Here is a 57056-nt window from a genome sequence, read left to right as displayed (position 1 = left end):
CGTGATCCAGCGCGCCAGCGGCACCCCGGGGGGCTGGGGAAGCGCGTCGAGATCGATGCGCGCCCCCACCTTCGAGCACTCGAGCAACATCAAGGCGGTGCCCAGCGCGCCCGCCATGCTGATGTCCTTGGCTGCATCGCATAGCCCGCTCTCCGCCAGGTGTGGTAGCAACGCCAGATCGCCGCGCAAACGCGCGGCATCCGCCCCCACCGACGCGTTCCAGAACGGATACGGCTCCTCGAAGCGGCCGCGCAGGTCGACCGCCATCAGCAGGCGGTCGCCGGGGCGCGCGTTGAAACTCGACAGCAGCGCCTTCGCGCGCCCCACAATCGATACGGCCAGTTGCGCCCGGTCGCTGCGCGCATTGGTGTGACCGCCGACAATCGGCACGCCATACGCGAGCGACGCCGCCGCCATGCCCGCCAGCACCTCATGCGCAGCCTCGATGCCGTCGCTCCAGAGCGCATCCACCACGGCGAGCGGCCGGCCGCCCATCGCATAGATATCGCTGACGTTCACCATCACGCTGCTGTAGCCGGCGAACCAGGGCATGGCCTGCACGAAGTCGCTGACCATGCCTTCGATCGCGAACAGCAGGTAACCGTCGCCATCGGCCAGCGCCGCGCAATCGTCGCCGAGCGCCACGGCCTGACCCAGCGCGCCCGCGCCTCCCGGTAGCCGCTGCGCAAGAGACGACACCACACCCGCGATGTCGGTCTTGTGCCGGAAGCCGCGGCTCTCGCGCAAGCCGGCGACCAGCTCCGCGACGCTCATGACACGCTCCGCGCTTGCGTGACAAAGCCGCTGCGCGGCGCCGTGCACGGCGGATAGTGTTCGAGCTGCGCCTGCATCAGATGGTGCGGGCGCCCGAGCAACGTCTCCTCGGCGAGCACATCCCAATGCAAGGCCTGGAACAAGGGCACGTTCTGGCTCTGCACGTGCGCCAGAAAGGTCTCGCAACCGAGCGCGTGAGCGCTGGTCACGGCAAGGCGGATCAAGGTCGCGCCAATCTTGCCGTGGCGCCGAAACGCCGCGTGCACCGCCAGCCGCGAGCCGTACCACACGCCCGGCGCCTCCTGATGGATGCGCACCGTGCCCACCACCTGCTCGGGCATCCCGGCAATGCAGCTCACCGCCACCAGTTGCTGGGCGCGTTCGTCGATCCCGTCACGGTCGTCGCCGACGAAGATGCCCTGCTCGATGCAGAACACCGCGCGCCGCAGCTTGTAGGCCTCCTGAGCTTCCCACGGCAGCGTCGTCCACTTGATGCGGTATTCGGTCGGCGCGTACAACACCGACGCGAGATCGAACTCTTCGGATACGCCTGCGATCGCTTCGCCAAACATGGTTACACCTCGTACGAAGACAGCGACGAACACGCGCCGCATCTGCCGCAACCGGCCTTGATATCGCTCGAACGCAACCCGGCGGCGGAAAGCATGGCCCCAAGCGGCTGCAGCACCGACTTCATGAATTCGGGTGTGGGCGCCGGATGGTCCTCGAGCGGCGTGCCGCTGATCGGCACGAACGGCACCACGAACGGATACACGCCCAGTTCGATCAGCTCGCGCGAGATCGTCAGAATCGCTGCGGCGCTATCGCCGAGGCCCGCGAGGATGTAGGTGCTCACCTGGCCGCGGCCGAATACCGCCACCGCCGCCTTGAACGCCTCCATGTAGCGCGACACCGGGACGCTCGACTTGCCCGGCATGATGCGTTCGCGCAAGGCCGGCGTCACCACTTCCAGATGCATGCCGAGCGTGTCGATGCCGCTCGCCTTCATGCGCGCGAACCAGCGGTCGTCGTCGGGCGGTTCGCACTGAGCCTGGATCGGCAGATCGACGGCGGCACGAATCGCAAACGCGCTGTCGCAGAGAATCTGCGCGCCGCGGTCGCTGGAAGGCGGCGTACCCGTGGTCAGAACCATGTGCTTGACGCCGTCGAGCAGCACCGCTGCGCGCGCCACTTCGGCAAGCTGTTCCGGAGTCTTGCGCGCAATCGTGCGGCCCGCCGCAAGCGACTGGCCGATTGCGCAAAACTTGCAGGTTTTGCGGCGGCTCTCGTAGCGGATGCAGGTCTGCAATACGGTAGTCGCCAGCACGTCGGCGCTGTGCAGCGTGGCGATATGCGAATACGGCACGCCGTCGAGCGTCTGCATGCCGTAAAAACGCGGCGCCTTCGGAAAGCTGATATTGGCAATCGGGATCGTGCCGCGCAGCAGCGCACTGACGCCGTTTGCGTCTGCGGGCGCCGCCACGAACGGCGAATGCCAGGCGCTATGGGTATGCACCGGCACCATGATGGTCACGCCATCCACCGTCACGGCCTTGTGGTCCGACGGCCCCGCGCCGCCGCGCCGGCTGCCGGCTCCCGTCCCCGGATCGGCAAGCCTCAAGCCCGCCGACTGCAGCTCAGTCATCAATTGCCGGCTCGCGGCCGGCAGGGTCTCGCTGGAGTTCATCGCGGCATCCTTCGGTTGAGTTGAAATCGGCACCCGCATGGGCGGCCGCAACGCTGCCCCACGCAGGCATCGGCGTTACCGTCGCGGCGGGCCGTTCGTTGATGACGAGGCTCAGCAGTTCAGGCCGCGCGTAATGACCGACCGAATCCATCATGCGTTTTCGCTTGGTGATCAGCGCCATGTCGAGATCGGCGATCACCATGCCCTCGCCCTCACGCAGCGGCTGCGCGAGATGCTGCCCTTCGGGCGAGACGATCGCCGTATTGCAGCCGCCGCGCAGCGCCCTTTGCAGATTCGTGTCGCCCGTGACCGAGGCGATCTGCGCTTCGGTCAGCCACCCGGTCGCATTGACGACAAAGCAGCCCGACTCCAGCGCATGATGGCGGATCGTGACTTCGATCTGTTCGGCGAAAATCGGCCCCACTAGCGAGCCCGGAAACTGGCTGCAGTGAATCTCTTCGTGCTGCGTCATCAACGCGTAGCGCGCGAGCGGGTTGTAGTGCTCCCAGCAGGCGAGCGCGCCGACCCGCGCAAAGGCTGTCTGCACGACCTTCAACCCGGCGGCATCGCCTTGCCCCCAGATCATCCGTTCGTGGAAAGTTGGCGTGATCTTGCGGCGTCTGAGCAACAACTGACCGTCCGCGTCGAAGATCAGTTGCGTGTTGTAGAGGCTGCCGTGATCGCGCTCGTTGACACCGAGCACAACCACCATGCGATTCACGCGAGCCCGCTCGGCGACGGCGTTCGTGACCGGCCCCGGCACCACCACCGCTTCTTCGTAGAGCCGCATGTGATCGGCGCCGGACGCCACCGGCGGCCTCACGAACGAGAAATACGGGTAGTACGGCACGAAGGTCTCGGGAAACACGATCAGTTGCACGCCTTCGCGCGCCGCCTGGTCGATTGCCTCGCAGACCTTGTTGAGGGTGCCGTCGCTGCGTTCGAAATCCGGCGAGATCTGCACCGCAGCGGCACGGACAATGCGTTTTTCAGACATGGTGATAGCCGCCTGTGCTCAGACCGTCCAGGTGTGGATGATTAGCGCGTTGTCCTTACGATGCAGCAGCTGGATATCGAGCACATCGAGCGGGCTGATTGGCCGGATCCCTTCGATCAGCGAGGCCTCGCCATGCCCATACAGCGCCTGCAAGGCAAAGCGGCACGCGTACACCTTGCCGCCCTCTTCCATGAACTTGAGCAACTGCTTGTTGAAGTTCAGATGGCCGGGAAACGCCTCGTCGCCAAGCGTCGGAAAGCCGCGCTGCAAACCGAGCGTGACGCCCGGCCCGTACAGCAGCACGGACGTCTCGAAGCCTTTGCGCTGCAGGCGCGTGGCCTGCAGCATATTGACGAAACCGATCGAGCCTTCGAACGCCACCGTGTGAAATGTGACGAGCGCCTTTTCGCCCGGCTCGGCCTTCACGTCCTCGAAGACCTTCTCTTCGTAATCGACGAGGTAATCGCCCTTCTGATGCAGCGGTTTGTTGACGGCTGGCATGGCACTCTCCAAGGTGAGTTGCGTGAACAGGAATGTCGCGGGGTTGCGAAGCAACGGGCAGCGCCGCATGACGTCTGCGCCGAGCCCACTTACGCAACGGCCGTGCCACTGATCGCCGCCGCCGATGCGATCACTTTCCAATCAAACAGACGATCATTCGTCAAGCGAGTCGAAAAAATTTTTGGCCCGAAGCTTGCGTACTGCCAGCGCAACCAGGCGAAACGCCGTTAGAGACTCGAATCGCACCAGCCAGGTGCGATCCGGCTGGTGCAGGTGCGCAGCGCCGGTGCGCCCATTCACCAGATACGATCAGTCCGATCAATGGAAGCGATCACTTTTTGACCTGTTGCGAAAACGATGAGTAGCCCGACACATCACTGGATCAAACGCCTTGCCGAACTGCGCAAGCCTGCTTACCTCGCGATTCCCGAATTGATCGAAGAGGACCTCGCCACCGGGCGCCTGCGGCCGCGCGACCGGATGCCCGGCCTGCGCGATCTCGCCGGCGAACTCGGGCTCAACTACACGACCGTGGCGCGCGCCTACGCCGAAGCGAAGAAACGCGGCCTGCTCGATTCGCGCGCCGGCAGCGGCACTTTCGTGCGCGGCCGCACCGCCACGCTGCCGCTCGCGGGCGGCAGCAGCATCGAAATGACCATGAACACGCCGCCGGAGCCGGCCGACCATGCAGCGCGGCTACGCGAATCGGCCGCGCGTTTGATGGCCGCAAGCGATCCCTATCAGCTCCTGCGCTATCAGGACTTCGGCGGCACACCCGCCGACAAGGCGGCCGGCGCGGAGTGGCTCAAACGGCGCCTGCCCAGTTGCCTGGCCGACAACGTGCTGGTGTGCCCCGGCATTCATAGCGCGCTGGTCGCGCTGGTCTCGCAACTCGCGCGGCCGGGCGGCATGATCTGTCTGGACACGTTGGCCTATCCGGGCATCAAGGCCATCGCCGCGCAACTGGGCGTGCGCTTGCAGGCGCTCGCGCGTGACGACGAGGGGCCGCTCGCGCATGCCTTCGAAGCGCTCTGCAAGACCGACAAGCCGAGCGCGTTCTATTGCAACCCAACGCTGCAAAACCCCAGCACGCTAACGCTCACGCACAAGCGCCGTGAAGCGCTGGCGGACGTCGCGCTGCGCTACAGCGTGCCGATCATCGAGGACGACGCCTATGCGATGCTGCCGCAGCAGGCTCCGGACGCACTGGCGAGCTTCGCACCGGAGCTGACCTACTACGTAACGGGCCTGTCGAAGAGTCTTGGCGCCGGCTTGCGGGTCGCCTACCTGCAGGCGCCCACACCGCGCCAGACGCTGCGCCTCGCCGGCGCGTTGCGCGCCACCACCGTCATGGCGAGTCCCTTCACGGTGTCGCTCGCGACCGCGTGGGTCAACGACGGCACGGCCGTCGAGATGCTCAACGCGATCCGCAGCGAATCGAAAGCGCGCCAGCTTATCGCGGCGCGCGTACTCGACGCGTGGGCTTACGATGCACATGCAGAAGGCTTTCATCTGTGGCTGCCGATTCCCGGCGAGGACGGCTGGAGCTCATCGGAGCTGGCGCTGCAGTTGCGCAACCAGGGCATCGCCGCCGTGGCAAGCGCGGCGTTTTCTACCGATGGCAATCCGCCCAACGCATTGCGCGTGTGCCTGGGCGGTTCGAAGAGCCGGGAGGAATGCGAGGCGGCGCTGCATATCATCGCCGAGGCGTTCGAGCATCCGCATCATCTGCACTCGGCGATGATGTGAGACGCGCCGGCGGCACAGTTGCCAACGGCTCGCCGCCATAGCGCACGCCTGCGATAAGTTCATACAAAAGCAGAAGCGATATCTACAGACAAATACAACGCAGCGCGTCCCCAGCATGTGTTGAAAAAGCGAAGCCGTCGGGCAAAATCGCTTGCCGTCATAAAGTGCCTTGCCACAAGGGCTAAAGCCACCTCCTGTAACGCGACGAAAGCGGCGGCCAGAGCGCCCCGCTCAAGTCTCCCGCCGCGCCGCCGTATACCGGAACGAGGCGCATAGCCTTGCCGATTCCCGAACACCCCTGAAAGGCGCCCATCATGTTTTCCTCCATTCGCGCGCGCATCGTCGCGCTGTGCGTCGCCATCGTTGTCGTGGCGCTCGCAGCCAATGCGGTTCTCAACTACGTTGTGGCCAATGGATACAACACCGATTCGATCGACAGCAGCCTCACGGCCGTCGAAAGCGGTCACGTGGCCGGAATCAACCAATGGGTTGCCGTCAATAGTCAGATGATTACCTCGCTGCAGGATACCGTGCTGCAGCCCGACCCGGTACCGGCCTTGAAGCTGATGGCAAGCGCCGGGAACTTCACCAACGTCTTCGTCGGTTATCCCGACAAGACCTACAAGTTCTCGGACCTCACCGGCATCCCGTCCAACTACGATCCGACCAGCCGCCCCTGGTACAAGCAGGCGGTGGCGGCAGGCAAGCCGGTGGTGACGCAACCGTACGTGTCCATCTCCAACGGCCATCTGATCGTCTCGTTCGCCTCACCGGTCATTCGCGACGGCGCCTTGAAGGCCGTGGTGTCGGGCACCCTCGAAATGGACAACGTGATCGCCAACGTGAAGGCGATTCATCCCACGCCGTCTAGCTTCGGCATGCTGGTCAACAGCAGCGGCCTGATCGTCGCGCACCCGGACCCCAAGCTGACCTTGAAGCCGGTCACCGATCTCATGCCCGAGCTGAGCGCCGACAAGCTCGCCGCGCTCGCCACGGCGGCCCATCCGCTGCAGGTCGACGTGGGCGGCAGCCCCAAGCTGCTGCGCGCGCTGCCGATTGCCGGCACCGACTGGATCGCCATCGTTGCGCTCGACAAGGCCGAAGCGACCGCCGGCATGCGTTCGCTGCTGACGGCCTCGATCATTGCGCTGATCGTGATTGCCGGCCTTGCTGCGGCCGTCGTCGCCGCAGTGACCGCGGTGTCGTTCCGGCGTCTCTCGGAAGTCCGCGACGCGATGGATGCGATCGGCTCCGGCGAAGGCGACCTGACCCAGCGCCTGCCCGCTATCGGCAGCGATGAAGTGGCGCAGATCGCCCACGCGTTCAACACTTTCATCGAGAAGCTGAGCCGCGTGATGCGGCAGATCCGCGAGGCCAGCCAATCGGTGCACGTGGCCGCCAACGAAATTGCCGCCGGCAACGTCGACCTGTCAGGCCGCACCGAGTCCGCTGCCGCGAGCCTGCAGCAGACCGCGGCATCGATGGAAGAAATCACCGCGACGGTCGGCCAGTCGGCAAGCGCGGCCAGGCAGGCCGACGACACCGCCGCGTCTGCTTCGCTGGTCGCCTCGCGCGGCGGCGTGGTGATCTCCGAGGTCATCACGACGATGCGTGAAATCGAAAGCGCCTCGGTGAAGATTGCCGACATCATCGGCGTGATCGACGGCATCGCTTTCCAGACCAACATCCTCGCCCTGAACGCGGCGGTGGAAGCGGCGCGCGCCGGCGAACAGGGCCGCGGCTTCGCGGTGGTGGCGGGCGAAGTGCGCAGCCTCGCGCAGCGCAGCGCGCAGGCCGCCAAGGAGATCAAGGGGCTGATCGAGTCGACGGTGGCGAGCGTCACCTCCGGCTCGAACCAGGTGCGCCATGCCGGCGAAACGATGACGGAGATCGTCAGCAACGTTTCCAACGTGACGACGATCATTTCCGAAATCACCCAGGCCGCCAATGAACAGACGCGCGGCATTCAGGAAGTGAACCGCGCGGTCAGCCAGCTTGACGAGATGGTGCAGCAAAACGCGGCGCTGGTGGAGCAATCCACCGCCGCCGCCGCGGCGCTGCAATCGCAGGCGGTCAACCTTGCCACGGCCGTCACCCAGTTCCGGCTCGATTGACCCGGGCCGTTGGTCGCATCGGCTTATCGTGAGTAGTGCGAATACTCGGAATGTCATTCTCGGGCTTGCGGCGCACTTCACCGTGCCGTAAGGTGCCGGCCTGTTGAACCGGCGCGAGCCGCGGCGCCAATGCCACAAGCGTAGACGCCAGGCGCGCGAAGCACATAACGTATCAGGAGTTGCTGTGTCGTTTTATAGAAATCTGAAGATTGCCGCCAAGCTGGCGCTACTGGGCGCCGTGCTGCTGGTGGCGACGATGGTGGTCGGCCTGGAAGGATGGCATGCGCTGGCCGACACGCACGCACTGCAGGTGCAGTCGGCCCAGACGCTCGAGCAGTACGCGCAGGCGGCCGACACGGCGCGCGTCGCCCAGGTCGAATTCAAGAAGCAGGTCCAGGAGTGGAAAGACCTGCTGCTGCGCAGCAGCGATGCGGCCGCGCTCGCCACGCACCAGCAGGCGTTTGCCGCGCAAAGCGACAAGACCACGGCCGCCTTGCAGAAACTCAGAGGCCAGTTGAGCGCGTTAGGGGTGAGCCTCGACGGCGTGGACAACGCGCTTGCCACCCATGAATCGCTGCAAACCACCTACCTCGATGCACTGAAGCATTTCGACGTCGCGGACCCGAATAGCCCGCACGTCGTGGACAAGCTTGTCAAAGGCATCGACCGTCCGCCGACCACGGCAATCGACGCGATCGTCGCCTCGGTCATGCAACAGGCGCAAGCCTCCGATCAACGCATCGAACAGGCCTCCGCGGATGCCTACCGGCTCGCCTGCTCGCTGCTGCTGGCAGTCGTGCTCGGCGCGCTGGTGATCGGCGCGGCGGCCATCTGGTTCCTGAGCCGCAGCATCACCGTGCCGGTCAGGCAGGCGGTAGGCGTCGCGCAGGCGGTCGCCGCCGGCGACCTGCGCGCCGACGTCGAAGTGTCGAGCAGCGACGAAACCGGCCAGTTGCTGATCGCGCTGAACGACATGAATCATCGTCTGCGCCATATCGTCAGCGAGATCCGCGAGGGCGCCACGACCATCTCGTCGGCCACCCAGCAGATTGCCGCGGGCAATCTCGATCTGTCCGCGCGCACCGAACAGCAAGCGGCCTCGCTCGAAGAGACCGCGGCCTCGATGCAGCATTTCACCGACTCCGTGCAGACGAACGCCACCCATGCGCGCAACGCGACGACGCTCGCGCAAACCGCTGCGCAAGCGGCGCACGACGGCGGCGCGGTGATGAGCGACGCCGTGCATACGATGGAACAGATCAACGCTGCCTCGAAGCGCATCGTCGACATCATCGGCGTGGTCGAGGCGATCGCCTCGCAGACCAATATCCTCGCGCTCAACGCGGCGGTCGAAGCGGCCCGCGCGGGCAGTCAGGGGCGCGGCTTTGCGGTGGTGGCGAGCGAAGTACGCAGTCTCGCGCAACGCTCGGCCGACGCGGCGCGCGAAGTCAAGGAATTGATCCGCGAATCGGTCTCCACCATCGAAGCCGGCACGCAACTGATCCAGCGCGCCAGCAGCACGATGAACGGCGTGGTCGAAAGCGCCGGCAGCGTGACCAAAATCGTCGAAGCGATTGCGACCGCCACGGTGGACCAGGCCACCGGCATTGGCGAAGTGAACGACGCAATCAACCAGATGGATCAGGTCACGCAAAGCAACGCTGCGCTCGTCGAGCAGGCTGCCGCCGCCGCGGACGCAGTGCAAAGCAAGGCTTCGGGCCTGGTGCAGAGCGTGAGCTTCTTCAGACTCGGGGCCGCAGCCTGAATGCCGCCACCGTTTCGTTGAGCTGGCGCCCCTGGTCTTCCAGCGAACGCGACGCCGCGGCGGCTTCTTCGACCAGCGCAGCGTTTTGCTGCGTCACGTCGTCCATCTGCGTGATAGCCAGATTGACCTGGGCAATCCCCCTGCTCTGCTCGTCGGATGCCGCCGCGATCTCGCCCATGATCGCGGTCACCTGGCCCACCGCATGGGTGACTTCGGACATGGTCTGCCCCGCCTCGCTGGCAAGCGCCGAGCCTTGATGAATCTTGCCGACCGAGGCGCCGATCAGTTCCTTGATCTCCTTGGCCGCATTCGAGGAGCGTTGCGCGAGACTGCGCACTTCGCTCGCCACCACCGCGAAGCCGCGGCCGTGCTCGCCGGCCCGCGCCGATTCCACCGCCGCGTTGAGCGCGAGAATGTTGGTCTGAAACGCAATCCCTTCGATGATGCCGGTGATATCCGCGATGCGGCTCGAGCTTTGGCTGATATCGCTCATGGTCTGGACGACGCGCTCCACCACATCGTTGCTGCGGCGTGCGACATCCGAGGCATTCGCGGCCAGTGAGCTGGCTTGGCGCGCATTGTCGGCATTCTGTTTGACGGCCGAGGTCAGCTCCTCCATGCTGGCGGCGGTCTCTTCGAGCGCCGCCGCCTGCTGCTCGGTGCGCGCGGACAAGTCAGCATTGCCCGCGGAGATCTCGCCGGTGGCCACGCGCAGGGTTTCGCTGTTGGCGCGAATATTCAGCAGCACGCCGTTAAGTTTCTCGACGAACGCGTTGAACTGCGCGGCCAGCACGCCGACTTCGTCGTTGCTCGTGACCGGCAGGCGCTGCGTCAGGTCGCCATCGCCCGAGGCAATGTCCTGCATGCCGTTCGACACCTGGCGCAGCGGCGCCGTCAGCCGGCGGCCGAGCGCGGTGGTCAGCGCCAGCGCGGCAACTAGCGCGAGCAGCCCCGCGCCGATCAGGACCGCGCTCAGGCGGTTGGCCGAGGCCATCATCTCGCCGTGCGGAATCAGGCCGATGTATTTCCAGCCCAGCTCCGGCGAGGTGTAGATCACGGCGTCATAGCGCGTGCCGTCAACGACGATCGACTGCGCGCCGTTGGCGACGTCCGCGAGATCGCGGTAGCCGTCGCCGAGATCCTTGAGCGGCTTGAAGTTGTGCGACGGATCGCGCGGGTCGACCAGCACCGTGCCGCTGTCTTCGATCACCATCAGGTAACCCGTCTCTCCGAAGCGCACCTGGCCGATCATCTTCGCAAAGCCGTCAAGCGAGATATCCATGCCGAGCACGCCCACGGGCTTGCCCTGCGCGTCCTGAACGGTGCGCACGAAACTGATGATGACGTTCTTGTCGCCGCCCGAATTCGCGTAAGCGGGAGTGCGGCGCACATCGCCCGCGGCCTGCATGCCCTGGGTGAACCACGGGCGCTCGCGCGGATCGTAGTGATCGCTGGTGAATGTGCCCTTCGGCCACTGCACGTAGCCACCCCACTTCGTGCCGAGATAGACGTATTGGAGATCCGGGTGGCTGTCGCCGAAGCGCTGCAGCAGATGGAAAATATCGGTTTCCACGCCGCCGTTGGTGTCGGGCGTCATCTGGCCGCCGTGGGTCAGATAGTTCGCCACCGACTCGTTGGCCGACTGCACGAGCGGCGTATCGGAGAGAAACACGACGTTGTCGTGAATCCGCCTGAACGTATCCTTGAGGCTCGCGTCGATCTGGTGAATCTGGCCGTTGCTCGCCTCGTTGAAGCTATCCACCGCCTGGCGGCGGACGTTGAGCGTTGCAAACAGCGTGATCGCGAGAATCGTGGCGGCGAGCGCCGCGCCGAATATGAGGCTCAGTTTGAGAGCAATGGAGCGCATGCCCATGAGAAGGACTCCGTCCGTTAGGCGATGAATGAGTGACGCGCAGGGAAAACACACCGCAGCGTCACGCCTGGCCGGTAAAGGTTTGGCCCCTACCCCTTACTGGCTTGACGTAACCGACATGCGTGTACCGCTTGCGTCTCTTTCGCTGATTACGGCGCTCTTTCGCCCCGGCTGAACGGGATTCATTTTTAATAATTGACTGGCCCGGGCCTGGCGTTCCGCTTCCTGCGTCCCGCGTAACGGGCTTCAGGACTCGAAGTCGAGACCGCCTAACAGGATCTCGGGCGCGCCCTGGGTATGCGAGCGAAAATCGACCTCGCGGGCGTTGCGCCATGCGTCGAGCTTGCGCGGGATGGCCTTCAGGTAACCGGCAAAGCGCGCCTCGCCGCCTTCGGCCATCAGGCGCTCGATCTCATCGCTGTCCCAGGTCAGGTGCAGGTTCAGCTTGTGGGGATAGTGACGCAGCACTTCAATCGGCTCGGCCCAGATCCTCACGCAGGTTGGGTGGCCATGGCCGCCGTAGGGCACGACTTCGGCGTGCAGGCCGGTGTCGAACAGTCCGGCAATGGTGGCAGCGATACGGGGGGCAAATTCGCGGTCGAACCTCGCGACGGTCTCCGGGTGCATGGTCTCTCCTTCACGCTCTGCGGCAATCGTAGCATGCGCCGGCCACGCGCCGGCGGCACAGGCGTTGTCGCTGAATGGCCGCGAAACGCCACGGTGGCGGCCATCTGCCGTGTTTTCGCTTGTTGCCACGGCGGCGGTTTTTTATAATCCGCGGCTTACCTGAATCGCAAGGACAGTCGATGCTGCAAACCCGTTCCGCCCTGCTCGCGCTGAGCCTCGGCGCGCTTTCCGCTCACGCGCTGGCCGACGAGCTGGTCGCCACCCGTCCGGGTGTCATGTGCGTCTCCGCCGACGCGCTGGCCCGCCTGACGCTGCCCAGCGGCGACAGCCGCACGCATGCCGCGGCCGTCGCGCCGGAAACGCAGAGTCTCGCGGCCTCCGGCGGTTGCGTCGAGATCAAGCCGGGCATTCGCGTGACGGTGCAAAAGGCCTTTAAAAATACCTCGGTCGTGACGTACCGTGCCGCAGGCGCGCAGAACGAACAAACCTTCGTTATCCCGAACATTGACTTTGCAGCGGCCACGGGAGGCGTAACGCCTGTGGCTGCACAAGCGGCGCCGGCCCCCGCCTCCGCCACTAACGCTGCCACGGCGGCTCCCGCATCTGCCGCAGCCGCGGCCACTGCCGCGCCCGCTTCCGCCGTTGCGCAAGGCTATCGCGTCGCACAGCGCGTCCCGACCGCGGACCGCGCAGGCACCGTCCTCGAAATTCTCGAAGACGCACGCGTCACACCCGAGCTGCACAAAACGCTGTGGGGCAGCGGCGAAGGCGCCGACGGCCTGCCGGACGGCGTCAGCCACGCGCCGCTGCTGGGCGCGCAGGTGCGCCTCGTGTCGGCGGCGGGCGCGGTGCTTGCCACCCGCAAGCTGGATTACCCGCTCGCCAGCCTCGAAGCCGCGCCGCTGCATGGCTTGCCGTCCCCGGCCTGGTTCCTGACCATCGACGCCACCGCGCCGATGGGTTCGTATAGCGGTCCCGGGACCGAGATCCTGGTGCCCGCACAAAGCGGCCTCGAAGCGCTCAGCTATACCTCAGCGCAGGGCGCGGCAGCCCCGCTGGTTCTCTCACGCACCGGCAAGGCCGACTGGAAGATCGTGCCGGCCCGCGCGGGCGGCACCGAGGAAATCGAACACGTGTTCTGCGAGTTCGCTGGTGGCGACAACTTCGTTACGACCTACCGCACCTATCGTTTCGCCGGCGGCAAGTGGCAAGCTGCCTCGCGCCAGTTGCGCGGACTGTGGGAAAGCGACCGCGAGTTCCCGGCGCGGCCGGACTTCCCCTGAGCGCCAGCCTACTGCACGACCTGCTGCCCCTGCGCATACACCTTGCACCCGGACCACTTCGCCTGACAGTGTTCCAGCGCATGTTGGGCGGCTTCCTGCCCGGTACGCTCCATCACGTCGGAGTTGCAGTGGCCGCCTTCCGCGGTCACGAACGCCTTGCCTTCATTGCGTGAGGCCCCATACTCGTCGAAGCTGTCGCGGCAGCCGCGATTCAGACCCGCCGGCTGCGGCAAACCGGCCAGCGGCGGCATCTCCACCACGAGCTGGGTCGGCAGGTTCAACGATTTCAGGAACGGCTCGACGCTCGGCCACCACGCTTCGGCCGGCGCTTCATAAAGCAGTTCATGCCCGTCCTCATGAAACGCCGGCAGCACCGTGAGCTGCGCCTGAGCACCGTGCGCGGTGTAGGCGCTGAGCATCTGGCGCGCCAGCTCGGGACTGAAATAGTGATCGTTCTCCGACCAGACCCACTGGCTCGGAATCCTGGCGGTCGAGCCATACTCGCCCACCGCCGCGACCAGTTGATCGGAGCGGCACACATAATCTGGGCTGCTCGAGCCACGCCCACCGGCAAAATCCAGCACACCTACCACGCCTTGCGGGTTGCGTGCCGCAGCCGCCAGCACCGCGAAGCCACCGGTCGACTTGCCGAGCAGGATCACGTGCTCGCCATCCACCCAGGGTTGCGCGCGCAAGGCCTCGAGCGCCGCGAGCACGTCATCGGCAGACGCCTTGCCCGGTCCGAGATAATCCTCGTTGTGGCAGGAGCCGCTACTCTCCGCATACGGCCCATCGGAGTGGCCGAAGCCGCGGCGCAGCACCACCACCGAGGCGTAGCCATGCTGCGCGAAAGCCACCGCGGCGCTCAGCAGCAGTTCCGGCGCGCGGTCCGCCACGCCCGCCCCGGCGCTGCGCGGCGTACCGGGCGTCATCAGGACCAGCGGCCAGCGGCCCGGACGGTCAGGGCGCACGACCAGCGCTTCGAGCGTCGGTTTGGCGCCATCGGGCAGACTGATTGGCAGTCCGATGTGCTCGCGCACGAGACCCGGCAGCAGGGGGACGGAGGCGGAAGAACCGCCGCTGGCCAGTTGCGGCGCCGCGGCGGGGGTTTGCGCCAATGCCTGACGTGGTGCGCCAGTCAGCGCCAATGAAAGCAGGAGCAAGGGCAAGAGCAACAGCGGTTGCGCGTGAGCCCGCAGCCGGTGCGAGCTTTGTCGTAATAACTGTGCGCAACGCAGCCGGACGGTTTGGGCAGGCTTGTCTCTCATGCTTGGGCGCCTTTGCAGGTTGAGTGTCGGGGAGCCGCGGCCGGAGCCGGCCACGCGGCGTCATCGCACCCGATTCTAGTGTGCGACCGGCCCGGCGGTCTACGCCACTGGGTCCGCCCGGCCCGCGTCCTCCGCGCCCGGTTATGCATCCAGCATTGATTGCGCTACCCCAACAAAAAAGGCCCACGGTTTGCACCGCGGGCCCTTGGCTCAACCAGCAAGCTGACGGCCAGCCGGCCGCCTTGCCCGCCTAGAACTTATGACGAATGCCGATCGCAGCGACATCCTGCGAGTTGCTGCCCGAGCTCACGCCGAAGTCGCCGACCGATGCCTCCGCATTAACCGTCGCGCCGCTCGAGTTGAGCGTCTTGCCGCTCGCCTTCTGGTAGCCGAACAGCGCGTACAGGTCCGTGCGCTTGGACAACGAGTAGTCGCCGCCAAGGTTGACCTGGTTGTAATGCGCCGACGACGGCCCGGTCAACGACGTGTAGTTGTAGCCCACACCGGCACGCAGCGCCGGCGTGAACTGGTAGTTGAAGAACACCGAGCCGTTGTTGAACTTGGCGGTTTCGCGGAATGCGGAGAACGCGTCGCTGCCGTACTGCGTGTTCGAGTAAGCCGCGCCAACCGTCGCCGCGCCGATCACGTACTGGCCGCCGACCTTCGCGATCTGGATCGACCTGGCGCTGGCAAAGCCCGAGTTGATCACCGTATTGAACAGGCTGTCCGAGCTGCTGGTCCAGGTGCGCAGGCCGTTGGTCAGCGTATTGCCGCCGTTGGCGTAGAAGTAGCCGGCGCCAAGCGACAGCGGCCCGGTCCCATACGCCGCGCCAAAGCTGTAGGTCCGTCCGCTGCCGGTCGCACCGGCCACGCCGCCGAAGCCATACAGCGCTTCCACCTGGAAGCCGCTGAACACCGGGCTGACGTACTTGACCGAATTGCTCACGCGCAAGCTGTTGTCGTAGTTGTCGAGGTCGCCCGGCGTGCCGAACACGCCGCCGAAGTAGGCGTCTTCGGTCAGCCCCTGGACCAGATCGACGACCGGATCGTATTGCCGGCCCAGCGTGACCGTACCCCACGTGTTGCCGGTCAGGCCCACCACCGCCTTGCGGCCGAACTCGCGGCTGCCCTGGCCGAGCGCGCCGGTGCCCACGTTGAAACCGTTTTCCAGCTGGAAGATCGCCGCGAGGCCGCCGCCCAGGTCTTCCGTACCCTTGAGGCCCCAGCGGCTGCCCTGGACATTGCCGCTGCTGAACTTGACCAGCGTGGACTGGTTCTGGCCGTTGCTGCTTTGCGCGTTGTGCACGTAGGCGATACCCGCGTCGACGATGCCGTACAGGGTCACGCTGCTTTGCGCCTGGGCGACGGCGGACAGGAGCACGCCGGCAGGCAAGGCCAGCAGAGAAAGGCGCTTTTTCATATGTTGATTTCCCGTAATCGAGGTTTTTCTTTTGATGACCGGGGTGAACGATAAGAGAAGCGGCTGCCGGCGAGAACCAAGCATTTCTTCGATCCATATGAAACGTCTCGTTCGAAGGACGCACTAGCGGGACAGACTCATTTATCATTCACCATTCAGAGCAGGCCCGCCGCCTCGCCGGCGAGGCTCCGCCCCACGCACCCCGATCGCCGCCCGACAACGATGGTCTACCCCTCACTGCGCGACTGGCTGTTCTCGGTCAAGACCTTTGCGGCGGCCATGCTCGCGCTCTACATCGGGCTCGCGCTGGAATTGCCGCGTCCGTACTGGGCCATGGCGAGCGTTTATATCGTCTCGAATCCGTTCGTCGGCGCGACCCGCTCCAAGGCGCTCTATCGCGCGCTCGGCACCGCCATCGGCGCGTCCGCCGCGGTGCTAATCGTGCCGCCCTTCGTCGAATCGCCCTACCTGTTCAGCGTGGTGGTCGCGCTGTGGACCGGCACCCTGCTCTATCTGGCCATCTCCGACCGCACCGCACGCAGCTACGTCTTCATGCTGGCGGGCTACACCATGCCGCTGATCGCGCTGCCCGCGGTATTCAACCCGACCAGCATCTTCGACCTCGCCATCACCCGCACCGAGGAGATCCTGCTTGGCATCGTCTGCGCCAGCGTGGTCGGCAGCGCGGTGTTTCCGAACCGCCTCGCGCCCGCCATCATCGAGCGCACCGACGGCTGGTTCCGCGACGCCGTGGTCTACGCCACCGAAACGCTCTCCGGACGCATTGCCGGCGCCTCGATCTCGGCCTGCCGCCAGCGGCTCGCGGCCACCGTCAACGGGCTTGAGCTGCTGCTGAGCCAGCTTGCCTACGACCATACCCGCCCCGACGTGCTGAACCGCGCGCACGCCTTGCGCGGCCGCATGCAACTGCTGCTGCCGATCATGTCGTCGCTCGCCGATCCGCTTGTAGCCCTGCTCGGCGGCCAGCGGGAGCGCCCCGCCGGACTCGAGGCGCTGCTCGCCGACGTCGTCAAATGGTTCAACACGCCGTTGCGGCCAACCCATGACAGCGTACGGCCCGACCTTGCAGCCGACGCGCTGCGCGAGCGTGTCGCCGCGATGCAGCCGGCGCCCGCCGAGCTGGCCAGTTGGGAAGGTGCGCTGCTTTCGAATGCGCTATGGCGTCTGAAGCAGCTGATCGACGTCTGGCAGGATTGCCGCGCGCTGCGCCGCATCATCGTCGAGGAAGGCGCCACAGGAACCAGCAGCTGGCGGCCGAGCTTTCGTCACTGGCGGCTCGGCGGCACCGAGCGCTATTTCGACCGCGGCATCATGCTGTTTTCGACCGCTTCGGCGGTGGGCGCTATCACCCTCGCGTGCGCGCTGTGGATCAGCTCGGGCTGGAACGACGGCGCGGGCGCCGTCACGCTGGCCGCGGTGGCCTGCTGCTTCTTTGCCGCGCTCGACGATCCCGCGCCGCAGGTGTTCAAGTTCTTCACCTCGACCGCCGCGAGCGTCGTGCTTGCCGGGCTGTATCTGTTCGTGGTGTTGCCGAACGTGCACGACTTCCCGATGCTGGTCATCATGTTTGCCGGACCGTTCATCCTGGTCGGCACGCTGATCCCCCGTCCGCAGTTCACGCTGGCGACGATGCTGGTGGCCGTCAACACCGCCACCTTCATCAGCATCCAGGATGCCTACGACGCTGACTTCCTGGTCTTCATGAACAGCAATCTCGCCGGTCTCGCGGGTCTGCTGTACGCCTTCCTGTGGACGATCGTGACGCGTCCGTTCGGCGCCGAACTCGCCGCCGCCCGCCTGATGCGTTCGAGCTGGGAGGACGTGGTGCTGAGCGCCTCGGCCAAACCGATCGAAGATCAGCGCAATCTCGCCGCGCGCATGCTCGACCGCCTGATGCAACTGATCCCGCGCCTTGCCGCGACCGACGACCGGCGCCATCCGTCCATCGAAAGTTTCCGCGACCTGCGCATTGCCTTCAACGCGCTCGACCTGCGGCGTCTGCGCCTGAAGCTCGGCGGCGACGCGCATGCGGCGATCGACGGCGTGCTCGATGGCATCCGCAGCCACTTCGAAACCTGTATCGCCCGCCGTGTGCGCCAACCGGTGCCCGAGAGCCTGATGTCCGCCATCGACACGGCACTTGCACGCGTCACCGCGCTTGGCCTTGCCAATGCGGCCAACAGCGCAGCCAACGGCGCGGCCAACAGCGCGAACAACAATGCGGCCAACGGCACGGCCAATAGTGCGACCAACAGCGCGGCGCTCTCCGCGCGCCAGTTGCGCGATGCCTTGCATGCGCTGGTGGGCCTGCGCCTGTCACTGTTTCCAGCCACGATCGCCTCGTTAGCTCCACCCGCTCCGCCTGAAGAGGGCCCTGCGGCCTGACGAACCCCATGCCCCCTACGACCCCTATGAATCCCATGCGCCCCTTGACCTCACCTCAGCGATTCGGACCATGATCGGCGAGATCGATATCTTCGGCGTGTTCGTGCCGAGCGTGCTCGTGCTGATGTTCGTCGCCTATCTGATCAACCTCGTGCTGCGCAAGCTGCTTGCGGGCATCGGCTTCTATCGCTTCGTCTGGCACCGCGCCATTTTCGACCTCAGCATCTACGTGCTGGTGCTGGGTCTTGTCGCCATCGTCTCGCACCGGCTCATAACGTGAAAAAAACCTGGTTCTCCATCGGTCAGATCGTGCTGACCCTGATCGTCGTCGTGATCGCCGGCTTTGCGCTGTGGAAGCTGGTCGACTACTACATGTATGCGCCGTGGACCCGCGACGGTCACGTACGCGCCGACATCATCCAGGTGGCGCCGGACATCTCGGGCCTCATCACCGAAGTCGACGTGGCCGACAACCAGCAGGTCAGGCAGGGCCAGACGCTGTTCGTGATCGACCAGGCGCGCTACACGCTGGCGCTGCGCCAGGCCGAAGCCACCTTGCAGCAACGCCGCGCCACCCTCGATCAGGCTCGCCGCGAGGACGTGCGCAACCATCAGCTCGGCGATCTGGTGGCGCGCGAGGTGGCGGAAGAAAGCCGCTCGCGCGTCGAGCAGGACGAAGCCGCCCTCGCGGACGCCACGGTGGCGGTCGATACGGCGAAGCTCAACCTGCAGCGCACCAGCATCGTCAGTCCGGTGGACGGCTACCTGAACGACCGCGCGCCGCGCACCGGCGAGTTCGCGGCGGCGGGCCGCGCGGTGGTGTCGGTGGTGGACATGCATTCGTTCCGTGTCGACGGTTACTTCGAGGAAACCAAGCTGGGCGGCATCGACATCGGCCAGGCCGTGGATATCAAGGTGATGGGCGAGCCCAATGTGCTGCGCGGCCACGTGCAGAGCATCGTCGCCGGCATCGAGGACCGCGACCGCAGCGAGGGGGCCAACCTGCTGCCGAACGTGAACCCGGCCTTTAGCTGGGTGCGTCTCGCGCAACGTATTCCGGTGCGTGTCGTGCTCGATGAGATACCGAAGGACTTTCGCATGATCGCGGGGCGCACGGCCACGGTGTCCGTGCGTGGGCTGGCGCCGTCGCTGGGCAAGCGGGAGGCGGCGGATCATACGGTGGCGTCAGGGGTGACGCCGCAGTCTGCAGCGAGCGCCGCACAATGAAGCGGCTGCGCGCACTCCCCGCCCTGCCGCTGGCGCCGCGGCTGCCGCTCGCGTCGCTGCTGCCGCTCGCGCCACTCGCACCACTCGCGCCGCTGCTGCTCGCGCTATGCGCCTGCACCGTCGGCCCGAACTATTCGCTGCCGAAAGCCGCCATGATCAACGCGCCGTTCGCCGACGCGCCGCTGCCCGACGTCGACGGCAGGCACGTCTCGCAGCAGCCGGTGCCGCCGGACTGGTGGCATCTGTACGACGACCCCGTGCTCGAGCAGCTCGTGAGCGAGGCCCTGCAATCGAACACCGATCTGCGCGTGGCTGCGGCGAATCTGGCGCGCTCGCAGGAAGCGCTCGGCGTCGCCCAGGCGCAAGGCGGTTTTTCCGGCAAGAGCTCGGCAGAGTTCGATCGGGCCCAGGAGTCTGCTGAACAATACCTGCTGTTCAGCAAACTGCCAGTGGAATACGAAGGCGATGTCGGCATCAGCATCTCGTACGAGTTCGATCTGTTCGGCAAGCTGCGCCGCGGCGTGGAAGCGGCGAGCGCGGATAGCGAAGCGACTCAGGCAGCCGGCGATCTCGCCCGCATCACCGTGGTGGCGAACGTAGTGCGCGCCTATCTCGAGAACTGCTCGGCGGCGGAGGAACTGGCCATCGCGCAGCAGTCGCTGGCGCTGCAGAAGCAGCGTGTGGACATCTCACGCCGCTTGCGCGATGCCGGGCGCGGCAATCAGCCGGATGTGACGAGCGGCCAGACCCAGGTCGAGTCGCTGACGGCCGATCTTCCGCGCTACACCGCACGCCGCAAGATCGCCCAGTATCAACTGGCCATGCTGCTCGCCCGTGCGCCGTCCGACCTGCCGCCGGCCGTGCTCGCCTGCAACAAGGTGCCGCAGATCAAGCAGGCGCTGCCTGTCGGCGACGGTGCAGCCCTGCTCAGGCGGCGCCCGGACATCCGCGAAGCCGAGCGGCAGCTTGCTGCCTCGAGCGCGCGTATCGGCGTGGCCACCGGGGCGTTGTATCCGACCGTGAGTTTCGGCGCGTCGACGGGGTTGACCGGCATTCTCGAGGATCTCGGCACCTCACCCACCGCGCGCTGGAGCTTCGGACCACTGATCAGTTGGACCTTCCCGACCAATGGCGCACGCGGCCGCGTCCGCGAGGCCCAGGATGCAAGCAGCGCGGCGCTTGCCCACTTCGATGGCGTGGTGCTCAACGCGCTGCGCGAAACCGAGACGAGTCTGGCCACCTACGTCGCCGATTACACGCGCGCCGACGCCTTGCGCGCGGCGCTCAAGTCGGCGACGGCGTCAGCCAGCGAAACGCACCGCCTGTATGTGGGCGGACGGGAGTCGTTTATCTCCGACCTGGATGCAACGCGCACGCTCACGGCGACGCGTGGCCAGGTGGCTGCGGCGGAAGGGCAGGTAGCGATCGATCAGGCCAATCTGTTCCTCGCGCTGGGGGGCGGCTGGGAGACACAGACAGCAGCGCAGGCGCCAACCCCGGCACCCGCGCAGACGCAGTCACAGACCCCGGCGGCGCAATAACCCGCTGCGCGTCAAGCCATCTGCGTGAGCGCAGCGGCGAGTATCATCTCGTGGCTATTGGCGGGGCGGTGCTGCCCTCGCGCGCGCGGCTTGAAGATCGCTGTGCCGCGTTCGATCCGCTGGCCCGTCAGGGCACAATAGCCACCGTGACGCGCACTCACCTGAATCCACACCTGGTCGACGTAGTGACACATGGTGGGATCGCACCATGAAACGAGCGCGGACGTGTCGTCCTGCCGCTCGATCGAGGTGATCTTGCTGCGGCAGTCCGGCAACGGCATGCGCTGATGCGGCTCGCGCGCCCTGCCCGCGAGGCCTTCGGGACGCGCCTCGCAGCCGGCATGCCAGGCATTCTCGTCAGGCGACTGCGCCGCGCCGGCAAGATGCGACAGAAGCGAGACGACCTGATTCCACGGGTTCACTTGTTCCATGTCCTTATGCCTCTCAGATAAGCTCGGGAGATGTGCCGGAACGCTCCGGCGACCCATCGTTCGACGCTAATGCTGACGACGTTTGACGGCACCTGTTATTGTCTGCTTGTGCTTGCTTATGTCGGTTTTTGCCTGGTGTCGGGACAAGGAAGCTCGCGTTGTTCGAAGCGGCGGCATGAGCGCCACCGCACGCAAGCGCCCGGCAGTTTCCTCGCAGGCTCATGCTCATTCTCACGCTCAGGCGAGCGTGAGAATGCCGGACAGTGTGCGTCGCGCTACGACTGCAGGAAGGCGAGCAGATCGGCGTTGACCTTGTCGGCCTCGGTCGTGCACATACCGTGCGAGGCGCCCGGATAGACCTTGAGCGTGGCGTTGCTGATGATCTCCACGGACTTGCGCCCGGAGTTATCGAGCGGCACGATCTGGTCGTCGTCGCCGTGCAGGATCAGCGTCGGCACGTCGATCTTTTCAAGGTCGGGCGTGTAGTCGACCTCCGAAAACTGCTTGATGCACTCGTAGAGTCCGAGAACACCGGCCATCATGCCCTCGCGCCAGAACTCGTCGATTGCGCCTTGCTGGACCTTTGCGTCAGGCCGGTTATAACCGTAGAACGCCAGCGCCAGATCCTTGAAGAACTGCGAGCGCTCATTGGCGGTGCTGGCCCGGATGCCGTCGAAGACCTCCTTCGGCACGCCGCCCGGGTTGGCTTCGGTCTTCAGCATCAGCGGCGGCACCGCGCCGATCAGCACCATCTTCTTCACGCGCTTCGTGCCATGACGGCCTACGTAGTGCGAGATTTCCCCGCCGCCGGTGGAATGGCCCACGAGCGTGGCGCCCTTCAGGTCGAGCGCCTCGATCACGGCGGCCAGGTCGTCCGCGTAAGTGTCCATCTCGTTGCCGAGCGCCGTCTGGCTTGAACGGCCATGGCCGCGGCGGTCATGCGCGATCACGCGGTAGCCCTTTTGCAGCAGAAACAGCATCTGCACATCCCACGCATCCGCATTGAGCGGCCAGCCATGCGAGAACACAACGGGCTCCCCCGTGCCCCAGTCCTTGTAATAGATATGCGCGCCATCTTTAGTCGTAACGAAGCTCATCGAACGTACTCCTGTGTGTGCAAAGGAACGGCCGGCGCCATGCCCGTCGGCACGGCCGGCCGGGTGGGAAATCACAACGGATGCGCAGCACGCATCCGGGCCAACGGCCCTGCTACCTCTATGCCCGCAGCAGACTCAGCGCAGGTTGGTCTTCACCAGCTCCACGATTTCGTCGCCACGGCCGCTCAGGATCGCGCGCAGCATGTACAGGCTGAAACCCTTGGCCTGCGACAGCTCGATGGTGGGCGGCATGGCCAGCTCATGCTTCGAGGTCACCACATCCACGAGCGCCGGTCCGGGATGAGCGAACGCCTCCTTCAGCGCTGCGGCCACACCTTCCGACTCCTCGACGCGCAGGCTGAAGATGCCCGCGCCCTTGGCAATCGCGGCAAAGTCCGTCTTGCTCAGATCGACATTGGTGTCGAGGTAGCCCCCCGCCTTCAGCTCCATTGAAACGAAGCCAAGCAGGCTGTTGTTGAACACCACGACCTTGATCGGCAAATCGAGCTGGCGCGCGCTCAGCAGGTCGCCCAGCAGCATCGACAGGCCGCCGTCGCCGGAGAGCGACACCACCTGCCGCTTTGGATGCGCCGCTTGTGCACCGAGCGCCTGCGGCATCGCGTTGGCCATCGAGCCGTGATTGAACGAGCCGTGCAGTTGCCGCTTGCCGTTCATCGTCAGATAGCGCGCTGCCCACAGGGTGGGCGTGCCGACATCGGCGGTAAAGATCGCGTCCTCGCTCGCCGCCTCGTCGATCATGCGGGCAAGGTACTGCGGATGAATCGGCCGGCCTGGGCCGGCCGGCGTGGCCAGTTCGTCGAGCCCCTTGCGGGCCGACACATAGTGCTTGCGCGCATTGTCGATAAAACGGCGCTCCGTCTTGCGTTGCAGCTTCGGCGCGAGCGCACTGACCGTTTCCTTGACCGTGCCGACCAGACCCAGCGCAAGCGGCGCACGCTTGCCCAGTTGCGAGCCCTTGTGGTCGATCTGCACGACCTTGGCTTCAGGCGGGTAGAACGGCCGGTACGGAAAATCGCAGCCGAGCAGCAGCAGCGTGTCACACGACATCATTGCGTGGTAGCCCGAGCTGAAGCCGATCAGGCCGGTCATGCCGACGTCATACGGATTGTCGTATTCGATGAAGGGTTTGCCGCGCAGCGCGTGGACAATCGGCGCGCCCAGCGTGTCGGCGAGCGCGACAACCTCGTCGTGCGCCCCGGCCACGCCGCTGCCGCACATGATCGTCACCGCCTCCGAACCGTTCAGCAAGGCGGCAAGACGTTCGAGGTCGGCATCCGCCGGCACGATGGTGGACGGCGCGCTGTGGCTCCATTGCGGCGCTTCAGCCGGGCCTTCACTCAGCGCGATATCGCCGGGCAGCACGATCACGGCCACGCCGCGTTCCTCGATGGCGGTACGCATGGCGCGCTGCAGCACGCGCGGGAACTGCGAGGCATTGGAGACCAGCTCGGCGAAGTGGCTGCACTCCTTGAACAGTTCCTGCGGATGGGTCTCCTGAAAGTAGCCGAGACCGATTTCCGTAGACGGAATATGTGCGGCAATGGCGAGCACCGGCTGATGATTGCGATGGCAGTCGAACAGGCCATTGATCAGATGCAGGTTGCCTGGGCCGCAGCTTCCGGCGCAGACCGCGAGCTTGCCGGTGGAGGCCGCGTCGGCGCCCGCTGCGAAGGCGGCGACTTCCTCATGACGCGTATGCATCCAGCGGATCGAGCCGAGCTGGCTCAAGCTGTACGACAGTCCGTTAAGACTGTCGCCAGTCACGCCCCAGATTCGCTCCACGCCTGCGGCAGCGAGGGTCTGAGCGAGATAGTCGGCGATGGTGTGGCGGGCCATGAGCTACTCCTTTACGACAGCGGCGACCGGACCCGCGTACTGCGGTGCGAGCCCGATAGCAGCGGTCTTGTTAGTCAACAGTAAGAGAGAAGAACGGCAATGCTGAACGCACGAGACAAGGAAAAAACAGGCACAGCACAAGGGAAGAAACACGTGAACCTTCAGGTTAGGTCGATTCGCCTTAAAAGTCCTTAAAAGTCTCAGTAGCGACACGAATTCTGCGAATCAAACACCTTGCCACGCGGCGCACGCGTTTCGCCGTGCAGGAGATAGACCGCCCGTGCCGCCGCATCGTTCACTATCCGTGAATAACATGCCCGTGTGACCGCGGCGTTGCGGCCGCGCCGCGAGCGCCGTGCAGCTTGCGCATGCCATCGCGCAACCAGTGCGATAAGCCGCGTATCGAGGTTTTGCCGGAGAGGCTCGCGCCGCGTCAGGCTGTATCATTCCTGTGCGCTAACCATCGCGCACAAGAAAAGGAAGCCAATGGTACAGAAGACACGCCGGCGCGTGCTCGTGGCCGGTGTGCTCGCAGCGGCCGGCCTGACAGTTTCGAAGATGACCGGGGCGGCGCCCACGGGCAAGACGATCGCCCTCGTGCTGAAGTCGCTCGCTGACCCGTTCGCGGTCGCCATGACGAGCGCCGCACAAAACTATCAGAGACATTTTGCCTCGCAGTTCGACCTGAACGTGCTCGGCACCAGCACCGAGCTCGACACGCCCAGCCAGATCCGCATGGTCGAGACGCTGATCGCCGCGCGCACGAACGCCATCGTGCTCGCCCCGACCGATTCGAAAGCACTCGTGCCGGTGGTGGCGCGCGCCATCGGTGCGGGCGTCATCGTGATCACCATCGACAATCCGCTCGACGAGGCAACCCTCGATGCGGCCCACCTCACCGTGCCGTTTGTCGGCCCGGACAATCGCAAGGGCGCGGTGATGGTGGCGAATTACGTCGCCAGCAAACTGACGCGCGGTGACGAGGTCGGCATCATAGAAGGCGTCACCAGCGACAGCAATGCGCAGCAGCGCAACGAGGGCTTCCGCAGTGCGATGAGTGCGGCGGGCATGAAGATTGTCGCGGCGACGCCGGGCGACTGGGTCTACAGCAAGGGCAAGGCCGCGGCAGCGGCAATGCTCGCGCAGCATCCGCGGCTGCGCGCGCTGCTATGCGCGAACGACAACATGGCGACGGGCGCCGTCGACGCGGTCCGCATTGCGCGAAGAACCGGCCATGTGTACATCACGGGTTATAACAACGACGCGGATATCAAGCCGCTGCTCGATACCGGCCGGATGCTCGCCACGGTGGATCAATTCGCGGCGCGCCAAGCCGTGTTCGGTGTGGATGTCGCGCTCAAGGCGCTCACGGAAATGACCCGGCAGCAGGATCTCTCGCCGTTCATCGAAACCCCGCTGCAACTGGTGACGGGAGCGGGTGGCTGAGCGCGCCGCCGGGACGACTGCGACGTAACTTCAGCGCAACTTCAACGCAACTTCAACGCAACTTCAACGCAACTTCAGCGCAACTTCGACGCAAAGTCAGCGCAACCTCACGACAGCACCGGTTTGACGGCGCCCTCCTCGAGGCCACTGGCTTTCTCCACCAGCAGGCGGCGCAGATGCGAGACCTGATTGACCGCGTCGGCTTCGACCAGTGACAGGTGCTGACGGGAAAACGTCTCATGCGGCGCCCCCTGCCGCCCGCTGCGCAGGTGCGCGTCGAGCTCCTTGCTGACCGCTGCAATCCATTCGATCAGCGCAGCGTCCGCCCTTGTCTTGTGGGCGGCGAGCCGCATGCGGGTCGCCGTGCCGGCCACGCGCCGCAGCAGCGCGAGCGCGGTGATGGCGGCGCGGTCGGCCAGCGAACTCTCCAGCTTCTCCAGTCGCAGCCGGTTAAACGCCTCCTCGGCGTTGTTGCTTGCCAGGCCGGCGGCGCGGCGCAGCCGCTCCACTTCGGTGTCCTCGCCGCCGGCGTGTTGCAGCGAGCCCATCAGATAGTCGAGGTTTGCCGCCACCGCATCGGCCAGCCGGGTGCGGAAATCGACCGGTTCGCGGCTCGGCCAGAGCAGGAAGGTGGCCAGCAACGCAATCGCGCAGCCGAGCACGTTATTGCCGAGCCGGGTGAACGCGTAACCCCACTGGGTCGCGGCGGGCGCGGCGAAGTCCGCGACCAGCACGAAGCTTGGCGTCAGGAACAGCACGAACAGGCTGTAGCTCACCGTGCGCAGCGCCATGGTGGCGCATACCAGCGGAAACACCACGAGCGAGATGCCGAGCGGCGAATGGATGGCGACGCCGATCGCGGCCGCCAGCAGCCCCCCGGCGATACTTCCCGCGGCCCGCTCGATACTGCGTGGCCAAGTGCCGGCAATCGAGGGTTGCAGGATCAGCAGGGTCGCCATGGTGGCCCAGTAGCCGAACGGCACATGCAGGGTCCGCACGATCATGAAGCCCGCCGTCACGGCCACGCCGACGCGGGCGGCATGGCGCAGCCCGATCGACTCGAGCGACGCGTTGGCCTTGAGCGTCATCCAGGCGCGCGCCACGTTATCGAGTGCGGCGTCGAACCAGCCGAGCTCACGCCGCGTCGGCGGCTCGATGTCGAGCGGACCCGCGTGAAGCTTGAGCGACAACGGCTCGCCGAGCGCCGTTTCCAGCGCCCCCGCCAGCTTCTGCAAGCGGCGCTGCAACGCGGCCGATGTGGCCCGCGGCTGGCCGCCGCGCGGGTGGTCCGCATCGCCCGCCTTGCCTGTTTGCGGCGCGGGCCTCGCGCCCGGATCTTCGCTGACGGCGCGGCCGATCCGCAGCAGCACCTCGGCGAGCGCCGAGAGGACACGCGCCGCCCGCTGCGGCTCGCGCAGGTTGTGATGGCCGCGCTCGCAGGCGTCGGTGACGGCGATCAGATAGGCAAACAGGCGCTCGGTGTCGGCCAGCGCCAGCAGCAGGTTCTCGTAGCTCTCGCGCTTGTCGACCCGCGAGTTCGGCACCTTGGCCAGCACCTTGCGGGCCGTCTCCAGCGCAGCGCGCGCCTGGCCGCGATAGGTTGCCGCATGACGCGCCCACAGGCCGAAGTCGGCGCGCTCGCGGCGCAACAGCCGCGCGCTGTCGAGCGCAATATCGGCAAGCCGTCCGTAGACGGCGCGCAGGGCCATGCGGCTCGGGCCAAACGGATGGATGCGCCAGACGGTCAGACTGAGCACCACCGCAAACAGGCAACCCGACAGGTAGATGGCAAGGAACAGCAGGCCGCCGCGCACGCTATGCATCGGCCTGTCGACCGTCACCACGCAGGCGGTCGCCGCCAGAATCCCCACTTGCGAAGCCGCCGCGCCCCACACGCGGGCAAACGCGCCAGCCGTCGCGAACACCAGGATCGCAATGGTCGCGGCCAGCGTCCCGGCGCCCGAGGCGAACGAGGTGAGGCCGCCGCAGAGCGTGGAGAGCAGCGCAAAGCTCAGCATCGAAGCGAAGCGCATGCGGTTGGTCCCCGCCGCATCGGCGAGGCAGGTCCAGAACGCGCCGATTGCCGCCCACGCAAACATCGGGTTGTGCAGCAGGTTGCCGAGCAGCAGCATCGCCGTGGACGCGCAGGCCGCCCGCAGCCCCTCGGAAAGATTCGTCTCGTCGACCGCGAACGACACCATCCACACCGGGCGGCGGCGCGCCAGGGTGTCGGCGAATGCATGCAGGGTGTTCAGGCGGCGGTTGCCCGCGTGTTTTGCCTTGCGCTGGAAATGACCAAACATTGAGCCTTGGCGATGAAAACTGGGTTGGACCGGGGCTTCGATCGCGGCGGTGGAAAAACTGAAAACGATTCCACCTGCGATCTTTGCAGAATTCAAGATAATACGGGTTAACCCTGAAAACAAATATGAGTTCGCTTCATGCCGAAGATGCCTTTTGCCCATCGCTGCCGATTGCCGAAGCCCGCTATCCATTGTGCGCCCGCCCTGTGCGCGTTGTGCAGGCTGGACGCTGCCGCTAAAACTCATGCCCTGCCGCGTTCATGGCGAACTGGAACCGGTTCCATTTATAATCAGCCCGCAAACACCCCACAACGGCCTTACGTCGAGAACAAAAGAGGAACGTCAAATTGAACCGAGATGACTCGCACGGCGACCCTGCCGCGAGCGCCGTGCGCTCCGAGGCGCCGCTAGCATCGGCCGGCCGCCGCCAGTGGCTGCAGGGCGCGCTCGCGTTGAGCGTGGCCGGGCTGACCGGCTCGCTGACCCTGCGGGCGCTGGCCGATAGCAGCACAGCCGCTCCGCTCGATGCATTCATGACCCTGTCGCAGGCGCTGACGGCCAGGTCCGGGCTCGATCGCGAAGTCGGCGCGCGCCTGCTCGCCGCGCTGCAAAAGTCCGCCCCCGACCTGGCCTCGCGCCTGCCGCAACTGGCGGGAGCGCTCGCCGCCGGGTCGCCCGGCCCGCGCGACCAGACGCTCGCGCTGCGCATCATGGAAGGCTGGTATCTGGGCACCGTCGATAACGTCGTGGTGACCTACGAAGAAGCGCTGATGTATCGCGTCGTATCCGACACGCTGATCATCCGTTCGTACTGCCCCAACAAGCCCGGCTTCTGGGCCGCCAAACCTCTAGAAAAACAATCCTGACATGGCCGATACCCTGCAAGCCGACGTCGTCGTAGTAGGCTCGGGCGTGGCGGGCGCGATCGTCGCGCACCAGCTCGCCCTCGCCGGCAAATCCGTGATCCTGCTCGAAGCGGGGCCGCGCATGCCACGCTGGCAGATCGTCGAGCGCTTTCGCAACCAGCCCGACAAGTCCGATAACTCCGCGCCGTATCCGTCGAGCGCGTGGGCGCCGCATCCCGAGTACGGCCCGCCCAACAACTATCTGATCCTGAAGGGCGAGCACAAATTCAACTCGCAATACATCCGCGCGGTGGGCGGCACGACGTGGCACTGGGCCGCGTCGGCGTGGCGCTTCATGCCGAACGACTTCAAGATGAAGACCGTCTACGGCGTAGGCCGCGACTGGCCGCTGCAGTACGATGATCTTGAGCACTACTATCAACGTGCCGAAGAAGAGCTGGGCGTGTGGGGTCCGTCCGATGAAGAACTCGGCTCGCCGCGCAGCCAGCCCTACCCGATGCAGCCGCTGCCGCTCTCGTACAACGAAGCGACCATCAAGAGCGCGCTCAACGGCTACGATCCGAAGTTTCATGTGGTGACCGAACCGGTGGCGCGCAACAGCCGTCCGTATGACGGGCGCCCCACCTGCTGCGGCAACAACAACTGCATGCCGATCTGTCCGATCGGTGCGATGTACAACGGTATCGTGCACGTCGAAAAGGCCGAGCAGGCCGGCGCGAAGCTGATCGACAACGCGGTTGTCTACAAGCTCGAAGCGGGCCCGCAAAAGCAGATCACGGCTGCCCTGTACAAGGACCCGCAAGGCAACGAGCATCGCGTCGAGGGCAAGTACTTCGTGCTCGCGGCGAACGGCATTGAAACGCCGAAGATCATGCTGATGTCGACAAGCCACGACTTCCCGAACGGCGTAGGCAACAGCTCCGACATGGTGGGCCGCAACCTGATGGACCACCCCGGCACGGGCGTCACGTTCTATGCGAACGAGAAGCTGTGGCCCGGCCGCGGTCCGCAGGAAATGACCTCGCTGATCGGCTTTCGCGATGGTCCATTCCGCGCCACCGAAGCCGCCAAGAAAATCCACCTGTCGAACCTGTCTCGCGTCGACCAGGAAACGCAGAAGATTTTTGCCGAAGGCAAGGTGCTCAAGCCCGCCGAGCTCGATGCGCGGATTCGCGACCAGTCGGCGCGTTTTGTGGAGTTCGACTGCTTCCACGAAATCCTGCCCGCGCCGGAAAACCGCATTGTGCCGAGCAGGACGGAGACCGACGCAATCGGCATTCCTCGCCCCGAAATCACCTACCGTATCGACGACTACGTGAAGCGCGGCGCTGCGCACACACGCGAGGTCTACGCGACGGCGGCCAAGGTGCTGGGTGGCACGAACGTGCACTTCCAGGACGAGTTCGCGCCGAACAATCACATCACCGGCGCGACCATCATGGGCAGCGACCCGCGCGATTCGGTGGTCGACAAGGATTGCCGCACCTTCGACCATCCGAACCTGTTCATTTCCAGCAGCGCGACCATGCCGACGGTGGGCACGGTCAACGTGACGCTGACCATCGCGGCGCTCGCGCTGCGCATGGCGGACCAGTTGAAGAAGGAAGTTTGACATGCTGAAGAAAACCTTTTTCACGCTGATGGCAACCGCGCTGGCCGCCGCGCTGGCCCTGCCCTCGTTCGCCCGCGCCGATGCGGCGGATTCCGCCAATAGCGCCGCCGGCAACGCTGCGCTGATCAAGCAGGGCGAGTATCTGGCGGTAGCCGGCGATTGCATGGCCTGCCATAGCACCGTCAAGGGAAAGCCGTTTGCGGGCGGCCTGCCGCTGAAGGTGCCGATGCTCGGCACGATCTATTCGAGCAATATCACGCCGGATGCACAAACGGGCATTGGCACGTGGACGCTCGAAGACTTTGACCGCGCGGTACGCAAAGGCGTCGCCAGGGACGGACACAACCTGTATCCGGCGATGCCGTACGTGTCGTACGCGAAGATCAGCGATGACGACGTGAAGGCACTGTATGCGTACTTCAGATTTGGCGTCGCGCCTGTCAATCAAGCGCAGCGTCAGAGCGATATTCCGTGGCCGCTCAACATGCGTTGGCCGCTCACGGTATGGAACTGGGTGTTCCTGAAGGAAGGCGCGTATCAGGCCAAGCCGAGCCAGAGCGTTGCATGGAATCGCGGCGCGTATCTGGTACAGGGGCTCGCCCATTGCAGCACCTGCCATACCCCGCGCGGTTTCGGCATGCAGGAAAAGGCGCTCGATGAAACCGGCAGCGGCTTCCTGAGCGGTTCGGTGCTGGCGGGCTGGGACGGCTACAACATCACGTCGGACCCGAACAGCGGGATCGGCTCGTGGAGTCAGGCGCAACTGGTGCAGTACCTGCAGACCGGCAGCGTGCCGGGCCTCGCGCAAGCGGCCGGGCCAATGGGCGAAGCGGTACAGCACAGCTTCTCGCACATGAGCGATGCGGATATCGACGCGATTGCGACGTATATCCGCACGGTGCCCGCGGTCAGCGACGGCGCCGCACGCTCGCGCTCCGCCTGGGGCACCCCGGCAACCGACGTGACGCGCCTGCGCGGCGTCGCATTGAGCGAAGCGCTCGATCCGGCACGCCTCTATCTGGGCAACTGCGCGACCTGTCACCAGGCGCATGGCCAGGGCACGCCCGACGGGTACTATCCGCCGCTGTTCCATAACTCGACGGTCGGCGCGTCCAACCCCGGCAATCTCGCGCAGGTCATTCTGCACGGCGTGCATCGCAAGGCAGGCGGTAACGATGTCGGCATGCCCGCGTTCGCCACCGAGCTCTCCGATGCGCAGATCGCCGCGCTCACCAACTACGTGACGAAGCAGTTCGGCAATCCGGCAGCGACGGTGAACGCCAACGACGTGGCCAAGCTACGGTAAGCGATTGCGCAAGGAACGCCTGAGCTCTTCGCGTTGCGGGGCAGCGGTCGCTGCCCCGCCTGCTCATGGCGCTCACCCTGCAAGATCGGCGACGGCGAGCCGGCGTTGATAGAACGCCCAGAAGTTGGCCACTAACGGCTCATCGAGGATCTGCCCGAGCTTGGCTTCGAGCTCGGCGCGCGGGGTCGAGTGGTAAGGCTGCGACGTGGAAAGCAGCGTCAATTGAGAGCAGCACGCCCGCTCCAGAAACAGCCCCATCAGGACACATTGCGCAACCGAAGCTCCAACGTAGCTGATGCCATGATTGCGCATCAGCACCGTCGAGGCAGCGCCCAGCGCGGCGGCAAGTCCCGCTCCCAATGCCGGTGCATCGATCAACCCCGTGGTCATATCGAATCGTCCAGGCGGCCCGCCCAGGTAGGCCGCTTCATTCGTGACCGGCTCGAGCGCAACGTCCAGCGCTGAAAACAGCGTGGCATGGAACGGATGGCTATGCCCGCACACCACCACGTCCGGCCGCGCTTTCATGATCTCCGTGTGGATCGGCCACTCCTTATGGATGCGGCCCTCGCCGGCGAGGCGCCGGCCGTTCCAGTCGAGCAGCACGAAATCGGCTGGCCCGCGCACTTCCGCGAGTGCGATACCCGAGCGCTTGAGCCACACGCCGCGCCCCGCCGGGTCGCGATAGGCCAGATGCCCGAGTGTCAGGTCAGCGTGGCCTTCCATATGCAGGACCCGGCATCCCACAGCGAGTTCGTGAAGTTGAGTTTCAATCGATTCATTCAAGACGGATTCCCTCGGATGTTGCGTCGCGAATTCGACGCACACCCAGCTTAGGTCCGCCCACGGCAGAGCCGTTAGCGCGTTGCGTGCACTCCGTACTTGCAGCAAACGCAACATGCCCCCATGCCATAATCTGCGCAACACGGCGACCCTCCCTGAACCCATGGCCACGCGCGACCTGAATCTGCTGCTGGCGCTCGATGTCCTGCTGCATGAGTCGAGCGTCACCGCGGCCGCCGAGCGTCTGCACCTGAGCCCCTCGGCCATGAGCCGCACGCTCACGCGCCTGCGCACGCTACTGGACGACCCGATCCTCGTGCGCGCCGGACAGACAATGGTGCCGACGCCGCGCGCCGCCGAGCTGCGCGAACGGGTTCGCCAACTGGTCGAAGAGGTCGATGCCGTGCTCGGCGAAGCCGTGCCGCTCGACCTGGGCACCCTGGCGCGCACCTTCACGATCCGCGCCAACGAGGGCTTTATCGAGGCGTTCGGTGCACAACTGCTGCAGGCCGTACTCGCAGCCGCGCCACACGTGAAGCTATATTTCGCACCGAAGGCCGGTAAGGATGTCACGGCGCTGCGCGAAAACCAGATCGACCTGGAAATCGGCGTGATGGGATACAACGCCCCCGAGCTACGCGTACAGACGCTGTTTCGCGACCGTTTTGTCGGCGTGGTGCGTCACGCTCACCCGCTGGCATCCGGGGCGCTCAGCAGCGAACGCTATGCCTCGTTCCGGCATATCAGCGTGTCGCGGCGGGGATTGTCGAACGGGCCGATCGATGCCGCGCTGCAAGCGCAGGGGCTGACCCGCGAGGTGGTCGCCATCGTGCCGAGCTTTCCAGCCGCATTGGCGATGAGCCGCGTGACCGACCTTGTCGCCAACGTGCCGGAACGTCAGACCGAGCGGGCCCGCGAGGGCATGTTCACGTTTGCACTGCCGGTGCCGACCGAACCGGTGGTGGTGGCGCAGATGTGGCATCCGCGTTCCGAGCGCGATCCGGCGCACCGCTGGCTGAGAAGTTGCATCAAACAGGCATTCGACCAGGATGCGGCGTTACGTTAACTCAGCTTGCGCACCGGCAGCGCCAGATCGAAGCGCTGTCTCTGTCCCAGGTTGTCCCACGGCGGCTCACGATAGAGTTCGTAAGCCTTGACGACTTCGTTGACAAACTGATTGGCGGCGCCCACCAGCCACGTCACGCTCAGCACCCGGTAGCTCGCAAAAATCTCCTGATACGGCGCGTGGTGTTCGAGCATGGCATAGGCGCCGGCGGGAACCTTGAGCGCGGTCAACGGTGCGCCTTTGAGATCGAAGCCGGTGTCGACAATCGCGCAATCGTAGCGAATCAATTCGTTCGGCGTGATCTCCGGGCTGTCGTGCGCAATGCCTACGGCCTGCAGCCTGGCAAGCGGCAAACCGGCCTCGCGAAGCACCATGGCAAAGCGCTTCCAGTGCGCCTCGATATTCGCATAAGGCCCATAAAAACGCGCCGCCAGCAATGGTAAGGACTTCAATGGGGTGACGCGCACACTCTGCGCACGGGCCTGATCCTGCGGCTGCGGCTGGCTCGACGCGCGCCGCGAGAACACCCGGTATTGCGTGGGCACCAGACCAAACTGGCGATGGAACGCCCGCACGAATGCTTCGTGACTCGAATAACCGGCCGCGAAGGCGAGCTCGATCACCTGCAGATCGTTGTTCCAGAGGCTCACGGCGGCCTCGTCGAGCCTCACGCGGCGCAGATAGACGGCGGGGCTCTCGCCCATCACGTCCTTGAAATAGCGCTGAAAATGGAATGGACTGAGGCCGACGTGTTCGGCCACGTCCTTCAGTTGCACCGGGCCCTGCTCCATGAAACGGATGGCCCGCGCGATGCGCAGGTCGTCCAGCATCGGCGGCAGCGGCTTGCGCGCCGTGGGAACATGACGCGACCCGGCCGGCGGCCGGACATGCAGCAAGCTCGTTTCGCTTTCGATCAAGGCTTGCGCCTCGCCGTACACGCTCACATCGTTGTCGCTCATCGGCCCGGCTCCGGACGCAGGGGTTGTGAGGGAGAGTCGCCGTTATGCGCGCGCCCATTGCGCGAGTATGGCCGGCAGATGTTCCATCTTCTCGAACACCTTTGCGACACCGGCGTCACGCAAGCCTTCGGGGCTGCTGTGAGCAAGCCCGGCGGGACTGTAGCCGAATACCGTCGCGCCCGCAGCGACGCCGGCTGTGGCGCCGGTCACCGTGTCTTCCACAATCGCACAGCGCTTCGGGTCCACGCCCAGGGCCTGCGCGGCAGCGAGGTAGACGTCGGGATGAGGCTTGCTGCGCGGCATTTCATGGCCGCTGAAGATGCGCCCGGCGAAGCACTCGAACATGCCGGTCTTCTTCAGTTGCATCTCGACCTTGTGCCGGTCCGCGCCCGAGGCAACCGCAATGCGGCCATCGAGCGCCTCATGAAGGGTTCGCACGGCTGCGGCCGCGCCGCCGATTTCCACCAGTTCGAGTTCGAGCGCCGCGTTGCGGCGTTCGCGGAACTGCGCGATCCATGCATCCGTAATGGCGACACCCGTGTTGGCCTCGATCAGCGGCGCCTCGTCGCGCACCGTCTTGCCGATGAAGATGCGCGTGGTGTCTTCGACGCTGATGGGCCAGCCGAGCTCGCCTAACATCTCCGACAGTACGCGGTTCGTGATCAGCTCGGAGTCGACAAGCACGCCGTCACAGTCGAACAGGACGGCGTCGAAGGGGATAGCAAGCATGGTGTCCAGCGGAAAAAGAGTTTCAAAGCGCTAAAGAATACTGTAGGTTGAGATTCGCTGCCGGGAGCCACTCAGTTGAGCGGCCCGCAAAACGGCACGTTGTCTCGCGGCAAGGCGCCTGGGGCGGCGGGATTCTTTCCAGCCGGTAAGGCGACTGAAACGGGGTTGTGTGTGGTTTTGCCTGGTTGCGCCCGGTTTTGCCCGATTTTGCTTTGCGGCTCCATCCCCGGCCAATGGCTCTCTATTCGAAGGCATTTTTAATGCGCATGGAATTCGGCATCTAAAGGCTTTCCGCGTATTACGAAAAATACTCAATTTCGTGAACTTGCCCGTCACGATATTAATGCAGAATGAGTTGATGGTGTTCGGATTCTCGATTTATTTTAATGAAACGGGTATAAGCTAAGAGTAGTAGCGGCTTCGCCTCATGGACTCATTCTTTAGGCAGCAATGCAAGCGCCAACGAAAATGAACGATCGCTCACCGCGGCTCCCTTTCCACGTTTTCGTCACGTTGACGGAAGACGATTACGTCGCGGCGAACATCGTTCTGTATTCGACGGGGCGTACGGCAAAGCGGCGCATGAAGTCCGTCGCAGGCGCACTGGTCGTCGGCGCGCTGATAGGCTGGTACTGGTGGCAAACCCATGACGAACTGGCCAATCCGTGGCCTGGCGTGATCCTGTTCGCCGTTGCCGGCGCTGCACTGACATTTGCCATCCAGACCGTGTTCGTTCCCATGATCCTGAGGCGCGTCATGCAGCGCGCAGTTGCCTCGCTGAAAAAGCGTGGCCCGATACCGTATCTTGGACGGCAACAGGTCACGTTCGACGAAACCGGCGTGACCGGCGAGTCGGGTTCGTCGTCGATACGCCTGAACTGGTCAACGCTGAACGCACGCGTGGATGACGCGGATCGTATCTATCTGCTCTCGGGCGGAACTGCGTTTGTGGTGCTGCCGCGCCGCGACTTGTCGCCGGTCGAGCTCACTTCCATTGAAGATATTGTGTCGCGTTACATGCCCTCAGCGATCTCCGTCACGAATTGATGACGCATGCCGGCATAGCGCCCGCACTTCGAGTTGCATATAGGGAAATAAGGGCAACTGGCTTAGCACATCATGCAATTGTGCTGGGCTTTCTACATCGAATACGCTGATATTCGCGTAGTGGCCGGCGATACGCCACAAATGCCGCCACACACCTTCTTCCTGCAGTTTCTGCGACATCGCTTTCTCATCCGCCTTTAGCCGCGCTGCGCGCTCTGCGTCCATGTCAAGCGGCAGGTTAACGGTCATTTCTACGTGGAACAGCATTGCTTACCCCTCATCAGTCATCCAGGTCCGGCTGCGCTGCGAGGCAGCCGCAACCGGTCACCATCCCAAACGCTATCAACGACATGAGCACGCGCTTCAGACCTGGGCACGCACACGTTCGACTTCGGCATCCGGCAAGCTGTTACGCTCCTTGAACAGGGTGAAGTCGAAATCGATCAGCGCGAAATTTCCCTCCACCCCATACGGCTTGCCTTCCGCGCCCTCGGCCTGCTTGACGGCCGGCACGAGACCATCGCGCGTGGCAAACGCAAAGTCATCCCACAGATAGGGATCGCCGTCGATGTTGATCTGCGTGGTCAGCTTGCGAAAACCCGCCGCCGAGACGAAGAAGTGAATATGCGCCGGACGATGCCCATGACGGCCAAGCTGATCGAGCAACAGTTGGGTCTGACCTTGCGGCGGCACGCTGTAGCCGACCGGCACGACACTGCGAAAGCTGTAATTGCCGCCCGCATCCGTGCGAATCGAGCGGCGCAGGTTGAAGGCCGGTTGTGATTTGTCGAAGTACGAGTAATTGCCAAGATGGTTTGCGTGCCACACCTCGACCAGCGCGTTTGCGAGCGGCTTGCCGTCTTCGCCAAGCACGCGACCGCGCATCACCAGGGTCTGGCCCGGATCGGTACCGTCGTCGAGCCGCGCATGACCCTCCGACACCGGCGCACCGGCCACATACAGCGGCCCTTCGATGGTGCGCGGCGTGCCGCCCTCGACGCCCGCCTTCGCTTCCGCTTCGTCCAGACGCAGATCGAGAAAATGCTCGAAGCCGAGGCCCGCGGCCAGCAGGCCCAATTCGCCGCTCTTGCCAGCGTCACCAAGATAGTTCAGCGCCGTCCAGAATTCGTTCGGCTGCACGTCGAGGTCTTCGATCGTATAGAACAGATCGCGCACGATACGATTGACGATCTGCCTCGCGCGCGGGTTGCCTTCATTGATGGCGCTGTCGTTGATCTTCTGCAGCAGTGAGTCGATAGCTTGCCTGTTCATGGGGTATCTCCTTCATGTAATGTTATGGATAGCTAATTTAAATTTACTTAGCCAGCGGTAATACTTGTGCCCTTGTGCGTATCGCGCCGTAGACGGTCAATCTTGCTCCAGTCAAGGGCGATGCCGAGACCCGGCCCTTGTGGAAGCTCCAAGGAAAAATTCTCGTAGCGCAGCGGCTCGGCAAGAATCTCTTCGGTCAGCAGCAACGGCCCGAACAGTTCCGTGCCCCACTTCAGTTCGCTGAAGGTACTGAAGAGTTGCGCCGAAGCAATCGTGCCCACCGCACCCTCGAGCATCGTGCCGCCGTACAGATCGATATTCGCGGCAGTGGCGATCGCCGCGACGTGCGCGGCGCCGGCGAGGCCGCCCGATTGAGCGATCTTCACGGCGAAAACGTCGGCAGCGCGCATGCTGGCGAGGGCAAAGGCATCGGCTGGGCCATGCAGCGCTTCGTCAGCCATGACCGGCACCAGCGCCAGATCCGTGAGCCGTTTGAGACCGGCGCGATTCGCCGCGGCAATCGGCTGTTCGAGCAGTGCGACACCTGCTTCGGCAAAACGCCTCGTGGCCCAGATCGCTTCTGCTTCGCTCCATGCCTGATTCACATCGACACGCACTTCAGCGCGTCCTTCGAGCGCCCGTTTGATCGAGACCACGTGTGCGACGTCATCGGCCACGGAGCGCGAGCCGATCTTCAGCTTGAACACGCGATGACGCTTCGCTTCAAAGACCCGCTCGGCTTCGTCGATATCGCGCCCGGTATCGCCGCTCGCGAGCGTCCACGCAACCTCGACGCTATCGCGCACCCGGCCGCCGAACAGCTCGGACAAGGGCACGCCAAGGCGTTGCGCCTGAGCGTCGAATAGCGCGGTTTCAACGGCGGATTTGGCAAAACGGTTGCCCTGAAACAACGCACGCAGCTTCGCCATGGCAATGCCCGGGCGGGTCGCATCCATACCTTCCAGCAATGGTGCGAAGTAGGTGTCAACGTTGACCTTGATGCTTTCCGGGCTTTCCTCGCCATATGCAAGACCGCCTATGGTGGTGCCCTCGCCCACACCGACGAGGCCGTCGGCGCAGCGAATACGCACCAGCACGAGTGTCTGGCAGTTCATCGTGGCGACCGAGAGCCGGTGCGGGCGGATCGTCGGCACATCGACGAGAATCGTCTCCACGTTCTCGATCCTGACGGGTGTTGCTATCATTCCTTGCGCTCCTGAACTGCTTTGCCGAGGTCACCATCTTAGGAACAAACCTGGCAGGCAGTCCAACACCCATTCCGACTACTTCCATACCTTAGAGGTATGCATGGAAATTCGCCAACTGCGCTACTTCATTGCGGTCGCGGAAGAAATGAACATCACGCGGGCAGCCGATCGCCTGCACATGACGCAGCCGCCGCTTAGCCGCCAGATCCAGCAGATCGAGGAAAGCGTGGGCCTCGCGCTGTTCGAACGCGGCTCGCGGCCGCTACGCCTGACCGAGGCCGGCCGCATCTTCTATGCGCAGGCGAAGCGTCTGGTCGGCGAAGCCGATGAACTCGCCCCGCTCACGCGGCGTCTCGCGCAACTGGCGGAACGCATTGTGATCGGCTTTGTGCCGTCGACGCTGTACGGTGCGTTGCCTGCGGTGATCCGTGCATTCCGAGAAGCCGCGCCAAAGATCGAAATTTCGTTAATTGAAATGTTTACCATCGAACAATTGGGCGCGCTCAAGGGCGGGCGCATTGACGTAGGCTTCGGCCGTCTGCGTTTCGACGATGCACAACTGGCGCGCGAAGTTCTCGTCGAAGAACGGATGATTGCGGCGCTACCGCAGGACCATCCGTTAGCGCGGCAAAAGAAGCCGCTGACGCTCGCCGCACTTGCGCAGGAAACCTTGATCGTCTATCCGAGCACGCCGCGGCCCAGCTATGCGGACCAGCAACTATCGGCAATGCACGACCATGCGCTGGAGCCAAAAGCGATTCATGAAGTGAGGGAATTGCAGACGGCGTTGGGGCTGGTCGCGGCGCAGGTTGGCGTGTGCCTCGTGCCGGAGAGCGTCGAGGGATTGCGGGCCCATGGAGTGGCATACCGGGCGATTCCCGCGGCGAATGCGGTGTCGCCGATCATCATGAGCCGCCGCTTGCAGGACGAATCACCGGCGACCACCTTGCTTTGCTCGCTGGCGCGTGAGCTGTTTCGGGGTGGATGAGTCCGCGGTTTCTGCGTGTCTGGCCATCCGCCCCCCTTGCAACCCATGCACACGAGAAACAATCCCGAATTCCATTTCGGATATCGATTCAAATCAGTTTTCATATTTTTTAATTCGTATTCCTCATCTACATCGAATAATCATGCGCCTCGCATTTTTCGATTGATTTATGCGATTCACCGCTATCGCCCAGTGCAAAAGCGCTGAATTTCCACATCAAGCTGATAAGCCTGCCAGTATCCTGGCCGGCAGTGAACTCCCAATAATACGCTGCCGCTATTTCGCTTCATTGCATGTGAAGCAGCGGTGCCGTGCTGGTCGAAATTTCCCCATTAGCCGAAGATCAGAAACGTGGAGAACGCTATGCTTTTCAGAATGAAGAAAGGACGGTCTGCAACAGTAATGCACGCAGCATTGAATGTCGCGACAGCTTCGCTGCTGTTCGGAACGTCATTTGGGATGTCATATGGACAGGCGTCAACAGTTGCCGCCTGGGCGCCCGATACGTATTACGCGGCCGGAACCATTGTTAGCTATAACGGCGGCGATTACCAGGCACTTGTCAATCAAACGGATTATTCCAGCGCGGGATGGAATCCGACGACGGCCACTTTGTGGGCACTGGTTGGTTCGGGTTCGGGTTCGGGTTCGGGCACCGGTACGGCAGCAGGATTCATCTACAGCCCGTACAAAGACACGTCGATCTCGATGGACTGGAACACCAACACCATCTCCACGAACGTGACCGGCAGGCTAAGCCCCGTGTTGTCCGTGCTGCCGACGGGCGTACCCGCACTGTCTCTCGCGTTCGCAACGGGCGAGTGCGGCAGCGAAAATTGGGCTGGCGTCGGCGGCAGTGCTCTCGCCACGGCAAACGTCTCGCTCTTCACCGCTGCAAACATCAACTACATCATTTCGACGGGCGGCGCGGCGGGAATGTTTACGTGCGGAACCGACGCGGGCATGGCAACGTTCATCGGCCGCTACGCATCCAAAAACCTGGTCGGCATCGATTTCGACATCGAGGGAGGACAAACCCAGGCCATCATCAACAGCCTCGTACAACGCGTCGTAACAGCCCAGCAGCAATACCCGAATCTGCGTTTCAGCTTTACGCTCGCGAGCCTTGCCCCTGCTCCGGCAGGCGCAAGCCAGGCCACCTCGTGGGGTTCCAGCGCGCCGGACAGCTTCAATACCTACGGCGACTGGGTCATGCAGGCCATTCAGACCTATGGACTGAAGAACTACACGATCAACCTGATGACGATGGACTACGGTTCGGCGATTCCAGGTAATTGTGTCGTGTCGAACGGCGCCTGCGAGATGGGGCAGTCGGCCGTGCAGGCGGCGATGAACCTGCACGATCACTGGGGGGTGCCGTACAGCCAGATCGAGATCACGCCGATGATTGGTGGCAACGACACGGCAGGCGAGACGTTCACGCCCTCCGATGTCGACACCGTCTCGGCCTTCCTGAAACAGAACGGCCTGGCAGGCGTTCATTTCTGGTCGTTCGACCGCGATGCCGACTGCGCGCCGGGGGCCGCATCGCCGACGTGCAATTCGATCGGCGGAGTTGGCGCGCTGGGTTATACCAACCGGTTCCTCAGCGATCTGGGTCTGTAACGCGCGCAACCGGGTGTGACGGGGCTCGGCTCATCTCCATTGAAATGCGCCGGTAGTTCGCTGCCTGCACGCACACGCGAGATGAGCCTAGTCAGCCCGGCTGCCTCCGCATGGTCACCCAAAAAAGACTTTGAAACAGATGGAATGTTTTCTCCGAGACTGTGTTCGCCTCTTCGTACACCAGCGTCCAGCGTTCGCGTGCTGTCGACAGCACTGACTGGATGGTGAGCTGGGTATGGTTCGCCTATCGGCCCGCAACAGCGGGTCAACGGAATCCGCACATTTTGTCCCTTATCTCTCGGAGAAGTCTCATGAAGTTGAATTCCTTTGTCCTCGCCGGTCTTGCCTGCGCCACGCTGCTGGGCGCCGCACCGTCATTCGCGCAAGACAGCGCCGCGCCGGCCGGCCCCGTCAAGAACATCGTGCTGGTTCACGGACTGTTTGCAGACGGTTCGAGCTGGGCGAAAGTGATTCCGCTGCTGCAGGCGAAGGGCTATCACGTCACCGCCGTGCAGAATCCGACGACCTCGCTCGATGCAGACGTGGACGCCGTCAAGCGTGTGCTCGCGCAACAGGATGGTCCGACGCTGCTGGTCGCGCACTCGTACGGTGGCATGGTGATCAGCCAGGCCGGTGACGATCCGAAGGTAGCGGGTCTGGTCTACATTGCCGCGCGCGCTCCGGATGCCGGCGAGGACTATCCGGCGCTGACGAAGAAATTCGGGCCTGCGCCTGCGTCGGCTGGCCTGCAATGGTCGGCAGACGGCTATGGCAAGCTCTCCGAGCAGGCCTTCATCAACGACTTCGCCGGCGACCTGCCGAAGGCTGAGGCAGAAACGTATTACGCGGTTCAGCAGCCGATCGGCAAGCCGATCACGATGGCGAAGACCACGGTCGCGGCATGGCACGACAAGCCGACCTGGTACGCCGTGTCGACCGAAGACCGCACCATCAATTCGGATCTGGAGCGCTTCATGGCGAACCGCATGCATGCGCATACGGTCGAGATCAAGGCGAGCCACGTGTCGCTGATTTCGCAACCGGTCCAGGTGGCCGACCTGATCCTTGAAGCGGCTGGTGCGCAGAAGTGATGGTGCGTATGTTGTCTCTTCGGGTGGGTGCATAGGGGCAGGCGGCCGGCCATTGATGTCCAGAATCAGTTGGCATGTTCAGTAGTGCGAATCTTTACGCGCCGGCTTCTGACCGAAAGCAGGTGATCCGGGAGAGGCTTACAGATCAGGCGTGTCGGTCGCATTTTCCGCAGGGCGGCACGGCCTGAATTTCAGGAACTTCCAATATCCCTTCTGCGTTGCGCAAATTTCAGGCACCAAAGAAAAACCCGCACAGCCTTACGGCTGTGCGGGTTGGATCTTGGTCGGGGCGAGAGGATTTGAACCTCCGACCACCTGCACCCCATGCAGGTACGCTACCAGGCTGCGCTACGCCCCGAACAGCTAAAAATTATAACAGACACTTCAATCGATTAGAACCGCCAGTCACCAACAAAACCGTGAAAGACGCTATTCAGTGACCCAGCAGGTCGATGATGTGAAGCAGTTCCTTGCGCAACTGATCGACATCGACCGTAGCGCTTGTCCTGGCGGGCGCAGCTTCGACCACCTCACCCTGCTGCTCTTCGACATCCTCTGCCCCACCCTGCACCGCACCATGCGAGTCGAGCCGGTTGCGCGCGCCGTTGATCGTGAAGCCCTGCTCATAGAGCAACTCGCGAATCCGCCGGATCAACAGCACCTCATGATGCTGGTAATAACGGCGATTGCCGCGCCGCTTCACCGGCCTCAACTGCGTGAACTCCTGCTCCCAATACCTCAACACATGCGGCTTCACACCGCACAGTTCGCTCACTTCACCAATGGTGAAGTAGCGCTTCGCCGGAATCGGAGGCAAGACGACTTTTTCGATCGTCGCTGTCATCGTCAGTTAGCCGTCGTGGTGGGTTGCGCAGGAACGCGCCAGTCGATCAGCGCGCGAAGCTTGCCTCAGCGCCGTTCTCAACCAGCGCCTTCAGTTTTTGACTTGCATGGAACGTCACAACGCGGCGAGCGGCAATCGGAATGGCCTCGCCGGTCTTCGGATTCCGGCCGGGACGCTGGGGCTTGTCGCGCAACTGAAAGTTGCCGAAGCCGGACAGCTTCACGCTGTCCCCGCTCTCCAGCGCATCGCGAATCACCTCGAAGAACGCCTCGACCATGTCCTTCGCTTCCCGCTTGTTGAGTCCGACATTGTCGAACAGCAACTCAGCAAGCTCAGCCTTGGTCAGCGTGGGCGTTTCCGCCGAGGTGTTAGCGGGTGATGTCGGAATATCGCGAATCATGGCGCTACGTTGCGCCGTCAGAAGGGCTTCGAAATCACTCGAGTTCATTTCATTCATATCTATCAAATGGCGCGTCACCCAGAAACCGGAGAATGCGAAAACTGCCGCATAAAGAGTATCCGAGGGTTATCCGCGCAACCGTGCGCCATATACTCGAGCCAGACGATCCACCAGGGTCTGGATGGCCAGATCGACCGTCTCATCCTGAAGGGTTCCGCCAGTATCTTGCAAGGTCACACGGAACGCAAGGCTTTTCTCGTGAGCTGCCAACCCACCGGAAGTATTTGATTTTGGACGGAATTCGTCAAAAAGCGCAACCCTGCGCACGCTCTTGCAAGCGTCCTCGGAAAGCGTCTTTTGCAGCTCGTCCAGCAGTGCCTGAACCTCGACTTGCTGATCGACAACCACCGCGATATCGCGACGCACCGGCGGAAACTTCGATACTTCCGACGGAACCGGCAATGTGCGCTGAATTAATGCTTCTGCTTCGATTTCAAACAGAATCGGCGCATGCGGCAAATCATATTTCTGCATCCAGCGCGGATGCAATTCGCCAATCCAGCCCACTGCGCGGCCATTCAATTCAATGCGCGCACTGCGTCCCGGGTGCAGCGCCGGATGCTCCGCTTTCACGAAACGCGCCACTGCCGGTGCGAGCAAGGCTTCCAGATCGCCCTTGACGTCGAAGTAGTCGACCGCACGCGATGCCGCGCCCCATTGCTCCTCGAGAGCCGGGCCGTAGGCCACTGCGCCAACCATCTTCGGCTGCGCGAAACCTTCCACCGTCAGTTCGCCCGCCTTGATGGCCGGATCGTGCAGGAACACGCGGCCGGCTTCGAACACGCGTACGCGGTCCGCCACACGACGGCTCAGGTTCGTACGCAGCACCTCGATCAGGCTGCCGAACAGCGTGGTGCGCATCACCGAAAGCTGGCTCGCGATCGGGTTCAGGAGGCGCACCGGCTTGTCGTTACCGGCGAAATCCTGCTCCCATTGCGCGTCGACGAAGCTGAAGTTCACCGTCTCGGCATAGTCGCGCGCGGCGAGCGCGTGGCGGATGTCGTGGATGGTGCGCTGGGTTTCGTTGGTCGCGCGCATTTCGCTCGTCGCGACCGGCGGACGCGCCGGGATCTTTTCGAAGCCGTAGATACGCGCAACTTCTTCGATCAGGTCTTCTTCGATCTCAATGTCGAAGCGGTACGACGGCGGCGTCACGGAAAACAGTTCGTCGCCCTCGCGTTCGAACGCGAGGCCCAGGCGCGTGAAAATCTGCGCAATCTCGTCGGCGCCAATCGCAACGCCGATGATGCGGTTGGCGCGTGCCACGCGCATCTTCACCGGCGCGCGCTGCGGCACGTTGACGATCTGGTCGTCCACCGGGCCGGCCTCGCCGCCGCAGATATCGAGGATCAGTTGCGTGATGCGTTCGATATGCTCGACGGTGGTCGCATAGTCGACACCGCGCTCGAAGCGATGGCCGGCGTCGGTCGAGAAGTTGTATTTGCGCGACCGGCCGCGAATGCTATCGGGCCACCAGAACGCCGCTTCCAGATAGATGTTGGTCGTATCCAGCGTCACGGCCGTGCTGTCGCCGCCCATGATGCCCGCGAGGCTTTCGATATGCCGGTCGTCCGCAATCACGCCGACCGTCTCGTCGAGCTCGACGGTGTTGCCGTTCAGCAGCTTGAGCGTCTCGCCCTTGCGGCCCCAGCGCACATCCATGCTGCCGTGGATCTTGTCCAGGTCGAACACGTGCGAGGGACGGCCCAGTTCGAGCATCACGTAGTTGGAGATATCGACCAGTGCGGAAATACTGCGCTGACCCGAGCGTTCGAGACGCTCGACCATCCACTGCGGCGACTTCGCGCGCGCATTCACGCCGCGAATCACGCGGCCGGAGAAGCGGCCGCACAGGTCCGGAGCCGAGATTTTGACCGGCAACGTTTCGTTCAACTTGACAGTGGCCGGCTTGATCTCGAGCGCACGCAGCGGCGCACCCGTGATGGCCGAGGTTTCGCGCGCCACGCCGAACACCGACAGGCAGTCCGCCTTGTTCGGCGTCAGCTTGATTTCGAAAACGGTGTCGTCGAGGTTGAGCGTCTCGCGGATATCCTGGCCGATCGGCGTGTCTTCCGGCAGGATCATCAGGCCGCTATGGTCTTCCGAGAGCTTCAGCTCGCGGGCCGAGCACAGCATGCCCTGGCTTTCCACGCCGCGCAGCTTCGAGAGCTTGATCGCGAACGGCGCACCACCCTCTTCAGCGGGCGGCAGTTCCGCACCCACCAGCGCGACCGGCACCTTGATGCCCGGCGCCACGTTCGGCGCACCGCAAACGATGTTGAGCGTCGCGCCCGTGCCGGCGTCGACCTGACACACGTTGAGCTTGTCCGCGTCCGGGTGCTTGACGACCTCGAGGACCCGGCCGACCACGATCTTCTTGGTCGCAGGCGCGGCGGGCCGCAGGCCTTCGACCTCGAGGCCGGCCATCGTCAGCGCGTGCGACAGCTCGTCCGTCGTCATCTGCGGGTCGACAAAGCTTCTTAGCCAGGATTCCGGGAATTGCATGGTTCTGTGTACGTTCTGATCAGGTTAGTCCACGTCCGGCCGGGACATTCTCCGGTCACCTCCTGGGTAACCGGGCGCCCTGCCGGTGGCACTTTCTTGCGGCGCGTATCTGCCTGTGTCTCTACATCTGGCAGCGTGCGCGGCCGCCCTCGTTACGCGTTTGTTGCTCGCTCGGTTGCTTGCGGCTTGCGATGTGCAGCGTCAGGCAAACTGCCGCAGGAAACGCAGGTCGTTTTCAAAGAAAAGACGCAGATCCTGCACGCCGTAGCGCAGCATCGTCAGCCGCTCGAGGCCGCTGCCGAACGCGAAACCGATGTAGCGCTCCGGGTCGAGGCCCATGTTGCGGATCACCGTGGGGTGAACCTGGCCGGACCCCGAGATTTCGAGCCACTTGCCGGCGTTCTTGCCCGTTTCGAACAGCATGTCGATCTCGGCCGACGGTTCGGTGAACGGAAAGTACGACGGACGGAAGCGCACGAGGATGTCGTCGCGCTCGAAGAATTTTTTGAGGAAGTCGGTGTAGACGCCCTTCAGGTCGGCGAAGCTGATGTTCTCGTCGATCCACAGGCCTTCGACCTGATTGAACATCGGCGAGTGCGTCGCGTCGCTGTCCACACGGTAGGTGCGGCCCGGCACGATCACCTTGATCGGCGGCGTGTTGGTGCGCGCGTAGCGGACCTGCATCGGGCTCGTGTGCGTGCGCAGCAGCAACTGGCGGCCGTCGGCGTCTTTGCCGTCTACGTAGAAGGTGTCCTGCATCGAACGCGCCGGATGGTTTTCCGGGCTATTCAACGCGGTGAAGTTGTACCAGTCGGTTTCGATTTCGGGGCCATCGGCCACGTCGAATCCGATCGTACGGAAAATCTGTTCGACGCGTTCCCACGTGCGCATGACCGGATGCAGGCTGCCTGCACCCAGGCCGCGGCCGGGCAACGTGACGTCAATGGCTTCAGCGGCGAGGCGCTGGTTCAGGAGTGCGTCGGCAAGCGCCTGCCGGCGGGCCGTCAAGGCGGCTTCCACCTGCTGCTTGACGACGTTGATCCGCGCGCCTTCCGTCTTGCGCGTCTCGGGATCGAGTTTGCCAAGGCCCTTCAACAGCTCGGTCAGCGCACCCGACTTGCCGAGAAAGCGGGCCTTCTCGTTCTCGAGGGTGGTGACGTCGTTGGCTTCCCCGAAGGCTTTTTGCGCGTCAGCGACAATCTGGTCCAGATCCATTGATCCCATCATTTCAACGTCAGTGTTCAATTGATGCAAAACTGGCTCGACCAACAAAAAAGGGGCTCGGTGAGGAGCCCCGTTTTTGTTGCAGCGTCACCGAGACTACCGGATCTTCGCTGCAACGAACCACGCAGTTTAATTGCCCAAAGCGCAATCAGGCTGCAACGGCGGCTTTCACCTGCTGAACGATCGCAGCAAAAGCAGCCTTGTCGAACACAGCCATGTCGGCCAGCACCTTGCGGTCGAGTTCGATCGAAGCCTTCTTCAGGCCGTTGATGAACACGCTGTACGTCATGTCGTGCTGACGCACCGCCGCGTTGATACGCGTGATCCACAGTGCGCGGAACACACGCTTCTTGTTGCGGCGATCGCGGTAGGCGTATTGGCCTGCGCGCATGACCGCCTGCTTGGCGATGCGATAGACGTTATTGCGACGGCCGCGGTAACCCTTGGCCAGCTTGATGATCTTCTTGTGACGGGCCCGTGCGGTAACCCCACGTTTTACTCGAGGCATGTTTCGCTCCTATGAGTGTCGGTTAAGGGTTAAGCGAACGGCAGCATTGCGCGCACGGAGTTCATATCGGAATCATGAACTGCCGTGGAACCGCGCAGATGGCGTTTGTTCTTGGTGGTCTTCTTGGTAAGAATGTGGCGCTTGAAGGCCTGACCGCGCTTGACGGTACCGCCCGGACGCACCACGAAGCGCTTTGCAGCACTCTTCTTGGTCTTCATCTTCGGCATGACAACTCCATTATTGATGGATATGGGTGTGCGGTCGACCAGTTGGCCACAACCCGCCCTTCGAAACCCAGTCCACTTGGTATGCAGCTGGCCGGTGGTGCTGGCCGCTGCTTTTCAGAAACGGTGCCCATTTGCTTAGGCGCTGTTCCGAAACCTGCTGGTCTTCGCCGCGGATGCACACGCAGGCGGCAAAGCACGATTCAATCTTTTCACAACAACGGCGCGCGCCTCACGGCGCGCAGCCCGACAACTCAACGGATAACCCAGGCGAGTTGCTTACTTCTTTTTCTTCGGAGCGAGCACCATGATCATCTGGCGCCCTTCCATTTTCGGCATTTGCTCGACCTGACCGACTTCGTCCAGATCTGTGCGCAGACGTTCCAGCATGCGCATGCCAATTTCCTGGTGGGCCATTTCGCGGCCACGGAAACGCAACGTGATTTTCGTCTTGTCGCCGTCGTCGAGGAAGCGGATGAGATTGCGCAGCTTGACGTTGTAATCGCCGTCATCAGTGCCCGGCCGGAATTTGACTTCCTTGACCTGGACAATCTTCTGCTTCAGCTTGGCCTCGTGCTGCTTCTTCGCTTCCGAGTACTTGAACTTGCCGTAGTCCATCAAGCGGCAAACTGGCGGTACCGCTTGAGGAGCGATTTCGACCAAGTCCACATCTTGCTGTTCCGACATGCGGAACGCATCAGCGAGTTTCACGATGCCGAGCGGTTCGTTCTCGACTCCGACCAGGCGCACCTCAGGTGCAGTGATTTCACCGTTGATGCGGTGCGCAGACTTATCAGTAGCGATGTTACGTTTCCTCTAAAAATTAAAAAAACGAGCCGGGCTGCCAGGTGGTTTACCTGAACGACTGCACGTCCTCACGCAGACGCTCAATGAAGGCGCTGACGGGCATTACGCCCAGATCAACCCCGCCACGGGCACGCACGGCTACCGTTTGGGCATCACGCTCTTTGTCGCCGACCACAAGGAGGTACGGCACCTTTTCTAGCGTGTGCTCGCGTATTTTATAGCTAATCTTCTCGTTGCGCAAATCGGCCTCTACTCTAACCCCTTGTTTTTGCAACGATTGGGCCAGCGACTGGGCGTATTCCGCCTGACTTTCGGCAATATTCATCACAACCACCTGCATCGGCGCAAGCCAGGAAGGCATTGCACCAGCATGGTGCTCGATCAGGATGCCGAGGAAGCGCTCCATTGATCCGACGATTGCCCGGTGCAGCATGATCGGGCGGCGGCGGCTGTTGTCTTCCGCCACGTATTCGGCGCCCAGGCGCTCCGGCAGCACCATATCGAGCTGCAGCGTACCGCATTGCCACGAGCGGCCCAGCGCGTCCTTGATGTGGTACTCCACCTTCGGGCCGTAGAAGGCGCCTTCACCCGGCAGCTCTTCCCACGTGACGCCGCAAGCCGTCAGCGCGTCGCGCAGGCCCTGTTCGGCACGATCCCAGGTCTCGTCGGTGCCGGCGCGCGCATCCGGACGCAGCGACAGCTTGATCTCGACGTTATCGAAGCCGAAGTCCTTGTAGACGCTCATGGCCAGCGTGTTGAAAGCGATCGATTCGCTGATGAACTGGTCTTCGGTACAAAAAATGTGCGCGTCGTCCTGCACGAAGCCGCGTACGCGCATCAGGCCATGCAGCGCGCCCGACGATTCGTTACGGTGGCACGAGCCGAACTCCGCGTAACGCAGCGGCAAGTCACGGTACGAACGCAGGCCGTGATTGAACACCTGCACGTGACCGGGGCAGTTCATCGGCTTGATCGCGTAGTCGCGCTTTTCCGATTCGGTCGTGAACATGTTTTCACGATAGTTCTGCCAGTGGCCCGACGCTTCCCAGAGCGAACGGTCCATGATCATCGGCGTCTTGATTTCGAGGTAGCCGGCCTCGTTCACGCGGCGGCGCATGTACTGCTCGACCTGCTGCCACAGCGTCCAGCCGCGCGGATGCCAGAACACCATGCCCGGCGACTCGTCCTGCATGTGGAACAGGTCGAGCTGCTTGCCGAGCTTGCGGTGATCGCGCTTCTCCGCCTCTTCGAGCATGTGCAGGTAGGCTTCCTGGTCTTCTTTCTTTGTCCAGGCCGTGCCGTAAATGCGCTGCAACTGCTCGTTCTTCGAATCGCCGCGCCAGTAGGCGCCCGCCACCTTCATCAGCTTGAAGACCTTCAGCTTGCCGGTGGACGGCACGTGCGGGCCGCGGCACAGGTCGGTGAAGCCGCCATGCGAGTACAGCTTGATTTCGTCGGACGACGGAATCGATTCGATGATCTCTGCCTTGTACTTCTCGCCGATGCTCTTGAAGTAGTCCACCGCTTCGCCGCGCGAAACCACGCGACGCGAAACCGGTTCGTCTTTCTTCGCCAGCTCCTGCATGCGCTTTTCGATCTTTTCCAGATCTTCCGGCGTGAAGGGACGGCTGTAGGCAAAGTCGTAGTAAAAGCCGTTGTCGATCACCGGGCCGATCGTCACCTGCGCTTCCGGGTACAGGTCTTTCACCGCGTACGCGAGCAAGTGCGCCGTGGAGTGGCGAATGATGTCAAGGCCGTCGGCGTCTTTTTCCGTGACGATGGCAAGCGCCACGTCATGATCGATCAGCGCGGACGTGTCGACCAGCTCGCCGTCGATCTTGCCGCCAAGCGCAGCTTTCGCGAGGCCGGGGCCGATGGAGGTCGCCACTTCGGCGACGGTCACCGGATGCTCGTATTGACGAACCGAACCGTCAGGCAGACGTATCGAAACCATTGCGTTCTCCGTGGTGCCGACCGGCGGCGGCACATACAACGAGGTGAAAAAACTAAAAGAGCCCAAAAAACCAAAAAAGCCAAAAAAAATGCGGCCCCGCTTTCGAGGGGCCGCATTCACATTTCCTGCAAACTACATTGGCGAAAGTGGTCCTCGACTAGCGTCGCTCCGAAGTAGTTTCGGTCAACGTTCGCGGTGTCATAACCGTATTCGCCTTTTTGCGCCAAGGCGCTTACTGCAGCTTGCGAAACCCCGGCATAACCGGAATTTCTCTTTCGTTGGTAGGCTCGATTGGACTCGAACCAACGACCCCCACCATGTCAAGGTGGTGCTCTAACCAGCTGAGCTACGAGCCTGAAGAAACGAGATTATATGGAGCCCCACATCGCTTGGCAAGTACTTTTGTACACCGATACTGAAAATTCCCGCGGCCCTTCTATCCGCGTGCAATCAATCGGAAACTGCGCGGAAACGCGCGGAATTTGCGCGCAGATCGGGCACAAGCGCGGGCAGAAGCGCGAGTACAAGCGCGAGTACAAGCGCCACCTCAAGCCTCAGGATTTACGCCCCGCCCGCAACACGCCCGTGACTTCGCCCAGCAGCGCGCAAGCGCGCTGAATCTGCGCGGCGCTCGACACTTCGACCGTGAACTGCATGAATGCGGCATTGCGGCGCGTCTGCGTTTTCACCCCAATCACATTCATCTTCTCGCGCGCGAACACTTCGGAGATATCGCGCAGCAAGCCCTGGCGATCGGTGGCGTCGATCGTCAGGTCGACCGGATACACCGACTGCCCGCGCCCGCTCATCACATCTGCGGACCATGCCGTTTCCAGCACGCGTTCGGGCGCGCGTTCGGCCATGCGCAAAAACGCCGGACAATCGCTGCGGTGAATCGACATGCCCTTGCCGCGCGTAACGAAACCGCTGATGCCGTCGGGCGGCGCCGGCCGGCAGCAGCGCGCGAGCTGCGTGAGCAAGGCGTCGACGCCCACCACCAGCACGCCCGTCGATGCGCCGTGCGCGACGCTCGAACCGCTGCTGCGCTTCTCGAACTGCTCGGGCGCCTCGACCACGGGTTCGGGCGGCGGCGCATCCTGCAGCGCCTGCTCGACCTGACGCAAGCTGAACTCTTCCTTGCCGACCACCGAGAACAGGTCGTCGGTGGTCTTGAAACCGAGTTTCGCGGCGAGCTGATCGAGATTGACGGAGGTCTTGCCTTCGCGTTGCAGGGTCTTTTCGACCATCGCCCGGCCGTTGGCGATGTTCTCCTGGTACTCGACCGCGTTGAACCACGCGCGCACCTTCTGGCGTGCCCGCGGGCTATGCAGATAGCCGAGCTGCGGGTTGAGCCAGTCGCGCGACGGGCCGCCCTCTTTCACCGCGACGATCTCCACCGTCTGGCCGTTCTGCAACTGCGTGTTGAGCGGCACCATCGCGCCATCCACACGCGCACCGCGGCAACGATGCCCCAGCTCGCTGTGCAGGTGATACGCAAAATCGACGGGCGTCGCGCCCTGCGGTAACGGAATCACGCGCGCCTGCGGAGTGAGCACATAAATGTGATCGTCGTCGAAAGTGGCCTGGCGCAGTTGCTCCCATGGCTGCGCGGCCCGCTTTTCGCCGTGCTCGCCTTCGGACACGTCGTCCTTCCACGCCAGCAACTGGCGCAGCCACGCAATCTTCTCGTCGTACTTCTCGCTCGCGGTGACCTGGCCGCCGTAGCCGCGCGTGCCGGCTTCCTTGTAGCGCCAGTGAGCCGCCACGCCGTACTCGGCGAACTGGTGCATCTCCTGGGTACGGATCTGCACTTCGAAGGCACGGCCATCGTCGCCGATCACCACCGTATGCAGCGACTTGTAGCCGTTCGGCTTGGGCCGCGAGATGTAGTCGTCGAACTCTCTCGGCACCGGTTGCCACAGGTTGTGCACGATGCCGAGCACTGTGTAGCAATCCTTGATATCCGGCACGATGACGCGAAACGCGCGCACGTCGTAAAGCTCGGAGAAGTCGAGCTCCTTGCCGTGCATCTTGCGCCAGATACTATAGATGTGTTTCGGCCGCCCGCTGACCTCGGCGCGAATGTGCGCGGCGGCGAGTTCCTGCTGCAGCCGCGCGATCGCTTCGGCCACGTAGGTTTCGCGCTCCGCGCGCTTCTCGTCGAGCAGCTTCGCGATGCGCTTGTACGTAGCAGGCTCTTCGAAGCGCAGCGCGAGGTCCTCGAGTTCCCACTTCAGTTGCCAGATACCGAGACGGTTGGCGAGCGGCGCGTAGATATCAAGCGTCTCGCGCGCCACATCGGGCGACGGCGTCAGCTTGGCCGCCGCGTAGTAACGCATGGATTGCAGCCGCGACGCGAGCCGGATCAGCACGACACGAATGTCCTGGGCGAACGCGAGCAGCATTTTGCGCAGCGCCTCGACCTGCGCACGCCGCGCGGCCTGCGCATCGCGCCCGGCTTCGGGAATGGCGTTCTGCGCGGCCCGCAAACTGACTGTACCCAGACGCAGCAGCTTGCGCACATCGCCTACGAGCTGCGCGACCTCTTCGCCGAAATTATCGGCAATCACCTGCTCCGGGTCCTGCAGGTGCGGCGTCAGCGCAAACAGGGCCGCCGCCAGCACCGCCGGCGGGTCGACGTTGAGCGTGCGCATGATCGCCGCCGTGCCCGCCGCGTGATCCGCCAGCAATTCGCCCGACGACAGCCGCACCTCGCCCGCATGCTCCCGCACGAACGCCATCGCCTCTTCGAAGGAAGGGGCGGGGACGGGTGCGGTCGTAACGGTATCGGTATTCATGGTGCGACGGCCCACCGGGCCAGACGGATCAACGGGGATTCAACAACACGTGCAGATGCGGACCTAGCTGTGTTGTGCAGCGACGACGACCACCTCAACCAGGCACTTCGGGTTCGCGAGCTTCGCTTCGACGGTAGCGCGCGGCGGCGTGGCGCCCTGCGCGACCCACTCGTCCCACACGGCATTCATGCCAGCGAAGTGAACCATGTCGGAGATATAGATCTGCACCGACAGCAGATGCGACTTGTCGCTGTTCACTTCACCCAGCAGACGGTCGATGTGGCCAAGCACTTCGCGTGTCTGGCCGGTGATGTCCTGGTCTGCGTCCTCGGCGATCTGGCCGGCAAGGTACACGGTGCCGTTATGCACGGCGATTTCGGAGAGCCGCTTGCCGACGTGGTGACGAATGACTGCCATAGAGATTCCTGATGTTGGTTAGGTTGAACAGGGATGCACTGCGGGGATGCACTGCGGGAACGCGCCGCGCAACCTCACATTATGACGCCTCGGCAGCAGGCCCGATAAAGAAGCCGCGCGCAATCTCGATCTGCTCCGCACTCAGAAACGCCGGCGCGTGACCCACACCGGCGATTTCCACGCTGGACACCGCCTTGCCTTCCACGACCATCTTTTCGACCGTTTCATGCGACAGCAGGTCGGACTGCGCGCCGCGCACCACCAGCACCGGTCCCTGGATTGCCTTTAAGGCGCCCCACAGGGCGGCTTCGCCGGCGGCCGCCACTTCGTCGGTAATGGCCGCGAACGGCTGGGCAATCCGAGGGTCGTAGCGGAAATACCATGCGCCGTCGCGCTCCTGCAGCAGCGGCGTATTGATCTCGCGCCATTCTTCCGGCGTCAGCGGACCGAACGATTGCGCCAGCAGCGCCGCGTAGTCGATACCCTGCTGCAAGGTTTCGAACTGCACCGGCTTGCCGAGGTACTCGCCGATGCGGGTCACCGCCTCCGGCTCGAGGCGCGGACCGACGTCATTCAGCAGCAGCTTGCGGATCGGCGAGTCCGGCATGCCTGCAAGACCCAGCCCGATCAGGCCGCCCATCGAGGTGCCGAACCAGTCCACCTTCTCGACGTCGAGCCGCGCAATCAGCGTGACCATATCCGCCACGTACTGCGGCACGGCGTAATAGTTGGGGACGTTTAGCCAGGATGAAAGCCCCCGGCCGACCACATCCGGGCAGATCACGCGGTAGGTGTCCGCAAAGGCCGCCGCCAGCCGGTCGAAGTCGCGTCCCGAACGCGTCAAGCCATGCACGCACACCAGCACGCGCGGATTCGCCGGGTCGCCCCATTCGGTATAGGCGACGCGGTGCAAGCCGCCAGGGCTCGCACACTGCACGAAACGTTGACGGGGCGTAGCCGGCCTGGCGGCAGCAGGCGAAGCAGAGGACGTAGCGGTCATCAAAATTTCCTTGCGAAGGCGTGGGCCTCGGTACGGCAGGTCGCGGGCCGCACTCGCCTGGCATAAGCACAGGTATAAGCACCGGCATAAGCGGCCGGCACAGGCACCTGGCACAGGCGGCGGCGAAAGCGGCCGCACGCGACCGGGCGGAGCAAATAAAAGCCACGCATAACGAGCCGAGGAAGGCGCGCATCAATGGGCGAGCATCGTAAAGACGATTGTAAACTGCTTTGCCGCGCGCCAAGGATCGGCCGAACGGCATAGGCGAAACCAAACGCGCTCGCGCGGACCGCAACAGCACCACCCCAAAGCAAAGCGGGCGATGACTCAACAAGTCTCGCCCGCTTCGCATCGGCTCTGCGCCGACGGATGTGTCGCACCTGGCGCCGCAAAGCCACCCGACAGACCGGCACGATCGGCCCTACAGACCCTATACGTTCTACACGCCCTTAGGCCCCATAGACCCTATGGGCCCGCCGGACCAATCGGCCAAACCAGGCGCAATCAGCCCACCGCGCTCACGTCGAGCGGTGCGCCGGTCTTGGCCTTGATCTCATCCACCGTCACACCCGGCGCCAGTTCCGTCACTTTCAGGCCATCCGCGGTGACTTCGATCACGCCCAGGTCGGTAATGATCTGATCGACCACACCCACCCCCGTCAGCGGCAGCGTGCATTCTTCGAGAATCTTGTGCTGGTCGCCCTTCGCCACGTGCTCCATCAGCACGACCACGCGCTTGACGCCCGCCACCAGATCCATCGCGCCGCCCATGCCCTTGATCATCTTGCCCGGGATCATCCAGTTGGCCAGATCGCCCTTCTTGCTGATCTGCATCGCGCCAAGAATGGCCAGGTTGATGTGGCCGCCGCGGATCATCGCGAACGAGTCCGCCGATGAGAAGATCGACGAGCCCGGCAGCGTGGTCACCGTCTGCTTGCCGGCGTTGATCAGGTCCGCGTCCACTTCCTCTTCGGTCGGCGACGGGCCGATGCCGAGCAGGCCGTTTTCCGACTGCAGCCACACTTCGACACCCGGCGGCACGTGGTTCGCCACCAGCGTCGGCAAGCCGATGCCGAGGTTCACGTAGAAGCCGTCCTGCAGTTCCTTCGCCGCGCGCGCGGCCATTTCGTCACGAGTCCATGCCATGATTACGCTCCTTTCGCGCGGACAATGCGTTGTTCAATGCGTTTCTCCGGATGCGCATTGAGCACGATGCGCTGCACGAAGATGCCCGGCGTATGGATGGCGTCCGGATCGAGCTCGCCCACTTCCACGATTTCCTCGACTTCCGCCACCGTGATCTTGCCCGCCATCGCGCACATCGGGTTGAAGTTGCGCGCCGTGCGGCGATAGATCAGGTTGCCCGACTTGTCGGCCTTCCATGCCTTGACCAGCG

Annotated in this window: 49 protein-coding genes and 2 tRNA genes (1 of these 51 running past the window's edge); 17 read left to right on the top strand and 34 right to left on the bottom strand. The window is 63.8% G+C overall.

The features are described from left to right. The 5 genes in view from FFS45_RS21380 to FFS45_RS21360 are tightly spaced (at most 18 nt apart) and all read right to left on the bottom strand, a layout consistent with a single transcriptional unit that may run on beyond the window. Positions 1-774: the 5' portion of a sll0787 family AIR synthase-like protein gene (locus tag FFS45_RS21380; protein WP_137956622.1), read on the bottom strand. Its footprint begins 204 nt before the window's first position; the window shows 774 of its 978 coding nt (coding positions 1-774); its start codon is at positions 772-774; its stop codon lies off the left edge, out of view. Next, a complete protein-coding gene (locus tag FFS45_RS21375) occupies positions 771-1346 on the bottom strand; it encodes an MSMEG_0567/Sll0786 family nitrogen starvation N-acetyltransferase (RefSeq protein WP_137956621.1) in 576 nt (191 codons plus the stop codon). Before FFS45_RS21375 ends, FFS45_RS21380 begins: the two co-directional genes overlap by 4 nt. Positions 1347-1348: 2 nt before the next feature. Next, positions 1349-2419, bottom strand: coding sequence for an MSMEG_0568 family radical SAM protein (locus FFS45_RS21370; protein WP_137956671.1), 1071 nt, complete (start codon positions 2417-2419; stop codon positions 1349-1351). Beyond that, positions 2412-3458, bottom strand: coding sequence for a Nit6803 family nitrilase (locus tag FFS45_RS21365; protein WP_137956620.1), 1047 nt, complete (start codon positions 3456-3458; stop codon positions 2412-2414). Before FFS45_RS21365 ends, FFS45_RS21370 begins: the two co-directional genes overlap by 8 nt. Before the next feature lie 18 nt (positions 3459-3476). Further along, positions 3477-3959 carry an MSMEG_0572/Sll0783 family nitrogen starvation response protein gene (locus tag FFS45_RS21360; protein WP_137956619.1) on the bottom strand — a complete coding sequence of 161 codons (483 nt, stop codon included), beginning with the start codon at positions 3957-3959 and terminating at the stop codon, positions 3477-3479. Between the two features lie 357 nt (positions 3960-4316). On the opposite strand from FFS45_RS21360, the gene FFS45_RS21355 reads away from it, so the two are divergent. The 3 genes from FFS45_RS21355 (at position 4317) to FFS45_RS21345 (ending at position 9587) form a co-directional block, all read left to right on the top strand. Beyond that, complete coding sequence (locus tag FFS45_RS21355; protein WP_137956618.1) at positions 4317-5708, top strand: PLP-dependent aminotransferase family protein; 1392 nt, start codon at positions 4317-4319, stop codon at positions 5706-5708. A gap of 314 nt (positions 5709-6022) precedes the next feature. After that, positions 6023-7822, top strand: a complete 1800-nt coding sequence (locus FFS45_RS21350; RefSeq protein ID WP_137956617.1) for a methyl-accepting chemotaxis protein — start codon at positions 6023-6025, stop codon at positions 7820-7822. Positions 7823-8006: 184 nt separating this feature from the next. Next, positions 8007-9587: a methyl-accepting chemotaxis protein gene (locus FFS45_RS21345; RefSeq protein ID WP_137956616.1), complete on the top strand. Its 1581-nt coding sequence runs from the start codon at positions 8007-8009 to the stop codon at positions 9585-9587. Here the strand turns inward: FFS45_RS21345 and FFS45_RS21340 are convergent. Together FFS45_RS21340 and FFS45_RS21335 are read right to left on the bottom strand one after the other, a co-directional pair. Next, complete coding sequence (locus FFS45_RS21340; RefSeq protein WP_137956615.1) at positions 9565-11460, bottom strand: methyl-accepting chemotaxis protein; 1896 nt, start codon at positions 11458-11460, stop codon at positions 9565-9567. The genes FFS45_RS21345 and FFS45_RS21340 overlap by 23 nt on opposite strands. 246 nt (positions 11461-11706) lie before the next feature. Beyond that, positions 11707-12087, bottom strand: coding sequence for a DUF5594 family protein (locus FFS45_RS21335; protein ID WP_137956614.1), 381 nt, complete (start codon positions 12085-12087; stop codon positions 11707-11709). 179 nt (positions 12088-12266) lie between these two features. Here FFS45_RS21335 and FFS45_RS42140 point away from each other — a divergent pair, with 179 nt between their 5' ends. Beyond that, positions 12267-13370: a hypothetical protein gene (locus FFS45_RS42140; protein WP_212745749.1), complete on the top strand. Its 1104-nt coding sequence runs from the start codon at positions 12267-12269 to the stop codon at positions 13368-13370. Positions 13371-13378: 8 nt separating this feature from the next. On the opposite strand, the gene FFS45_RS21325 is transcribed toward FFS45_RS42140, so the two are convergent. Together FFS45_RS21325 and FFS45_RS21320 are read right to left on the bottom strand one after the other, a co-directional pair. After that, complete coding sequence (locus tag FFS45_RS21325; RefSeq protein WP_137956613.1) at positions 13379-14638, bottom strand: CocE/NonD family hydrolase; 1260 nt, start codon at positions 14636-14638, stop codon at positions 13379-13381. Between the two features lie 250 nt (positions 14639-14888). Beyond that, positions 14889-16058, bottom strand: a complete 1170-nt coding sequence (locus FFS45_RS21320; protein WP_137956612.1) for a porin — start codon at positions 16056-16058, stop codon at positions 14889-14891. 222 nt (positions 16059-16280) lie between these two features. Between FFS45_RS21320 and FFS45_RS21315 the strand changes: the two genes are divergently transcribed. The 4 genes from FFS45_RS21315 (at position 16281) to FFS45_RS21300 (ending at position 21232) form a co-directional block, all read left to right on the top strand. Next, entirely contained in the window at positions 16281-18464 is a 2184-nt protein-coding gene (locus FFS45_RS21315) for an FUSC family protein (RefSeq protein WP_137956611.1), read from the top strand. Positions 18465-18534: 70 nt separating this feature from the next. Continuing rightward, a complete protein-coding gene (locus tag FFS45_RS21310; RefSeq protein ID WP_137956610.1) occupies positions 18535-18744 on the top strand; it encodes a DUF1656 domain-containing protein in 210 nt (69 codons plus the stop codon). Beyond that, positions 18741-19691, top strand: a complete 951-nt coding sequence (locus FFS45_RS21305) for an efflux RND transporter periplasmic adaptor subunit (RefSeq protein ID WP_137956609.1) — start codon at positions 18741-18743, stop codon at positions 19689-19691. Before FFS45_RS21310 ends, FFS45_RS21305 begins: the two co-directional genes overlap by 4 nt. After that, complete coding sequence (locus FFS45_RS21300) at positions 19688-21232, top strand: efflux transporter outer membrane subunit (RefSeq protein WP_137956608.1); 1545 nt, start codon at positions 19688-19690, stop codon at positions 21230-21232. The genes FFS45_RS21305 and FFS45_RS21300 overlap by 4 nt, the downstream gene beginning before the upstream one ends. Before the next feature lie 11 nt (positions 21233-21243). Here the strand turns inward: FFS45_RS21300 and FFS45_RS21295 are convergent, their stop codons facing one another. The 3 genes from FFS45_RS21295 to poxB form a co-directional block, all read right to left on the bottom strand. Further along, entirely contained in the window at positions 21244-21663 is a 420-nt protein-coding gene (locus FFS45_RS21295) for a DUF3331 domain-containing protein (RefSeq protein ID WP_171029704.1), read from the bottom strand. 275 nt (positions 21664-21938) lie between these two features. Next, complete coding sequence (locus tag FFS45_RS21290; RefSeq protein ID WP_137956606.1) at positions 21939-22760, bottom strand: alpha/beta hydrolase; 822 nt, start codon at positions 22758-22760, stop codon at positions 21939-21941. Between the two features lie 135 nt (positions 22761-22895). After that, positions 22896-24617: a ubiquinone-dependent pyruvate dehydrogenase gene (gene poxB, locus FFS45_RS21285; protein ID WP_137956605.1), complete on the bottom strand. Its 1722-nt coding sequence runs from the start codon at positions 24615-24617 to the stop codon at positions 22896-22898. Between the two features lie 486 nt (positions 24618-25103). Here poxB and FFS45_RS21280 point away from each other — a divergent pair, with 486 nt between their 5' ends. Next, positions 25104-26063, top strand: coding sequence for a substrate-binding domain-containing protein (locus FFS45_RS21280; protein ID WP_137956604.1), 960 nt, complete (start codon positions 25104-25106; stop codon positions 26061-26063). A gap of 107 nt (positions 26064-26170) precedes the next feature. Here the strand turns inward: FFS45_RS21280 and FFS45_RS21275 are convergent, their stop codons facing one another. Beyond that, positions 26171-28366, bottom strand: coding sequence for an FUSC family protein (locus tag FFS45_RS21275; protein ID WP_137956603.1), 2196 nt, complete (start codon positions 28364-28366; stop codon positions 26171-26173). A 389-nt stretch (positions 28367-28755) separates the two neighbouring features. Here FFS45_RS21275 and FFS45_RS21270 point away from each other — a divergent pair, with 389 nt between their 5' ends. Genes FFS45_RS21270 through FFS45_RS21260 form a run of 3 tightly spaced genes read left to right on the top strand, consistent with a single transcriptional unit; the run spans position 28756 to position 32150 of the window. After that, entirely contained in the window at positions 28756-29232 is a 477-nt protein-coding gene (locus FFS45_RS21270) for a sugar dehydrogenase complex small subunit (protein WP_137956670.1), read from the top strand. 1 nt (position 29233) lies between these two features. Then, a complete protein-coding gene (locus FFS45_RS21265; RefSeq protein ID WP_137956602.1) occupies positions 29234-30844 on the top strand; it encodes a GMC family oxidoreductase in 1611 nt (536 codons plus the stop codon). A 1-nt stretch (position 30845) separates the two neighbouring features. Continuing rightward, a complete protein-coding gene (locus FFS45_RS21260; protein WP_137956601.1) occupies positions 30846-32150 on the top strand; it encodes a cytochrome c in 1305 nt (434 codons plus the stop codon). 72 nt (positions 32151-32222) lie between these two features. On the opposite strand, the gene FFS45_RS21255 is transcribed toward FFS45_RS21260, so the two are convergent. Next, positions 32223-32936 (bottom strand): class II aldolase/adducin family protein, encoded by a 714-nt coding sequence (locus FFS45_RS21255; protein WP_171029703.1) that lies wholly within the window; start codon positions 32934-32936, stop codon positions 32223-32225. A 112-nt stretch (positions 32937-33048) separates the two neighbouring features. On the opposite strand from FFS45_RS21255, the gene FFS45_RS21250 reads away from it, so the two are divergent. Then, a complete protein-coding gene (locus tag FFS45_RS21250; protein WP_249362874.1) occupies positions 33049-33999 on the top strand; it encodes a LysR family transcriptional regulator in 951 nt (316 codons plus the stop codon). On the opposite strand, the gene FFS45_RS21245 is transcribed toward FFS45_RS21250, so the two are convergent. Both FFS45_RS21245 and FFS45_RS21240 read right to left on the bottom strand, forming a co-directional pair. After that, positions 33996-34958 carry an AraC family transcriptional regulator gene (locus FFS45_RS21245; protein ID WP_137956598.1) on the bottom strand — a complete coding sequence of 321 codons (963 nt, stop codon included), beginning with the start codon at positions 34956-34958 and terminating at the stop codon, positions 33996-33998. The two genes, FFS45_RS21250 and FFS45_RS21245, sit on opposite strands and share 4 nt — an antisense overlap. A gap of 42 nt (positions 34959-35000) precedes the next feature. Then, positions 35001-35687, bottom strand: coding sequence for an HAD family phosphatase (locus tag FFS45_RS21240; protein WP_137956597.1), 687 nt, complete (start codon positions 35685-35687; stop codon positions 35001-35003). 468 nt (positions 35688-36155) lie between these two features. Here FFS45_RS21240 and FFS45_RS21235 point away from each other — a divergent pair, with 468 nt between their 5' ends. Continuing rightward, positions 36156-36734, top strand: a complete 579-nt coding sequence (locus FFS45_RS21235; RefSeq protein WP_137956596.1) for a YcxB family protein — start codon at positions 36156-36158, stop codon at positions 36732-36734. On the opposite strand, the gene catC is transcribed toward FFS45_RS21235, so the two are convergent. From catC to FFS45_RS21220, 3 genes are all read right to left on the bottom strand, one after another. Next, the gene (gene catC, locus FFS45_RS21230; protein ID WP_137956595.1) at positions 36711-37001 is read right to left on the bottom strand and encodes a muconolactone Delta-isomerase; all 291 of its coding nucleotides are present in this window, start codon (positions 36999-37001) and stop codon (positions 36711-36713) included. The genes FFS45_RS21235 and catC overlap by 24 nt on opposite strands. Positions 37002-37097: 96 nt before the next feature. Continuing rightward, on the bottom strand, positions 37098-38006 hold the full coding sequence (gene catA, locus FFS45_RS21225; protein WP_137956594.1) for a catechol 1,2-dioxygenase: 909 nt from the start codon (positions 38004-38006) through the stop codon (positions 37098-37100). 47 nt (positions 38007-38053) lie between these two features. Continuing rightward, positions 38054-39211, bottom strand: a complete 1158-nt coding sequence (locus tag FFS45_RS21220) for a muconate/chloromuconate family cycloisomerase (protein WP_137956593.1) — start codon at positions 39209-39211, stop codon at positions 38054-38056. A gap of 103 nt (positions 39212-39314) precedes the next feature. On the opposite strand from FFS45_RS21220, the gene FFS45_RS21215 reads away from it, so the two are divergent. The 3 genes from FFS45_RS21215 to FFS45_RS21205 all read left to right on the top strand — a co-directional run bounded on the left by FFS45_RS21215 (position 39315) and on the right by FFS45_RS21205 (position 42919). Next, positions 39315-40202: a LysR family transcriptional regulator gene (locus FFS45_RS21215; protein ID WP_137956592.1), complete on the top strand. Its 888-nt coding sequence runs from the start codon at positions 39315-39317 to the stop codon at positions 40200-40202. Between the two features lie 459 nt (positions 40203-40661). Beyond that, a complete protein-coding gene (locus FFS45_RS21210) occupies positions 40662-41828 on the top strand; it encodes a carbohydrate-binding protein (RefSeq protein WP_137956591.1) in 1167 nt (388 codons plus the stop codon). A gap of 311 nt (positions 41829-42139) precedes the next feature. Further along, positions 42140-42919: an alpha/beta hydrolase gene (locus FFS45_RS21205; RefSeq protein ID WP_137956590.1), complete on the top strand. Its 780-nt coding sequence runs from the start codon at positions 42140-42142 to the stop codon at positions 42917-42919. Positions 42920-43200: 281 nt separating this feature from the next. Here the strand turns inward: FFS45_RS21205 and FFS45_RS21200 are convergent. The 15 genes from FFS45_RS21200 to FFS45_RS21125 form a co-directional block, all read right to left on the bottom strand. Continuing rightward, positions 43201-43277: transfer RNA gene (locus FFS45_RS21200), tRNA-Pro, on the bottom strand. Positions 43278-43352: 75 nt separating this feature from the next. Continuing rightward, the gene (locus tag FFS45_RS21195) at positions 43353-43763 is read right to left on the bottom strand and encodes a MerR family transcriptional regulator (RefSeq protein ID WP_137956589.1); all 411 of its coding nucleotides are present in this window, start codon (positions 43761-43763) and stop codon (positions 43353-43355) included. A 46-nt stretch (positions 43764-43809) separates the two neighbouring features. Next, positions 43810-44220: an integration host factor subunit alpha gene (locus FFS45_RS21190; RefSeq protein ID WP_137956588.1), complete on the bottom strand. Its 411-nt coding sequence runs from the start codon at positions 44218-44220 to the stop codon at positions 43810-43812. A gap of 69 nt (positions 44221-44289) precedes the next feature. Further along, positions 44290-46728, bottom strand: a complete 2439-nt coding sequence (gene pheT / locus FFS45_RS21185; RefSeq protein ID WP_137956587.1) for a phenylalanine--tRNA ligase subunit beta — start codon at positions 46726-46728, stop codon at positions 44290-44292. 201 nt (positions 46729-46929) lie between these two features. Beyond that, complete coding sequence (gene pheS, locus FFS45_RS21180) at positions 46930-47943, bottom strand: phenylalanine--tRNA ligase subunit alpha (RefSeq protein ID WP_171029702.1); 1014 nt, start codon at positions 47941-47943, stop codon at positions 46930-46932. 157 nt (positions 47944-48100) lie between these two features. Further along, positions 48101-48460 carry a 50S ribosomal protein L20 gene (gene rplT, locus FFS45_RS21175; RefSeq protein ID WP_006052502.1) on the bottom strand — a complete coding sequence of 120 codons (360 nt, stop codon included), beginning with the start codon at positions 48458-48460 and terminating at the stop codon, positions 48101-48103. A 29-nt stretch (positions 48461-48489) separates the two neighbouring features. After that, positions 48490-48687 (bottom strand): 50S ribosomal protein L35, encoded by a 198-nt coding sequence (gene rpmI, locus FFS45_RS21170; protein WP_111935491.1) that lies wholly within the window; start codon positions 48685-48687, stop codon positions 48490-48492. Positions 48688-48963: 276 nt separating this feature from the next. Then, positions 48964-49488: a translation initiation factor IF-3 gene (gene infC, locus FFS45_RS21165; RefSeq protein WP_074263967.1), complete on the bottom strand. Its 525-nt coding sequence runs from the start codon at positions 49486-49488 to the stop codon at positions 48964-48966. 49 nt (positions 49489-49537) lie between these two features. Then, positions 49538-51445: a threonine--tRNA ligase gene (thrS, locus tag FFS45_RS21160; RefSeq protein WP_137956586.1), complete on the bottom strand. Its 1908-nt coding sequence runs from the start codon at positions 51443-51445 to the stop codon at positions 49538-49540. 279 nt (positions 51446-51724) lie between these two features. Then, positions 51725-51801 (bottom strand) — tRNA-Val (locus FFS45_RS21150). A 198-nt stretch (positions 51802-51999) separates the two neighbouring features. Further along, positions 52000-54243: a bifunctional (p)ppGpp synthetase/guanosine-3',5'-bis(diphosphate) 3'-pyrophosphohydrolase gene (locus tag FFS45_RS21145; protein ID WP_137956585.1), complete on the bottom strand. Its 2244-nt coding sequence runs from the start codon at positions 54241-54243 to the stop codon at positions 52000-52002. Positions 54244-54306: 63 nt separating this feature from the next. Then, complete coding sequence (locus tag FFS45_RS21140) at positions 54307-54660, bottom strand: RidA family protein (protein WP_137956584.1); 354 nt, start codon at positions 54658-54660, stop codon at positions 54307-54309. Positions 54661-54739: 79 nt separating this feature from the next. Further along, positions 54740-55660, bottom strand: coding sequence for an alpha/beta hydrolase (locus FFS45_RS21135; RefSeq protein ID WP_137956583.1), 921 nt, complete (start codon positions 55658-55660; stop codon positions 54740-54742). A 504-nt stretch (positions 55661-56164) separates the two neighbouring features. Continuing rightward, positions 56165-56806: a CoA transferase subunit B gene (locus FFS45_RS21130; RefSeq protein WP_137956582.1), complete on the bottom strand. Its 642-nt coding sequence runs from the start codon at positions 56804-56806 to the stop codon at positions 56165-56167. Positions 56807-56808: 2 nt separating this feature from the next. Then, positions 56809-57056: CoA-transferase (locus tag FFS45_RS21125; protein ID WP_283204767.1), on the bottom strand; the 248-nt coding region annotated here is incomplete at its 5' end.

The organism is Burkholderia sp. 4M9327F10 (assembly GCF_005503145.1).
Classification (GTDB): domain Bacteria; phylum Pseudomonadota; class Gammaproteobacteria; order Burkholderiales; family Burkholderiaceae; genus Paraburkholderia.
Note: the sequence above shows the minus strand (reverse complement) of the source record. Positions and strands in the feature narration are given on the sequence as shown.

Bases quoted from the DNA above. Each gene is read 5' to 3' on its own strand.
- FFS45_RS21375 (WP_137956621.1), bottom strand. From the start codon at position 1,346: ATGTTTGGCGAAGCGATCGCAGGCGTATCCGAAGAGTTCGATCTCGCG.
- FFS45_RS21370 (WP_137956671.1), bottom strand. From the start codon at position 2,419: ATGACTGAGCTGCAGTCGGCGGGCTTGAGGCTTGCCGATCCGGGGACG.
- FFS45_RS21365 (WP_137956620.1), bottom strand. From the start codon at position 3,458: ATGTCTGAAAAACGCATTGTCCGTGCCGCTGCGGTGCAGATCTCGCCG.
- FFS45_RS21360 (WP_137956619.1), bottom strand. From the start codon at position 3,959: ATGCCAGCCGTCAACAAACCGCTGCATCAGAAGGGCGATTACCTCGTC.
- FFS45_RS21355 (WP_137956618.1), top strand. From the start codon at position 4,317: ATGAGTAGCCCGACACATCACTGGATCAAACGCCTTGCCGAACTGCGC.
- FFS45_RS21350 (WP_137956617.1), top strand. From the start codon at position 6,023: ATGTTTTCCTCCATTCGCGCGCGCATCGTCGCGCTGTGCGTCGCCATC.
- FFS45_RS21340 (WP_137956615.1), bottom strand. From the start codon at position 11,460: ATGGGCATGCGCTCCATTGCTCTCAAACTGAGCCTCATATTCGGCGCG.
- FFS45_RS21335 (WP_137956614.1), bottom strand. From the start codon at position 12,087: ATGCACCCGGAGACCGTCGCGAGGTTCGACCGCGAATTTGCCCCCCGT.
- FFS45_RS42140 (WP_212745749.1), top strand. From the start codon at position 12,267: ATGCTGCAAACCCGTTCCGCCCTGCTCGCGCTGAGCCTCGGCGCGCTT.
- FFS45_RS21325 (WP_137956613.1), bottom strand. From the start codon at position 14,638: ATGAGAGACAAGCCTGCCCAAACCGTCCGGCTGCGTTGCGCACAGTTA.
- FFS45_RS21320 (WP_137956612.1), bottom strand. From the start codon at position 16,058: ATGAAAAAGCGCCTTTCTCTGCTGGCCTTGCCTGCCGGCGTGCTCCTG.
- FFS45_RS21315 (WP_137956611.1), top strand. From the start codon at position 16,281: ATGGTCTACCCCTCACTGCGCGACTGGCTGTTCTCGGTCAAGACCTTT.
- FFS45_RS21310 (WP_137956610.1), top strand. From the start codon at position 18,535: ATGATCGGCGAGATCGATATCTTCGGCGTGTTCGTGCCGAGCGTGCTC.
- FFS45_RS21300 (WP_137956608.1), top strand. From the start codon at position 19,688: ATGAAGCGGCTGCGCGCACTCCCCGCCCTGCCGCTGGCGCCGCGGCTG.
- FFS45_RS21295 (WP_171029704.1), bottom strand. From the start codon at position 21,663: ATGGAACAAGTGAACCCGTGGAATCAGGTCGTCTCGCTTCTGTCGCAT.
- FFS45_RS21290 (WP_137956606.1), bottom strand. From the start codon at position 22,760: ATGAGCTTCGTTACGACTAAAGATGGCGCGCATATCTATTACAAGGAC.
- poxB (WP_137956605.1), bottom strand. From the start codon at position 24,617: ATGGCCCGCCACACCATCGCCGACTATCTCGCTCAGACCCTCGCTGCC.
- FFS45_RS21280 (WP_137956604.1), top strand. From the start codon at position 25,104: ATGGTACAGAAGACACGCCGGCGCGTGCTCGTGGCCGGTGTGCTCGCA.
- FFS45_RS21275 (WP_137956603.1), bottom strand. From the start codon at position 28,366: ATGTTTGGTCATTTCCAGCGCAAGGCAAAACACGCGGGCAACCGCCGC.
- FFS45_RS21265 (WP_137956602.1), top strand. From the start codon at position 29,234: ATGGCCGATACCCTGCAAGCCGACGTCGTCGTAGTAGGCTCGGGCGTG.
- FFS45_RS21260 (WP_137956601.1), top strand. From the start codon at position 30,846: ATGCTGAAGAAAACCTTTTTCACGCTGATGGCAACCGCGCTGGCCGCC.
- FFS45_RS21250 (WP_249362874.1), top strand. From the start codon at position 33,049: ATGCCCCCATGCCATAATCTGCGCAACACGGCGACCCTCCCTGAACCC.
- FFS45_RS21245 (WP_137956598.1), bottom strand. From the start codon at position 34,958: ATGAGCGACAACGATGTGAGCGTGTACGGCGAGGCGCAAGCCTTGATC.
- FFS45_RS21240 (WP_137956597.1), bottom strand. From the start codon at position 35,687: ATGCTTGCTATCCCCTTCGACGCCGTCCTGTTCGACTGTGACGGCGTG.
- FFS45_RS21235 (WP_137956596.1), top strand. From the start codon at position 36,156: ATGAACGATCGCTCACCGCGGCTCCCTTTCCACGTTTTCGTCACGTTG.
- catC (WP_137956595.1), bottom strand. From the start codon at position 37,001: ATGCTGTTCCACGTAGAAATGACCGTTAACCTGCCGCTTGACATGGAC.
- catA (WP_137956594.1), bottom strand. From the start codon at position 38,006: ATGAACAGGCAAGCTATCGACTCACTGCTGCAGAAGATCAACGACAGC.
- FFS45_RS21220 (WP_137956593.1), bottom strand. From the start codon at position 39,211: ATGATAGCAACACCCGTCAGGATCGAGAACGTGGAGACGATTCTCGTC.
- FFS45_RS21215 (WP_137956592.1), top strand. From the start codon at position 39,315: ATGGAAATTCGCCAACTGCGCTACTTCATTGCGGTCGCGGAAGAAATG.
- FFS45_RS21210 (WP_137956591.1), top strand. From the start codon at position 40,662: ATGTCATATGGACAGGCGTCAACAGTTGCCGCCTGGGCGCCCGATACG.
- FFS45_RS21205 (WP_137956590.1), top strand. From the start codon at position 42,140: ATGAAGTTGAATTCCTTTGTCCTCGCCGGTCTTGCCTGCGCCACGCTG.
- FFS45_RS21195 (WP_137956589.1), bottom strand. From the start codon at position 43,763: ATGACAGCGACGATCGAAAAAGTCGTCTTGCCTCCGATTCCGGCGAAG.
- FFS45_RS21190 (WP_137956588.1), bottom strand. From the start codon at position 44,220: ATGAATGAAATGAACTCGAGTGATTTCGAAGCCCTTCTGACGGCGCAA.
- pheT (WP_137956587.1), bottom strand. From the start codon at position 46,728: ATGCAATTCCCGGAATCCTGGCTAAGAAGCTTTGTCGACCCGCAGATG.
- pheS (WP_171029702.1), bottom strand. From the start codon at position 47,943: ATGGATCTGGACCAGATTGTCGCTGACGCGCAAAAAGCCTTCGGGGAA.
- rplT (WP_006052502.1), bottom strand. From the start codon at position 48,460: ATGCCTCGAGTAAAACGTGGGGTTACCGCACGGGCCCGTCACAAGAAG.
- rpmI (WP_111935491.1), bottom strand. From the start codon at position 48,687: ATGCCGAAGATGAAGACCAAGAAGAGTGCTGCAAAGCGCTTCGTGGTG.
- thrS (WP_137956586.1), bottom strand. From the start codon at position 51,445: ATGGTTTCGATACGTCTGCCTGACGGTTCGGTTCGTCAATACGAGCAT.
- FFS45_RS21145 (WP_137956585.1), bottom strand. From the start codon at position 54,243: ATGAATACCGATACCGTTACGACCGCACCCGTCCCCGCCCCTTCCTTC.
- FFS45_RS21140 (WP_137956584.1), bottom strand. From the start codon at position 54,660: ATGGCAGTCATTCGTCACCACGTCGGCAAGCGGCTCTCCGAAATCGCC.
- FFS45_RS21135 (WP_137956583.1), bottom strand. From the start codon at position 55,660: ATGACCGCTACGTCCTCTGCTTCGCCTGCTGCCGCCAGGCCGGCTACG.
- FFS45_RS21130 (WP_137956582.1), bottom strand. From the start codon at position 56,806: ATGGCATGGACTCGTGACGAAATGGCCGCGCGCGCGGCGAAGGAACTG.